Below are 57,119 nucleotides of genomic sequence, written 5' to 3'. Positions count from 1 at the left end.
AGGATCATCCCCTCGCCGAAACCCTGCAGGAAGCGGCCGAAGAGAAGCCAGCCGGTCCCTTCGGCGATCCCGGAAAACAGCGAACCGGAAAAAAGGGTGGCCGACGCCGCGAGGAAAAGCGGACGCGCGCCGAACCGCGCCTTCAAGGCCCCTGTCGCGGTGCCGGTGACGATGGCCGCCACCTGGAACAGGGTGAAGATCCAGTAGGCACGTTCCTGTCCGCCGAGGTCGCGGATGATGTCGGGCAGGATCGCGACCGTGACGAAGCCGTTCACCGCATGCGAGCCGACGCCGAGCGTCAGGACGAGCAACGCCAGCGAGCGCGGCCCGAGAAAGAGGCCGTGCCATCCGCCGTCGGCGGTTTCGGTGGTCTGGTCTCCGGTGCCGGTCGGAGTCTGCATGGTAATCCTATAAAGAAAGGTTTTGCTTTTTATATTTGCTATATTTTGACAAGGCAAGGCTTTTCAAATATCTCCTGAGTGACACTTTCATGGAGCTGAGAGCGGATGAATGCCGCCATATCGGAACGATGACGATCGATAGCGACCGTACGAGCGGGCTTATCCTGCAGGCGCTGAAGGCGCGCGGGGCGCAGACGGCATCCGTTCTGGCGGAAAGACTGGGGGTCACTGCCGTCGCGATTCGGCAGCATCTCGACCGGCTGAACGGCGAAGGGCTGGTTGCCCATGACGACCGGCGTGAAAGTGTAGGCCGGCCGAAGCGTTACTGGCGGCTGACGGACAAGGGCCATGCCCGGTTTCCGGACAATCACGAAGGCCTCACCCTGGAAATCATCGATGCGGTCCGCAACGTCTTCGGGGATGCCGGGCTCGACCGGCTGATCGGCGAGCGGGAGGCCAGGATGCGCGCCTCCTACGGGGCGGCCCTGTCCTCGGGCGGATCGCTTGCCGATCGTCTCGGCCGACTTGCCGCGCGCCGCTCCGCCGAAGGCTACATGGCGGAAGTCGAGCGCCTTGCCGATGGCAGTTTCCGCCTGACGGAAAACCACTGCCCGATCTGCGCCGCCGCCCGCGCCTGCCAGGGCTTCTGCCGCTCGGAACTGGCCCTGTTCCGCGCTCTTCTCGGCCCTGAAGTGAGCATCGAGCGCGAGGAGCATATCCTCGCCGGCGCACGCCGCTGCGCCTACCGCATTGCCGCTTCTGAGGCGAACTGATCGATTTTGCGGCTACGCCTTTCCCGTCGCCATGGTCTAAAGTCCCGCTCCTGAACAGGGATTCGAGCGGGAACCATCATGCGCGTCGTCGTTGTCGGAGCGGGTATAGCCGGACTTTCCACCGCCTGGGCGCTTGCCAGGAGAGGTGCCGAGGTAACGCTGCTGGAGCAGGCGACGATCCCCAATCCGCTGGGCGCTTCGGGCGACCAGCACCGCATCATTCGCCGCGCCTATGGTGGGCAGGGCGGCTACCAGCGTCGCATCGACGAGGCCTATGACGCCTGGGACGAGCTTTGGGACGATCTCGGCCAGAAGCACCTGATCGATACGGGATTTCTCCTGGTTTCCCAGGAAGCGGGCGACGAGGCGGAGCGCTATCGCGACGGGCTGGTCGCCGGCGGCTATCCCTTCGAGGAATTCTCGCCGCAGGAGGCGGCCCTGCGCCACCCCTATCTCGACCCGGCCGCGATCCGCTTCGCCGCCGAAAGCGCGGAAGGCGGCGTCCTGCTCTGCCGGAAGATCGCGGTCGCGCTGCGTAGCTGGTTTCTGGCCAGGGGCATCGATATCCGCGAAAACGCCAGGGTTGTCGCCGTCGATGCGATGACCGGCGCCGTGCGGCTTGCCGATGGCGATGCGATCGAGGCCGATCGGATCGTTGTGACCGCCGGCGCCTGGGTGCTCGACCTGCTGCCGGAACTCGGCGGCGACCTGACGACCTACCGCACGGCGGTCGCCTATCTCACGCCGCCCGAGGATCTGCGGCAGGCCTGGGAGACTTCGCCGGTGATCCTGGATGTCGGCGGCAAGGTGGACGGCTATGTGCTGCCGCCGGTCGCCGGAACCGGCCTCAAGGTCGGCTCGGGCCTGCACAAGTTCAAAAGCCGGCCGGACGAAAACCGCGCCGTCGTTCCGGGCGAGGGGGAGAAGGTGCGCGATTATTTCGGCCCGCCCTTCGCCCGCATCGGCGACTACGCGGTCTCCGACGTCGTCACCTGCGCCTATACGTTCACGCGTGACGAGCACTTCTTCGTCAGGGCGCAGGGGCGTCTCGTCGCCGTCTCGGCCTGTTCGGGCCATGGCTACAAGTTCGGTGCCGCGGTTGGCCGCAGGATCGCCGACGGTTTGCTCGGCGGCGATCTCGACGCGATGCGGGCCTGGATCGAGGCGCGGGACTAGGGATTAGCCCCGCCTCGATCCCGGATCTTCAGGCGGCCGGACGGGTCATCCGCTTCAGCACGTCGTCCTTCAGCACGAAATGGTGCCAGAGCGCGGCTGCCACGTGGATGGCGATGAGCACGATGAACGCCGGCTTCATGAACTCGTGGATCTCGCCGGCTTCCGGGAAGACGTACCAGGCGACGATCCCGCTCACGGGCGCGATGACCAGCAGGGCATAGAAGAGGGCGTGGGCGACCTTCATCGCCTTTTCCGCCAGGGCCGGCTGGCCCGCGGGAAAGGTTGGCGCGCCGTTCTTCAGCCGCAGCAGGATGCGCCAGGCAACCAGCGCCAGGATCGCGAAGCCGACCCAGATATGGGCATTGCCGAGCAGCACGTCGTCGCCGTCCGGGGCAAGGCCGCGGCGGATGTCGCGCGCCATATGCTCCATCTCCTCACCGAAAACGATCTGGAACAGGACGAGGGCGGCGATCAGCCAGTGCAGCAGGATCTGCATCGGGCTGTAGGACGATGGGGCGGAAGCTGGCATGGGGCACCTGTTCGGGAATGGAATTGCGGGTAACGGCGTTACCTAACGGCAAAGCCGACGCTACCGGCCATTTGTCGCCGGACTTTGCCGCAATTGTCGCAAGATGTATCGGTCCCGGCGACCGGCGCCCCGGCTACCTTCCCAGGCCGAAGACGAGATAGATCATCGCCACCGCCGTCGCCCCGGCCAGAATATTGAGCGGCAGGCCGATCCGCACGAAATCCAGGAACCGGTAATTGCCGGCGCCGTAGACCAGCGTGTTCGTCTGGTAGCCGATCGGCGTCGCGAAGCTTGCGCTGGCGCCGAACATCACCGCCATGACGAAGGAGCGCGGATCGAGCCCGAGAGATTGCGCCAGGCCGATGGCGATCGGCGTGAACACCACCGCGACCGCGTTGTTGGTGACTAGCTCGGTCAGCAGCGACGCCAGCAGGTAGACGACGGCCAATATCAGCAGGGGATGAGCTTCCTTGAGGAACGGCATCGCCGCATCGACGATCAGTTCCACCGCGCCTGCCTCTTCGAGCCCGCGTCCGACGGCGAGCATCGCGAAGATCAGGATCAGCACGCGCCCGTCGATCGCCTGGAACGCCTCGTCGGAATCGATGCAGCGCGTCAGCAGGATGAAGGCGACGCCGATCATCGCAAGGCCGGCGATCGGCAGCACGTTGAACGCGGCAAGCAGCACCACGGCGGCGATCGTCGCGATGGCGATCGGCGCCTTGCGGCGGCGGTAGGGGCGCTCGGTCGGTTCGCTGAGGCTGACGAAGCCGGCCGTCTGGGCAAGGCTCGTCAGGCGGCGCGCGGTGCCGGCGAGGATCAGCGTGTCGCCGGATTGCAGGCGCAGGTCGGCGATGGCCGTGCCGGCCGGGACCGCGCGGTGGCGGTGGACGCCGATCACCGCTGCGCCGTAGCGATAGGGCAGGGCGAGTTGGCGCACTGTGCGCCCGGCGACCCGCCGGTCGGGGCCGGCCAGTGCCTCCACCAGTATCGTTTCTTCTTCCTCGCCGCCGCCCAGCAGCAGCCTCGGCTCGCCCAGCACCACATTCTCGTCCTGGTGGAGCGTCAGCACCTCGGCGGCCGGCGCGCTGAAGGAGATCCGGTCGCCGGCCTTCAGCTCCATGTCCCGGTGGACGGGCGACAGCGTGCCGCTCCTGCCGATTGCGCCGTAGAGCGTGATGCCCGACCGGTCCAGCGCGCTCACCTCGCCGAGCTTCTTGCCCACATAGTCGGAATCCGCCGGGATCACCAGTTCCGAGGTAAAGGTGGCCGCCTCCGATCCGGCCTTGAACGCGCCCATCGCCGTACGCTTGGGCAGCAGGAAGCGGCCGGCCGTCAGCAGGTAGGTCATGCCGACGGCGGCCACGACGATGCCGATGGGGGCGATCTCGAAAATGCCGAAGGGGGCAAGGCCCTGCGATTGGGATACGCCGTCGACCAGCAGGTTCGTCGACGTGCCGATCAGCGTGCAGGTGCCGCCGAGGATGCCGGCGAAGGACAGCGGAATGAGGTGGCTGGATGGCGCGTCGCCCATTTCCCCCGCCAGGCGGATCACCACCGGAATGAGGACGATCACAACCGGCGTGTTGTTCACGAAGCCCGAAAGCACCAGCGTGGCAAGCAGCAGCATCAGCATCGCCAGCGCCTTGCGCGAGCCGAGGTGCTGCATGAGCAGGCTCGTCGCCGCCTCCAGCGTGCCGGTTCTCACCAGCGCGCCGGACAGCATGAACATCGCGGCGATGGTGATCGGCGCGGCGTTGGAGAACACCGACAGCGCCTCGTCGACATCCAGCAGCCCAAGGCACAGCATCAGGGCCGCACCCCCGACCGCCACCACTTCCGGCGGGTAGCGTTCCAGCGCGAAGCCGGCGAAGACGAGCCCGAGGACGGCCAGGCCAAAAAGCGCCTGATGCTCGGCAATGAACGGGATCATGGCGCTCCGGCTGTCAGTCGATCAGGGTTTCAGTTCCCAGCTTACATTAACCTGCACGTCGAGTGTTTCCTCGCCCGCCTCGACCGGCGGAGCGGCGTCGCTCAGCGCCTTTTCGGCCCGGGCCGTAAAATAGGGCTGCGGCCTCACATTGGCCCATTGCTCGTTGATCGACAGGATCCGGCCCAGTTCCACGCCGGCGGCTTCCGCATAGAGCTTCGCCTTGCGGATCGCGTCGGCCATCGCTTCCTTGCGCGCCTCGTCGCGCCGCTTGTCGGCATCACTCACCTGGAAGGAAATCCCGCTGATCTCGTTGGCGCCGTCCGCAACCATGGTGTCCAGCAGCGAGCCGAGCTTCGAAAGATCGCGGACGCGCACCGTCACGCCGTTGCTGACCCGGTAGCCGACGATCTTCAGGTGCTCCTCGCCATTCGTCCGCTTCACCTGCGCGTAGCGCGGCGAGACGGAAAAGCCGGAGGTCTGGATGTCGCGCGCCTCGATCCCGGCGCCCTTGATCGCGTCGACCACCTGCGTCATCGCCGCCGAATTGGCCTTCATCGCCTCGGCCGCCGTGTCGGCGTCGCTCACCACGCCGCTGGTGACGAAGGCCATGTCGGGAGCAGCCGTCACCGTGCCCCGGCCGACCAGGTCGATGGTCGAAAGCCGCGCTTCCTCGGCATGGGCCGGCCCGGCCTGCAGCAGGGCCCCGGCGCAGAGGATGCCGGCGACGAGGGCGGCAACGGGCAGTCCGGCGGATCGAATTGCTCTGGCTTTCATGGAACTCGCCTTTTCCTAACAATATGAGGGGCTTGACCCTTCACCGCAATTGCGGCGCCTCCGTGGCTTGCCCCGATTTTAGGCCCGGCCCCACGCTGCAACCGGGACTCGAACGTCAAATTCGCTTCACTAGAAAAACGGTCAATCGGCGGCATTCGCAAGTGGCGATTTCTGCCGAGGCATATCCCGGGAGCGGCTTCCTGCCGCGAAGGCGGCCCCGCTTTCGTGGAAAGCGCTCCGCCCGCGCGCGACAGAGACTTGCCTCGCCTTGCCGCGCTGGTGTACCAAGCAAGTCCTGCTCGGGCAGGCGGGGCGTCTCCCGGCGTCCCACCGTCGCCATTGCTCGGGGGCCTGTAGCTCAATTGGTTAGAGCCGTCCGCTCATAACGGATTGGTTGGGGGTTCGAGTCCCTCCGGGCCCACCATTCCTCTGCTTTAAATCAACAGCTTAAATCAGCTTCATGCAATTTCCCGGTTCGGCCCCGGTCAGGCACCGGATCGGATATCTCGTGCCCTACCTGCACTGGCCCGCCATGCGCTGGGCGCCCGGGGCTCAGACAGGGCGGAATGCGGGCCTATTTCCAGCCGATGCGAATGATTGCAATGGGGTCGCGAACAGACAGGCTGCTTTCGGGCCGCGAAAGTTAAATAGCGGGCCTACGGTCGATGCGAGTATCGTCTACGCGGCGAGGATCGGTTTCAGCTTTTCGATCTTTGTCTATGTCACTAATAGTTTTTTATAAACCGAGTTGGTCGTGGATCTTCGCTAAAAGCTCAACGTCGCTCTTATTCAATCCCTTTTCCTTTGTTCCTTCATGCGCCCAGTTGTTCCGCAGCGTGTTGAAAAGCGAAATCCATTTGATTTTGTCAGCCTTGCTGTTGAAGCCGTGTCCGACATTAATCGAAAAATGCTGCTCGAACGATTCGGCGTTGGCTATATTTTCAGGCTTCTTAGACCAATATTTCTCGATAATCGCCTTATAGTCTTTAATAAAGAATTGGTCTGTCCAAGGTATCTCGCGGCGACCGAGCCCGTCCTTATAGTCTTTTTCCATCTGTTCCTTTGCGCGCGCCTCGCAATCTCGTTGGATCGCGCCGATCTCAATATCCCAATTTTCGCCAAATAGTGCTTTCAACTGTTCGATGATGAATTTCTTCATGTGTCGCTCGATCTGAGTTCCGATCTCTCGCCCTTTGCTCTGGAGCGCCTTGTCCTGCCGCTCTCGCCAATCCTGCAACTCGGGCGGATTGTAGTCGGCGAACTTGTTGTTAATATAGCCCTGAAAGAACCGCAGCCAGGTCGCTTCAGCACCGCTACCAAGCTTCCCAGTTAATATTTCGGCATCTTCCGGCGTCATCGACTTCAACGCGTTGAAAAGCACTAGCAGGTACTTCCTAATGGCGTTAATTCGCTGCTCTGTCGTCGAATTTATAGAAATCGAGCGCTGCCCGGCTTCAAATGCATGAAGGTCTCCGACGAGCGATATGAATGCAAAGCTACCTCTGTTCGACAAAATATAGGTGTTCAGTGCTTCCTGATCTTTTCCAAGGGTTTCCTCTGCAAGCTCATAGCTGGCGTTGATGAAGCTAACTGCTCTAATCCGCGCCTTCCCCATCTCGTTACCATGATCGAGATTGGCAGCGTCGTACAGTGATGACGCAGTGGTTTCTTGGACAAACCTGTTGCCCTTGGCTTCCGGCAATAGCTTACACCTGATTAGGGCGTCTGCGAACGGCTTAGCCTGAAGCGTGGATCGGTCTTCGCCGAGTGATATTTTGCCGTATAGCGGACCGGAAGGATCGCCGCCCAGTGCCCTGATCACCGAAGATCTTAGCGCTTTTAGCCGAGAATCTAGGCGACTGGCGTTCCAATATAGATCTTCCTCCAGAGTAATGCGTAGAGTTGGACTAACTGCCTTCTGGTTCTCGTTGATCTGCATAAATAATTCGAGCTGATCGCTCGGATCGAGGTTCTTAAAAGCAACGACGGGTATTGTATTGCTCTTCTTGTATTTCGAATTTGCGTAGCCGTAAATCCGGTGCTGTCCGTCAATGATATAGGCGATTGCGAACGCATTCGGGATCTTCAACAACCCGGTTCGTGATACTGTATCTTTCGTGCGTGGCTGACCTTGGAATTCGAGCTTTGTGTCGCGTTCGTTGAAATTCAGGATGGCCGAATTTGGAAAGAACCCACCGCCGTCGATGAACTTGGTAATCCCCTTTAGTCGCGAAGGGACGAGGAGACGCTGGTAGGTAGGCATCTCTGATTCATTCGCCCGAGTGCGGTGCAGCACAAATCCGATTTTAAGAAGCAGCTGGGGCTCCAGCGAAAACATGTAGTACGTCTTGCCGCCCATCGTGCCTTCGATGGCGGGAACCTCTATCTTCTCTTTATTGATGCTCTGCCCCTTCATTATCAGGCCCATGAACTGATAGTGAGCAGCATCTCGGTAGGCCTTGATTAGGCTGTCGATGTACTGGAATGTATTGTCGTTGTAATAAAATCCACCGGAATCGACGAGCCTTAAGATATCGGCAGAATCTCGGCGTAATCTCAGATTTCTAGTCGCGAATATGTACTTTAGGCGCTTGCCAGGACCAAATACCTGATCGATTGTCTTCCGATACCTATCCAGACGCAAACGCAGGGCTTCGAATTCGTCCCTGTACGATGGCGGCTTGGCCGGATTTGCGCTGGATTTGCATTCGACAAGCAAGACGCTGTCTTTGTCCATTGCGACGACATCGATCTGCTTCTTGTCCGAAGGTTCTGGCCCGCAGGGTAGACAGAAATTTTCGTCCACATTGAGCATGCGGTAGCCGAGGCGATAAAGCTGACACCAGATATCGTCTTCGAACTGAACGTTGTGGCTTTTTGGCTTACGAAGACGCGTCTTGGTTTTCAGAGGCTCGCCATATTCCTCCCAACCGTCTTCGAGCAATCCCTCGACCAAGCTGTGTTCGACATTGCGAGAATGGAATTTGGATGTCTTCGCTTTAAAGATCTTGCCGAGCTGCGATTTGTCGCTGCTCATTTTGTCACGAAGCGCGGCTGCTTCAGCAGGATCGATAAACGTCAATGTACCCCCCAACAGTTGACCTATGCCGTAAGCTATCTCAAAAAATGAAAAGTGCTTCAGTGGTACCGCGCCTAGAACTCACCGTCCCCGATATGACTGAAGGTCGAGAAACTACTTTCGGCGCACCAAGCTCGACATAAAGCTCGTGAATACTATTGTGATCCGCATTCGTTAAAACAACACGGGCGCCACGTTGTATGGCGCCACGAATTGCTTCCATCAGCCTCTTTTGATCCTCCCACGTAAAGATCTTCTGATTGTATTTGACAAATCCATTGCAATTATGGGCGGTTGTGTAGGGCGGATCTAGGAATAGGAGATCGCCTTCTATCGCCTCCGCCACGATTGCTTCAAAGTCGCCTGTCCGCAGGTCGGCGCGAGACAGTATCTTGCTTGCCATTTCGAAATCATCGTCGAGCAGCGTGACCTGGGTTTTCGTCCCTAGAGGCACGTTGAATTGTCCCTTCAGGTTCTCCCGGTAGAGGCCATTGAAGCAAGTCCGATTCAGGTAAAGGAATTGCGCTGCGCGGTGATGCGAGCTCGAATGCTGTCGGCATCGCTCTTCGTAGTAGAATTCTTTAGAGTGCCTCTCCTGGAATTCGGCGAGGCTTGCCTGCACCAGTTGCCATTCGTCGCGTATAGACCTGTAGGTAGCGATCAGCCGCTCATTCACATCGGACAAGATCGCGTTAGGTGGTGCGAGATGGAAGAAAATAGCCCCACCCCCCAGGAACGGTTCGATATATCGTCCAGAGAATTCGGGAAGGCCGAAGCTTGGGTCATTAAGAAGCCATCTTTTACCGCCAGCCCACTTGATGAATGGTTTCAAATCGATGCTCTCCTTGGCGATCTAGGCACCTTCGATGCCACTTGCCGGCAAAATCGGCTTGTGGCACTGTCAATTCTGACGACCTGAATTAGTTAACGACGATACCGCCCCGTGCGTTAGGGAAGTTAGACTTCCCGATCCCTTCTAGGCAATCCCCCTTGCCTCAACAGGTGTCCAACTTCGGATCCCATGCTCTAGGTCAGCTTTTAGTCGTCACGATGGAAGCGGTCGGCAGCAAAGAGGTCCGTCAAGAAGACGATGAAAGTTGGAAAAGGCGTGGCGTTTCCAATCATCATCTCCGTCCGCGATGAGACGGTTCGAAGACTGGCTTCCCTTCGACGTGAACGGACGGCGGGTTTCGAGTTCAGCGTTTGTTAGCGTGAACGCCCGACATGGCGACACCTCACAGACCGCCGGTTACGCCAGCATCAGCCGATCAGGTCCGCAGCCGGATGCGGACGAGGGAGAGCCTGCCTTCCCCTCCGGCCCCACCTCACAACCCGCGCAGGAGCCGACCGGCGGGGCGGCCGGCTCCGGGCTGGTCATTCTTCCGGTAAGACCTGCGCCCACGCGTCCTTCATGCTGATGATCACCCGGCCGTTCTTCGCGGCAGCGATCCCGCATCCCGCCGCAAGCCGGTGATCCCGCGGCGCCGTCGGAACCCGGAGGGAACTTCCCGCGCCTTGACTTCGCGCGCCATTGGCGTCTGATCGCCCCATGGCCTTCACGCTTCGCCAGTTGCAGTATTTCGTCGCCGTCGCCGAACAGGGAACGGTATCGGGCGCCGCCCAGCTTCTATCGATTTCGCAGTCCGCGGTGACGGAGGCGATCAAGGAGCTTGAGACGGATCTCGGCGTCACCCTGTTCGAGCGCCACTCGCGCGGGCTCAACATCACGCACAAGGGTCACCAGTTCCTGCGCCACTCCACGGCCATTCTGGCCAGCGTGTCGGATGCCCGCCGCGCCTTTCAGGAGGCGGAACCCGCCGTCGAGGGCAGGCTCAATCTCGGCGTGACGTCGCTCGTCGCCGGCTACGTGCTGTCCGACATGCTGGCGCGCTACCGGCGCGCCTTTCCCTCCGTCGAGGTGTCGGCGATCGAGGACAATGGCGACTATCTGGAGCATTTGCTGATCGGCGGCGAGCTCGACGTCGCGGTGATGGTGATCTCCAACCTGCGCGACCGCATGGCGCTGGAATCGGAAATCCTGGAGGTGTCGCCCTATCGCCTGTGGCTGCCGCTCAGCCACCGCCTCGTCACCCAGCAGAGCATCTCGCTGAGCGATCTGTCCGGCGAGCCGCTGATCATGCTCACCCTGGACGAGATCGAGGAAGCCACCGGCAAGCTGCTCGGCGCGCTGGGCGCCAGGCCCCATGTCGCCTTTCGCACCCGCTCGGTCGAGGCGGTCAGAAGCCTGGTGGCGACGGGGGCGGGCGTCGCGCTGCTGCCGGATCTCGTCTACCGGCCCTGGTCACTGGAAGGCGACCGCATCGAATCCCGCGACGTGTCGGGATCGCTCCCCGTCGTTCAGGTCGGCGTCGTCTGGCGCAAGGGCTCGGCGCTGCCGCGCACGGCGCAGGATTTTCTCGGCGTCGCCCAGGCGCAGCGGATGCTCCGGCCCCGCTGAAACCCGCGCTTGACAAATCTAGGTATCGGAAAAACCGATATCGTATTTCTGATTAATGAAATTGTGAAAGTGCCGCGCAAGCGGGAGACTTCATCGCCGGCCGGGGAAGCCACGCGAGATGGCGGCCGCGCGAGGGGAGTTTTCGATTGGATTCAAAAGGGCGATGCGAGGCGAGACCGCCGGCGGCGCCCGGGCTTGCACCACGGCTCCCGCCGGATCGCGAGGGGCCGGCTGCGGCGCTTGTGGGGATCTGTTGGGAGGTAGCAAGATGCAAGTTCGCAAATTGATGACGGCGACCGCGGCCGCGGCTTTCGCCCTGACGTCCAATCCGGTTCTTGCCGCCGAGGCGCTGAAGGCGCTGGGCGCGGGCGAGGGCCAGGTCAACATCGTCGCCTGGCCGGGCTATATCGAGCGCGGCGAGACCGACAAGAGCTTCGACTGGGTGACGAAGTTCGAGGAACAGACCGGCTGCAAGGTGCAGGTCAAGACGGCGAACACTTCCGACGAGATGGTGGCGCTGATGAACGAGGGCGGCTTCGACCTCGTCACCGCGTCGGGCGACGCCTCGCTGCGCCTCATCGCCGGCAAGCGCGTCCAGCCGGTCAATGTGGACCTGGTCCCGAGCTGGAAGGCTGTCGACGAGCGCCTCCAGAGCGCGCCCTGGCATACGGTGAACGGCGTTCACTACGGCGTCCCCTACATGTGGGGGCCGAATGTGCTGATGTACAACACGGAGGCCTTCAAGGAGGCGCCGACGAGCTGGAACGTCGTCTTCGAGGAGATGACGCTGGCCGACGGCAAGTCCAACAAGGGTCGCGTGCAGGCCTATGACGGGCCGATCCATATCGCCGACGCCGCCAATTACCTGATGCATCACAAGCCGGAGCTTGGCATCAAGAACCCCTACGAGCTCAACGAGGACCAGTACAAGGCGGCGCTCGACCTGCTGCGCCAGCAGCGCGAGCTCGTGTCGCGTTACTGGCACGATGCGTTCATCCAGATCGACGACTTCAAGAACGAGGGCGTCGTCGCCTCCGGCTCGTGGCCGTTCCAGGTGAACCTGCTGCAGGGCGAGGGACTGCCGATCGCCTCGACGATCCCGGAGGAAGGGGCGACGGGCTGGGCCGACACCACGATGCTGCATTCGGAGGCCGCCAATCCGAACTGCGCCTACATGTGGATGGAGCACACGCTTTCGTCCAACCTGCAGAGCGATCTTTCGGTCTGGTTCGGCGCGGTGCCGAGCGTGCCTGCCGCCTGCACCGACGGGCGCGGCATGCAGACCGCCGAGGGCTGCGCGAAGAACGGCCTGAGCGATTTCGAACGGATCCGCTTCTGGACCACCCCGGTCTCCAAATGCGAGAGCCAGGGCGAATGCGTGCCCTATTACCGCTGGGTCTCGGACTATATCGGCGTGATCGGCGGCCGCTGACCGGTTTTCGTGAAGCTTTGTGAACACCGCATGCGCCGGCGGTCCGGCGCATGCCATCCACGGGAATTGCCATGCGGACTGCCGTCTTGTTCTCCGGGGTTTCGCGTCATTTCGGTGCCGTGCGCGCCGTCGACGCGATCGATCTTGAGATCGGCGAGGGCGAATTCTTCGCCATGCTCGGCCCCTCGGGGTCGGGCAAGACCACCTGCCTGCGGCTGATCGCCGGTTTCGAACAGCCGACCGGCGGCCATATCGAGATTTTCGGCGAAACGGCGGAGGGCGTGCCGCCCTACCGGCGCAACGTGAATACCGTTTTCCAGGACTACGCCCTGTTCCCGCATCTCAACGTTGCCGACAACGTCGCCTACGGCCTGATGATCCGCGGCATCGGCAAGGCGGAGCGGCGCAAGGCGGCTGACGCGGCACTCGATCTGGTGCAGTTGCCGGGCTACGGCAGCCGCCGGCCCAGCCAGCTTTCGGGCGGGCAGCGCCAGCGCGTCGCCCTGGCACGCGCGCTGATCAACAAGCCGAAGGTGCTCCTGCTCGACGAGCCGCTCGGCGCGCTCGACCTGAAGCTGCGCGAGCAGATGCAGGAAGAACTGAAGTCGCTGCAGAAATCCCTCGGCATCACCTTCGTCTTCGTCACCCACGATCAGGGCGAGGCGCTGTCGATGGCCGATCGCGTCGCCGTATTCGACGCCGGCCGCATCCAGCAGGTCGGCACGCCGGAAGAGATCTACCGCCGGCCGCGTTCGCGCTTCGTCGCCGATTTCGTCGGCTCGTCCAACGTGCTGCCGCCGGATTTCGTGGCGAAGATCGCCGGCCAGCGCAAGTGGGCGAGCCTCAGGCCGGAGGCCCTGCGCTTCGTCGAGGGCGGGGGACACGCGGCGCGCGTCGTCACCCGCAGCTACCTCGGCGGCCAGACACGGGTCGCGCTCGATCTCGAGGGGCTGCGCCTCAATGCCCTCGTTTCCTCCACGGACATGCTGCCCGCCGAAGGTGCCACGGTCCGCGTCGACTGGAACGGCGCCGAACTCCACCTGATGGAGGACGCGCGATGACCGCCGTTCACGGCGACGCGACGGTCCAGTCCGCCATCTTCAGGGAGCGTGGCGGCCTTGCCGGCAGCCTGTCGGATATATTCTGGCGCAATCCGCGCCTGCTCCTGCTCCTGATGCTGACACCGCCGGTGCTCTGGCTCGGCATCATCTATCTCGGCTCGCTATTCGCCCTGCTCGCGCAGAGCTTCTTTTCGATCGACGAATTCTCCGGCCTCATCAACCGCGAATTCACGCTGAAGACCTATGGCGAACTGCTCATTCCCGCCAATCTCGACATCATCTTCCGCACGGTGCTGATGGCGGCAGCCGTCACGCTCGCCGCGGCCGTGGTCGCCTTTCCCGTCGCCTATTACGCGGCGCGCTACGCAAGTGGAAAATGGAAGGCGCTTTTCTATCTCGGCGTCATGCTGCCGTTGTGGTCGAGCTATCTGGTCAAGGTCTATGCCTGGAAGCTGATCCTCGCCAAGGAAGGCATCCTCAACTGGTTTTTCGCCAAGCTTCACCTGACCTGGCTGCTCGAAGCCTGGCTCGCGCTTCCCGTCATCGGCGGCAATTCGCTCTCGGTCAGCTATACCGGCACCTTCCTCGTCTTCCTCTATGTCTGGCTGCCCTTCATGGTGCTGCCATTGCAGGCCGCCTTGGAACGCGTGCCGGCGAGCCTCGTCGAGGCGTCGTCGGATCTCGGCGCCACGCCGGCGCAGACCTTCCGCAACGTGCTGCTGCCGCTCGCCATGCCGGGCCTTGCCGCCGGTTCCATCTTCACCTTCTCGCTGACGCTCGGCGACTACATCATTCCGCAGATCGTCGGTTCCTCGCGCCTCTTCATCGGCCAGGCGGTCTATGCCCATCAGGGCACGGCGGGCAACATCCCGCTCGCTGCCGCCTTCACCGTCGTCCCCATTGTCATCATGGGTTTCTACCTGTGGGGCGCCAAGCGTCTGGGGGCTTTCGATGCGCTCTGATCGTGCCTCGGCTCCGCTCGCCCTGAAGATCGCCGCCGCCTGCGGGCTGCTCTTCCTGCACCTGCCGATCCTGCTGATCTTCGTCTATGCCTTCACGACCGAGGAAAAGAGCTACCAGTGGCCGCCGCCCGGCCTGACGCTGAAATGGTTCGCCGTCACCTGGGGCCGTCCGGATGTCTGGGAAGCGCTTGGCCTGTCGGTGAGGGTCGCGGCGGTCTCTACGGCGATCGCGCTCGTGCTCGGCACGCTGTGCGCGGCCGCCGTGTCGCGGACGAAGTTCTTCGGGCGGGAGACGATCTCGCTCCTCGTCATCCTGCCGATCGCGCTGCCCGGCATCATCACCGGCATCGCGCTGCGCTCCGCCTTCAATCTCGCGGATATCCCGTTCTCGGTCTGGACGATCGTGCTCGGCCACGCGACCTTCTGCGTCGTTGTCGTCTACAACAACGCGGTTGCCCGCTTCCGTCGCACCTCCGCTTCGCTGATCGAGGCGTCGATGGATCTCGGCGCCGACGGTTTCCAGACCTTCCGCCATGTGATCCTGCCCAATATCGGCACTGCGCTGCTCGCCGGCGGCATGCTGGCCTTCGCGCTCTCCTTCGACGAGGTGATCGTGACGACCTTCACGGCCGGCCAGCAGTCGACCCTGCCGATCTGGATGCTTGAGGAACTCGTCCGGCCGCGCCAGCGCCCGGTGACCAACGTTGTGGCGATGGTGGTGGTCATGGTGACCTTCCTGCCCATCCTCGCCGCCTATTACCTCACCCGCGACGGCGACCGGATCGCCGGTCACGGCAAGTAGAATCCCAAGGGAGGCAATCATGCAGACTGAGATGCTGATCGGATCGTCGTTCGAAGCGGGCAGCGAGGCGGAGGAGACGATCTTCAATCCCCGGACCGGGGAAACGCTGCTCCACCTGCCGGAAGCGTCGCCGGCCCAGATCGAGCGTGCCGTCGCTTCGGCCCGCAAGGCCTTCCTTGCCTGGTCGCGCACCACGCCGGCCGAGCGCTCCGCCTATCTGCTGAAGATCGCCGACCGCATCGAGGCGGAAGCCGACGCCTTCGCCGCCCTCGAGGCGCTCAACTGCGGCAAGCCGATCAACCGCGTGCGCGAGGACGAGATCCCGGCCATCGTCGATTGCTACCGTTTCTTCGCCGGTGCCGTCCGCTGTGTCCCGGGTGCCGCCGCCGGCGAATATCTCACCGGCTTCACCTCCATGACGCGCCGCGACGCGATCGGCGTCGTCGCTTCCATCGCGCCGTGGAACTACCCGCTGATGATGATGGCCTGGAAGCTGGCGCCTGCGATCGGCGGCGGCAACACGGTCGTCTTCAAACCGTCCGAGCAGACGCCGCTCACCGCGCTCAAGATGGCGAGGATCCTCGCCGAAGTCCTGCCCGAGGGCGTGGTCAACGTGGTGCTCGGCCGTGGCGAGACCGTCGGCAATGCGCTGATCAATCACGCGGATATCGACATGATCTCGATCACCGGCGACGTGGCTACGGGCAAGAAGGTGCTTCAGGCGGCCGCGAAGTCGGTCAAGCGCACGCATCTGGAGCTAGGCGGCAAGGCGCCGGTCATCGTCTTCGATGACGCGGATCTCGATGCGGTCGTCAGCGGCCTGCGCACTTTCGGCTACTACAATGCCGGTCAGGACTGCACCGCCGCCTGCCGCATCTATGCCGGGCCGAAGATCTACGACAATCTCGTCGCCGATCTCTCCTCCGCGGTTTCCACCATCCGCTACGGGCTGGAGGACGATACGCAAAACGAGATCGGGCCGCTGATTTCCCGCCGCCAGCGCGACCGGGTGGCGAGCTTCGTCGAGCGCGCCTCGCAGATGAACCACATGGAGATCACCACCGGCGGCAGGACGGGTGAGGGCGGCGGCTATTTCTTCCAGCCGACCGTGATCGCCGGCGCCATGCAGACCGACGAGATCGTCTGCCGCGAGGTCTTCGGTCCCGTCGTCTCGGTCACCCGCTTCGACGACGTCGACGAGGCGGTAAGCTGGGCGAACGACTCCGTCTACGGCCTCGCATCCTCGATCTGGACGAAGGATGTCTCGCGCGCCATGGCGACGGCTTCCCGCCTGCAATACGGCTGCACCTGGATCAACACGCATTTCATGCTGACCAACGAGATGCCGCATGGCGGTCTCAAGCAGTCGGGCTACGGCAAGGACATGTCGCTCTACGCGCTGGAGGACTACACAGCCGTGCGCCACGTGATGATCGCGCACTGACCGTCAATGTAGCAGGGATCGACCGTTTGTCGTCCATTTGCCGACCAGGGCTGCATCACTCCTCGCGGAATGCGCGCGCCACCTGGTCGGTGAGCGGCTTCAGCAGGAAGGAGAGCACGGTGCGGTCGCTGGTGCGGATGAAGGTCTCCACCGGCATGCCGGGCACCAGATCCACGTCGCCGAGCCGTTCGGTCTCGCCGTCGTCGAGGGCGAGGCGCGCCTCGTAATAGGTAAAGCCGCTCGCCTTATCCTCGATCAGGTCCGGCGAGATTCGGGTGATCGTCGCGTGAACCTCCGGCGTATTCCGGTGATTGAGCGCGGAAAAGCGCAGCATGGCCGGCTGGCCGGGATAGAGCTGGTCGATGTCATGCGGCGAGATCCGCGCCTCCACGCTCAGGTCCTCGCTGTCAGGCACGATCTTCATGATCGGCTCGCCGGCGGAAATCACGCCGCCGATCGTATGAACCGCTAGCTGCAGCACGCGGCCCGTCTGTGGTGCCCGGATCTCGATCCGGTTCAACTGGTCTTGCGCGGCGACCAGGCGCTCGCCGAATTCCGCCGATTTTGCCTCGATCTCGGCCAGTTCCTCGGCCACTTTGCTGCGCCGGTTCTGGTCGAGCTGGATCACCTGCAATTCGGTTTCGGTGATGCGTCCGCGCGCCTGCGAGATCGCGGCGATCAACTGGCCGCGCTCGCCCTTCAGCCGCGCCGCGGTGCGTTCCAGTTCCGAAAGCCGGGCGATCGGCACCAGCTTCTTCTTCCACAGCTCACGCACGCCTTCCACTTCCGTAGCGACGATGCGGATTTCCTCCGCCTTCGCCTCTTCCTGCGCGGTCAGGCCACGGATTTCCTCGTTGAGCTGTGAAATGCGCTCGCTGAGCTGGCTCTTCAAACCGTCATGGGCCTCGTTGCGCAGCGTGAAGAGCCGTTTCTCGCCGGCGATCAGTCCCGCGATGCGCTGGTCGCCGGCACGGCCGGAAAGCTCCGGCGGAAAGGCCACTTCGGCAAGTCCGTCGCGTTCGGCGAGCAGCCGCGCCCGGGCGGCCTGCAATTCGTCCAGCGTATTGGAGACGATGCCGAGATTGGCGCGCACGGTCGTGTCGTCGAGGCGGATCAGCACCTTGCCGGCCTCCACGGCATCTCCCTCGCTGACCATCAGCTCCTTGACGACGCCGCCGGACGGATGCTGCACCGTCTTCACACTGGAATCGACCACCATGTGGCCGCCCGCGATCACCGCGCCCGAAAGATAGGTAAAGGCCGACCAGCCGCCGATACCGACGACCAGCGCAAGGGCTGCGATAGCCCCCACCATCAAGTGCTTGCGGATCGACTGGCGGATATCGACTTCCGCACGATCAGCCGGGGCTTCCCGCTCGCTCCGCAACCAGTCGGCAATGGTGGACATCGCCTTGCGCGCCCTCGGGCTCGCGGCCCGGTAAAACCGCACCGTCTGCCTTGCGGCGAAGGCAGCGCCTGCCTTTCCCGCCGACACAGCGGGCGCCAGCCGCTCGGCGAGCGGCGGACGGTCCGGCATCTCGGGCAGATCCGTCACCGGCTGGTGGGATTCCGCCACGGGCTTCGGCTCCGCTTCCGGGTCGTCTTTGGCGGTGGCGTTGCCGGCCGGCGTTCCGGCCCGGGGTTCCGGGTCGGCCGATATCGAGGCGACCAGCGCTTCCAGGTCGGCGGCGATCCGCGACTCGATGCTGGCAGCCGCCTTGGTCAATTCCTTCTGAATCCCGGAATCCGCTTCGGTTTCCGGATTCGGGGCGGGCAGGGCCTTCGTCGTTCCTTGCGGAAATTCACTCATGATCCGGCCTGTTCTCCCTTGTGCACCACCACCAGCGGGCGGGAGGTTTCGTGGCGCAGGACGCGGTTCAGCACTTCCATCTTGGGGCCGAAGGCCTGCTGGCGGCCACCGTTCATCACCAGAAGCAGGTCGACGGCTTCGATCGCGCTTGGCCTATGGGCGATGACGACGGCGATGCCGCCGCGCGCCCGAACGCCCCTGATGGCGTGCGACAGGGCTTCCTCGCCCTCCGCATCGAGGTTGGAATTGGGCTCGTCGAGAATGACGAGGAAAGGATCGCGGTAAAGCGCGCGGGCCAGCGCCACACGCTGGCGCTGGCCCGCGGAAAGTACCATGCCGCTTTCGCCGATATCGGTCTCATAGCCTTCCGGCAGGCGCAGGATCAACTCATGCACTCCGGCGGCCCGTGCCGCGGCCACGATGTCGGCCGGATCGGCGTCAGGCTCGAAGCGGGCGATGTTTTCGGCGACCGTGCCGGCGAACAGCTCCACATCCTGCGGCAGGAAGCCGATATGCCGGCCGAGGCTCGCGCGGTTCCACTGATCGAGCGAGGCGCCATCCAACCGCACATGGCCGTGATAGGGGCGCCAGACGCCCGCCAGCGCGCGGGCAAGTGACGATTTTCCCGAGCCGCTCGGCCCGATGACGCCAAGCGCGGAACCGGCGGGAACGGCGAAGGCCACGCCCTCCACCACCGCCTTGCGTCCTCCCGGCGGCGTCAGGCTCACATGTTCGACGGTCAGCTTTTCGCCGGGTTCCGGCAGCTCCATCGCGTCCGGCTGAGCGGGCATGGCGGCCAGCAGATCGGAGAGCCGCCCCCAGCTCTGCTTTGCCGCCAGGAAGCCCTTCCAGTGGGCGACGGCTTGCTCGATCGGCGCCAGGCCGCGTGCGGTGAGGATCGAACTTGCGATGATGACACCGGCGCTTGCCTGTTCCACCAGCACCAGATAGGCGCCGATGCCAAGCACAAGCGACTGCAGGCCCATGCGGGAGATGCGGGTCATCGCACCGAGCCCGCCCGAAATGTCGCCCACCCGGTCGCGGGCGCGACGGTGTTCGTTGCTGGCCTTGCGCCAGCGTGCCGTGAAGCGCTCTTCCATGCCCATGGCCGCCAGCACCTCGGCATTGCGCCGCGTGGCATCGGCCAGCGCGTTGCGATGTGCTGAATAAGCGGCAACGGCGCGGCTTGGGAAGCGGATCGACCGGTCGGTCCAGAGCGCGATGGCAATCAGGAGCAGCCCGCCGCCGAGCGCCGTCAGCCCAAGCGCCGGATGAAAGGCATAGGCGATGCCGATATAGAGGGGAATCCAGGGCAGGTCGAAAAAGGCCGCAGGTCCGGCGCTACCGATAAAGCTTGCCACCTGGTCGAAGTCGCGCAAGGGGCGCAGGCCGTCTCCGGCGCCACGCGCCTTCAGCGGTAGTCTCACGACGATCTGGAAGATACGGGCGCTCAGATGCTGGTCGAAGCCGGCGGAGATGCGCGTTAGCAACCGGCTGCGGATGGTCTCCAGCACGCCCTGGAAGGCGTAGAGCACGGCCACAAGCACACAGAGCCCGACCAGCGTCGGGATGCTGCGGCTCGGCAATACCCGGTCATAGACCTGCAGCATGAATAGCGAGCCGGTCAGCATCAGGAGGTTGATTAAGCCGCTGAAGCCGCCGATTGCCAGGAAGGTGCTGCGATAGGCGCCAAGCGCCATGCCGAGTTCGGTGCGCGGTGGATGCCCGTGCAATCCCTCGTCGATCCGTTTCGCCACGCCGATTTGTCTCCCGGATGTGCCGATCCCCGCCGCGTCCTGCCCGCAAGGCAAGGCGCGACGGGGACATGATCTGCGACGTTTAGTGGTCCGAGGGCAGGTGGCTCGTCAGATTGGCGAGCACGCGGCCCATGATCGCGTCGGCGGACACGTCGTCTCCGAGCGGCGCATGGCTCTCCGCCAGATTGAACCAGCTCGGCAGGTCGCCGTCGGAATGTCCGAAGGAGAAGATCCTGTTGCCCGAAGGCTCGTTGCCGCCGACCAAGCTGCCGGGATTGTTGGCATTGATCGCGTCGCCGAAGTTGAACGAGTCATTCGTGGAGTCGGGCGTCTGCGCGTCCGTGTCGTCACCGCTCTCGTTTTCAGAAAGTGTCCGGCTGCGGGTGGAGAAGCTCCAGCGGAAGCCGCCGAAGGTATTGCCGCCGTCATTGTCGTTGTTGTTGGTGGTGGTGTTGTTGTTGTTCGACGAGCTCCAGCGGAAGCGGAAGCCGCCCCAGGACCCGCCGGTATTGCCACCCGTGCTGCCACCGGTCGGACCACCCGTGCTGCCGCCCGTATCGCCTCCCGTATCGCCGCCGGCCGTCTCGTCCGGATCCGGCTGGGGCTGAGGCTCCGGTTCGGGTTGGGGTTGAGGTTCCGGTTCGGGCTGCGGCGCCGGTGGGGCGCTGCTGCCGAGAGCCGGATCCACGAGATCGAGCTTCACGTTCTGGCTGCCGATGCTCACCTGCTTGGTGGTTTCGGCAATACCGCCGCCGGAGAACGTGACTTGATAGGTGCCGGCCGGGAGGGCCAGGCTGTAGCCGCCGGAATCATAGACTGTGGTTTGGAAGGTCCGCCCGTCGGAGCGCACCGCCGTCACGGTCACTTCATCCATGCCTTCGCCAGGATCGTAGAACTTGTCGCCGTCCTGGTCGTCGAAGACGACACCGGTCAGGAAGACGTCGCTTCCCGATTTGGCGAAATTCTCCGTCACGAAGGCTGTGTCGCGTCCGCGATACTCGCCGGTCTCGAAGCCGAGGCCCACTTCGCGGAAATTGCCGTTGAGGATGTTGGCGCGGTGTCCCGACGAATTCATCAGGTTCTGATGCAGGAGCTCGACCTCGTCCTGCGTGCCTGAAGGCGCGCGCAAGGTGGCATAGGCGATGTTCTCACCCGTTGCCCAGGAACCGGTGAGATCGTATCCCGAATTGCGGATGCGCGTCGTGGGAGAGGAGCCTCCGACGCCCGTATGGGAGAAAGTGTCGGTCTGGATCATCCATTCGCTGTGATCCTCCGCCGCATCATTGAGTTCCGAGTCGAACGCGAGCGGTGGAACGCCGGCCTTTGCTCGCTCCGCATTTATCAACTCGAGCAAGTATTGCTCATTTGCGCTGGGCTCTGGCATTCGTATCCATCCCTTTGATTAACCAAGATTGTCTTTGCCCATAGCAATAAATATTCATTGCCTGACATGATTTTTTCTAGGCGGGGAATATGACTGGGATGGGGCGCCAGAAGGGTCATTCTGGGTGGAAATGGCGGCTTTTTGCCATTTTTACGGAGTGTTTCGTGGCGAAACAGTGGCGAATTCACCACCTCAGGTTTGCGGTATAATACTTGGTGTGTCTATAGATGCGGAGAAGTATTGTTGTTAACGAGTAGTCGCGGCGATCGATCGGCAGGAGCTTGCCATTGATTGCGCTGAAGGAATAGGCGTCGAGGAGACGCTCGGCATCCGATCGGGCTTCGCTACTGTGTTGCCGCGCGGCCACGTTCGACTGAAAAAGCCGCAGCTCTGCGGCGTGCGCGCCGGGCTCTCCGTACCGGGTTCGTCGCGTCCCTTCAGAAGCCCTCGTCGAGGTCGGCGATCCTCAACATCGCCTCATGCGCTTCTTCGAGGTCAGCGGAACGAAGCTCGGCCGAAAGCTCCCCGGTGTCGTCGTGACGATCGATCCGGGACCCCTGACGGGGTTTGGTCTGCGGCGCAAAGCCGCTGGACGAAGCGGGAACGCCCGCCCACTGTCCGGCCCAGGAAAGAGACCAACTCATACGCACCCCCAACGGATGTGCCCGTTCTATTTCTCGATAACTAAAGCTTAGCGCTCCGCAACGGAGGGACCATGACAGGCGCGATCAACTTTAGCGACCGGGTTGGAAGATTTGGTGATGCGGTCGTGCATGTGATTCCGCGTTCATTTTCCTTGAACACTGTGTCAGGCAGCTTGATCCTTTTTCCCGCCTCGCGCTCATCCCATTTACGTGAACAACGCAAGGTGGCGCGCTACTTTTCCACATGACGCAGCGATCCGCAGGAGCATGTCCCCGAAACCGGATGCCGGTTTCGGGAAAAGGATATGCATTGATCGCATTCTCCAGTGCGCCCAAAACAGGAGCCTATCGCCATGATTGCGATTTCACGAACTGTCCCGGCGGCCGTCTCCCATGCGCCCGTTCGCCTGCGCGCGGCGCAGGAACGCGGGATGGCCGACCACGGTTGGCTGAAGAGCGCGCACAGCTTCTCCTTCGCCGGCTACCACGATCCCGCGCATGTCCATTTCGAAAGCCTTCGGGTCATCAATGACGACCGGGTCGCCGGCGGTGGCGGCTTTCCCGCCCACGCGCATCGCGACTTCGAGATCTTCTCCTATGTGCTGGAAGGGGCGCTGGAACACCGCGACAGCCTCGGCAACGGCTCCATCGTGCGCGCCGGCGGCGTGCAATACATGAGCGCGGGATCCGGCGTTACCCATAGCGAATTCAACCCGTCCCGCAGCGAGCCCGCACGGTTCCTGCAGATCTGGCTCTTCCCGAACCGGATGGGCGCCTCGCCGCGTTACGAAACGCTCGATATCGCGCAGGAGGAGAAGCGTGGCCGGCTGCGCCTGTTCCTGTCCGGGGACGGCCGGGAAGGCTCGATGCGCATTCGTCAGGATGCCGACATCCATGCCGCCCTGCTCGACGGCGCGGAGGCGATCGACCACGTCATCGCCGAGGGCCGCAAGGGCTGGGTGCAGGTGGCGCGTGGCAGCCTGACGGTCAACGGCCAGAAGCTTGTCGAGGGCGACGGGCTGGCCGTGGAAGGCGATGGCGTGCTTGAATTTCGCGCCGGCAAGGACGCGGAGATCCTGCTCTTCGACCTTGCCGCTTTCGACCCGTCGCTGCTTGATTAGGATCCCGGAGCCCGGCCTTGCCGGTCGGGCTCCGCTCGGGCAGTCTTCCTTCAAACGTCGAAAACGGGGAGACCGCCATGAAATACGAACCGCTGGGCCGTTCCGGCATCCGGGTTTCCCGTCTGTGCCTTGGCACCATGATGTTCGGCGGCCGGACGAGCGAGGAGGAATCCGTCGCCATCATCGATGATGCCTTCGCTCAGGGCGTCAATTTCATCGACACCGCCGATGTCTATAATGAAGGCCGCTCGGAGGAGGTGGTCGGCCGCGCCATCCGCTCGCGGCGCGATCAGTGGGTGCTCGCCACCAAGGTCGGCAACCGCTTCGGCCCGGGCGACCTGACGCAGGGCCTCAGCCGCCGCTGGGTCCTGCAGGCCTGCGAGAATTCGCTGAACCGTCTCGGCACCGACCGCATCGACCTCTACTACCTGCATCTGGAAGACCATACCGTCGCCATGGAGGAGACGGTGAGGGCGGTCGAGCAGCTGATCCGCTCCGGCAAGATCGTCGACTGGGGCCTGTCAAACTATCGCGGCTGGCGGGTCGCGGAAATGTGCCGCCTTGCCGACGAGGCCGGCATCCAGCGCCCGATCGCGCTGCAGCCCTACTACAACGCCTTCAACCGGATGCCGGAGGTGGAACTGCTGCCCTGCGCCCAACACTATGGCATCGGCGTCGTGCCCTACAGCCCGATCGCGCGCGGCGTGCTGACCGGCAAGTACCGGCCCGGAGAGGCGCCACCCGAAGGCAGCCGGGCGGGCGCGCAGGATGTGCGGATGATGGAAACCGAATGGCGCGAGGAATCGCTGATCCTTGCCCAGACGGTGAAAGGCCATGCGGAAGCGCGCGGCGTCACGTCCGTGCAATTCGCCGCCGCCTGGGTGCTCGCCAACCGGCATGTTACGTCCTGCATCGCCGGGCCGCGCACGCTCGACCAGTGGCGCGACTATGTCGGCGCGGTCGACTTCGACTTCACCGCCGATGACGAGGCGTTCGTCGATACGCTCGTCGCGCCCGGCCATCCCTCGACGCCGGGCTACACCGATCCGCGCTATCCGCTGGAGGGCAGGGTGCTCAGGTAGCACCCTGCCACAGATCCGTTCAGCAGTTGTTGGCGCGCTGCGGTCCGAGATCGACGTCGCATTCGCTGGTCAGCACGCCGACGGCGGCGCCACCTGCCGCGCCGATCGCAGCGCCCACCAGCACTGGACCGCCGGCAACCGCGGCAACGCCGGCTCCTGCAAGGCTGCCGATGCCCGCGCCCGATGCGCCGCGCTCGAAGCGGCTCGATCCGCAGGCGGCAAGCAGGGTGCAGAGAAGAACGACGGGGATTGCCTTGGCGAAGGGCCGCAAAGCCATTGGGTGCTCCTGTGATCTAGATCGACGCTGCCGTTTGGGCTGTTTCGCCGGTCGGCGCGCGGTGCGATTGGGAGTTTTCTTGAAGGGCAGGGTGAAGGATTTGTTTAAACCGTAGGTAAAAACGAAATGCGGCAGAACGGTGCGCCCGCCGATATTGCCTGTGCATATTGCCCCCGGGCGGGCCATCGACTAAGACTCGCCGCCAGCTTTCCCTTAGAGACCGACTTACGGAGCACCGGGCACCCAATGGCGCGCCAGTTCATCTATCACATGCATGGCCTCTCCAAGGCCTATTCCGGGGGCAAGAAGGTCCTCAACAACATCCATCTCTCCTTCTATCCCGACGCCAAGATCGGCATTCTCGGCCCCAACGGCTCGGGCAAGTCGACGCTGCTGCGCATCATGGCCGGCATCGACAGGGAGTTCACTGGCGAGGCCTGGGCCGCCGAGGGCGCCAAGGTCGGCTACCTGCCCCAGGAACCGCAGCTTGATACCAGCAAGACCGTGCTGGAAAACGTCATGGAAGGCGTTGCGGAAAAGAAGGCCATTCTGGACCGCTACAACGAACTGATGATGAACTATTCCGACGAGACGGCGGAAGAGGGCGCCAAGCTCCAGGACATCATCGACAGCCAGAACCTGTGGGACCTGGAAGCCCAGGTCGAGGTGGCGATGGAGGCCCTTCGCTGCCCGCCGGGCGACTGGAGCGTGGAGAACCTGTCGGGCGGCGAAAAGCGCCGCGTCGCTCTTTGCAAGCTGCTGCTGGCCGAGCCGGACCTGCTGCTTCTCGACGAGCCGACCAACCATCTCGACGCCGAGACGGTGCACTGGCTGGAAAAGCACCTGCGCGAGTTCAAGGGCGCGGTGCTCATCATCACCCACGACCGCTACTTCCTCGACAACGTGACGGGCTGGATCCTGGAGCTCGACCGCGGCAGCGGCATTCCCTACCAGGGCAACTACTCCGCCTATCTTGAGGCCAAGGCCAAGCGCCTGGAGCAGGAATCGCGCGAGGATGCCGCCCGCCAGCGTGCCCTTGCCCGCGAGAAGGAATGGATGGGCATGAGCCCGAAGGCGCGCCAGACCAAGTCCAAGGCGCGTATCAAGGCCTATGACGAGTTGCTGAAGAAGAACGAGGAGCGCCTGCAGTCCGCCAACGCGCAGATCGTCATTCCGGCTGGTCCCCGCCTTGGCCAGAACGTCATCGACGTCGACAACATCTCCAAGGGCTACGAGGACAAGCTGCTCATCGACGAGCTGAGCTTCAAGCTGCCGCCGGGCGGCATCGTCGGCGTCATTGGCCCGAACGGCGCCGGCAAGTCGACGCTGTTTCGCATGCTGACCGGCCAGGAAACGCCGGACAAGGGCGCCATCGTCATCGGCGACAGCGTCAAGCTCGGCTATGTCGACCAGTCGCGCGACACGCTCGATCCCAACAAGACGGTGTGGGAGGAAATCTCCGGCGGCAACGAGGTGATCTATCTCGGCAAGAAGGAGATCAACTCGCGTGCCTACTGCTCTTCCTTCAACTTCAAGGGCGGCGACCAGCAGCAGAAGGTCGGCTCGTTGTCGGGCGGCCAGCGCAACCGCGTGCACCTGGCGAAGATCCTGAAGTCGGGCGCCAACGTCCTGCTGCTCGACGAACCGACCAACGATCTCGATACCGAGACGCTTGGCGCGCTGGAAGAGGCGCTGGAGGATTTCGCCGGCTGCGCCGTGGTCATCAGCCACGACCGCATGTTCCTCGACCGCCTTGCCACCCATATCCTCGCCTTCGAGGGCGACAGCCATGTGGAATGGTTCGAGGGCAACTTCGAGGACTACGAGGCCGACAAGGTCCGCCGCCTTGGTGCCGATGCCGCCAATCCGAAGCGGATCAAGTACAAGCCGCTGACGCGCTGAGACGCGCAAGCGTTTGCCACATCAGGCGCGGCGGGGGGCCGGTATGACGCTGGAGTGTGGGATCGGTGTTTGCCACAACCTCTGTCATGCCCGGCCTGACCGGGCATCCAGTATCCGCTGTGGCCGGAGATTCGATCACTGAACCATGCGTTTACTGGATCCCCGTCTTCACGGGGATGACACCGGAGTTTGGAGCATGCTCCTGCCTGACCCTCAACCTGACGCACCTCCTCTCCCCTCGTCATTGCCGGGCTTGACCCGGCAATCCATCGGACGACGGCGAAAAGCGCTGGCGCTGATTGGATACGCGGGTCAAGCCCGCGTATGACGAGCCGAGAGGTTGCGGCAGAGGGGCAACCGCACACTCCGCCGTCTTTCCGGACAAGGGAAGCGAAGCTGTCCGCCGATCCGGTATCCAGATGACATGCCGCGGGCATGGCCCGCTCCCCAATCATTTCAAGACGCGCTTGCGCGAACGATGTCTGGATCCCGCATCGGCGTTCGGACTTCGTCCTCACTGGTGCGGGATGACGCAGGAGTGTGGGGCAGGCGCCGGCTTCAACCCCCGGCCGTCAATCCCGGCCCGCGTATGCGAATGCGCATCGCGAGAGCCGGCATGGCGCGGGAACAGCCTACTCCGCTGCTTCCATCCGACGAGGCTCGTAGTTGAGGATCGGCGCGAGCCAGCGCTCGGTCTCCTCCAGGCTGAAGCCCTTGCGGCGGGCATAGTCTTCCACCTGGTCGCGCTCGATCTTGCCGACACCGAAATAGTGGCTTTCGGGATGGGCGAAATAGAGCCCGGAGACCGAGGACCCCGGCCACATGGCATAGCTTTCGGTCAGGCTGATGCCGGTCGCCGCTTCCGCGTCGAGCAGCCGGAACAGCGTCTCCTTCTCCGTATGATCGGGCTGGGCCGGGTAGCCGGGGGCCGGACGGATACCCTGATAGGCCTCCGCGATCAGTTCCTGGTTGGTGAGCCGCTCGTCTGCCGCATAGCCCCATAGCGTGGTGCGCACCTTCTGGTGCAGCTTCTCGGCAAAGGCTTCCGCGAGGCGGTCGGCCAGCGCCTGGCTCAGGATCTTGCTGTAGTCGTCGCCGGCCCTGGCATAGCGGGCGGCAAGCTCGTCCTCGCCATGACCGGCGGTGACCGCGAAGCCGCCGACATAATCGGCAATGCCGAGACTTTCCTCGGCGACGAAATCCGCCAGTGCCAGGTGGGCGCGGCCGCCGGAGGCGCGCGCCATCTGCTGGCGCAGCGAGTGGAAGGTGGCCAGTTCCGATGCCCGCGTGTCGTCAGCAAACAGCACGATATCGTCGCCGCGCGCCACTGCCGGCCAGAAGCCGACGACGCCTTTCGGCGTCAGCAGCCGGCCCGAGACGATCTCGTCCAGCATCCGCCGCGCATCATCGAAGAGCGCCCTGGCGGCCGGACCGTAGCGGTTGTCGGTCAGCACCGCCGGATAGCTGCCCTTGATCTCCCAGGTGGCGAAGAAGGGCGTCCAGTCGATCGTCTCGGCCAGTTCCTCCAGCGAAATGTCGTCAATGGCGCGCGCGCCGAGGAAGGAAGGCTTCACCGGACGATAGGCCTCGAAGGACGGCCGCAGGCGGTTGGCCCGCGCCTCGACAAGCGGAACGCGGCGTGAATTGCCGCGTGAGCGCGCGTGGCCTTCCGCTATCTTCGCGTAATCCGCCTTGACCTCGGCGAAGAAGCCCGCGCGCTGGCCCTCGCTCATCAGACGGCTGGCCACGCCGACGGCGCGTCCCGCATCAGTGACGTAGATCGCCTGGCCGCGCTCGTAATTGGGGTGGATCTTCACGGCAGTGTGGATGCTGCTCGTCGTCGCCCCGCCGATCAGGAGCGGCACGTCGAAGCCCTCGCGCTCCATTTCGGCCGCGACATGGCACATCTCGTCGAGCGACGGCGTGATCAGCCCAGACAGGCCGATAATGTCGACATTCTCCCTGCGCGCCGTCTCCAGGATCTTCGCCGCCGGCACCATGACGCCGAGGTCGATCACCTCGAAATTGTTGCACTGGAGCACGACGCCGACGATGTTCTTGCCGATGTCGTGCACGTCACCCTTGACGGTTGCGAGAAGCACCTTGCCGGCCTTCGACTGGCCGGCCTTGCCCGACAGGCGCTGCTCCTCTTCCATGAAGGGAAGCAGATAGCTGACAGCCTGCTTCATGACGCGAGCGGATTTAACCACCTGGGGCAGGAACATCTTGCCAGAGCCGAAGAGGTCGCCGACGACGTTCATGCCGTCCATCAGCGGCCCTTCGATCACCTCCAGCGGGCGACCGGCCTTGCTGCGGGCCTCCTCGGTGTCCTCGACGATATAGTCGGTGATGCCGGCGACGAGCGCGTGTTCCAGCCGCTTGGCGACCGGCAGGCTGCGCCAGGAAAGATCCACGACCTTCTTCTGGCCGCCTTCGCCGCGATATTTTTCCGCAATCTCCAGCAGCCGGTCGGTGGCATCGCCGCGGCGGTTCAGCACCACGTCCTCGCAGCGCTCGCGAAGCTCGGTGTCGAGATCGTCATAAATCGCCAGTTGCCCGGCATTGACGATGCCCATGTCCATGCCGGCGGCGATCGCGTGATAGAGGAACACGGAGTGCATCGCCTCGCGCACGGTCTCGTTGCCACGGAAGGAAAAGGAGAGGTTCGACACGCCGCCGGAGACATGCGCGTGCGGCAGGTTCTCGCGGATGTAGCGGGCGGCCTCGATGAAATCGACGCCGTAATTGTCGTGTTCCTCGATGCCGGTCGCCACCGCGAAGACGTTCGGGTCGAAGATGATGTCTTCCGGCGGAAAGCCGACCTTCTCCACCAGCAGGCCGTAGGAGCGCTTCGTGATCTCCTGCTTGCGGGCGAGCGTGTCGGCCTGGCCCTTCTCGTCGAAGGCCATGACGACGACTGCCGCGCCGTAGCGGCGCACCAGGCGCGCCTGGGCAAGGAAGCTCTCCTCGCCTTCCTTCAGCGAGATCGAATTGACGATACCCTTGCCCTGGATGCATTTCAGGCCGGCCTCGATGACGGTCCATTTGGAACTGTCGATCATCACCGGCACGCGGGCGATATCGGGCTCGGCCGCCACCAGGTTGAGGAAGGTGACCATCGCCTCCTCGGAATCGAGCAGGCCCTCGTCCATGTTGACGTCAATGACCTGAGCGCCGTTTTCCACCTGCTGGCGGGCGACGTCGAGGGCGGCGGCATAGTCGCCGGTCTTGATCAGCTTGCGGAAACGAGCCGAGCCGGTGACGTTGGTGCGCTCGCCCACATTGACGAAATTGGTTTGCGGCGTGATGACGAAGGCCTCGAGCCCCGACAGGCGCATATGGCGCTCGATTTCCGGCAGCCTGCGCGGGGGGTGCGGTTCGACCGCCGCCGCAATGGCGCGGATATGGTCCGGCGTGGTGCCGCAGCAGCCGCCGACGATATTGACGAGGCCGCTTTTGGCGAATTCCCCGAGAAGGCCGGCGGTGGCCTCAGGGCTTTCGTCATATTCGCCGAATTCATTGGGAAGGCCCGCATTGGGGTAGGCGCACACCAGCGTGTCGGCAACGCGGCCGAGTTCGTCGATGTGGGCGCGCATCTCCTTGGCACCCAAAGCGCAGTTGAGGCCGATGGAGAAGGGTTCGGCGTGGGCGACAGAGGCCCAGAAGGCTTCCGGCGTCTGGCCCGACAGCGTGCGGCCCGACAGGTCGGTGATCGTACCCGAGACCATGACCGGCAACTTTACGCCCTTTTCCTCGAACACCTCGTCGATGGCGAAGAGGGCGGCCTTGGCGTTCAGCGTATCGAAGATCGTCTCCACCAGCAGGATATCGGCGCCGCCGTCGATGAGGCCGCGCGCGGCCTCCGCATAGGCCTCGCGCAGGTCGTCGAAGGTGACAGCCCGATAGCCCGGATTGTTGACGTCCGGTGAAATGGACGCGGTGCGGTTGGTGGGCCCGAGCGCGCCGGCAACGAAACGCGGGCGAGCGGGATCCTTTGCCTCCACCAGGTCGCAGGCTTCCCGCGCAAGCCGCGCGCTGTCGCGGTTCAGCTCGTAGACGAAGCCTTCGCAACCGTAATCGGCCTGCGCGATCGAGGTCGACGAGAAGGTGTTCGTCTCCACGATATCGGCGCCGGCTTCCAGATAGGCGCGGTGGATGTCGCGGATGGCGTCCGGCAAGGTGAGCGACAGGAGGTCGTTGTTGCCCTGCAGCGGGCGCTCCCAGTCGGCGAAGCGGGTGCCGCGATAGCCCGCTTCGTCCAGCCTGAGCGCCTGGATCATGGTGCCCATGGCCCCGTCCAGGATCAGGATGCGCTTGGCGGCCGCCTCGGCGAGGCGGTCGAATACGGGCGATTTCTGCAGCATTTTACTCTCTTGGGCTTTCTGCGGCTTGCTTGTTCACGCAGCCTGTTTTTCCGCGGCCGCCGGGCGCACGCCCAGCATGTGGCAGATGGCGAAGGTCAGTTCCGCCCGGTTCATCGTGTAGAAGTGGAAGTCGGTAACGCCGCGGTCGACGAGATCGAGCACCTGCTCGCCGGCCACCGCGCAGGCAATAAGCTTGCGCGTCTCCGCATCCTGCTCGAGGCCAGCGAAGCGGCGGGCCAGCCAGTGCGGGATCGAGGTGCCGCACTTGGCCGAAAACACCATGGTCTGCTCGAAATTGGTGATCGGCAGGATGCCGGGCACGACCGGGATGTCGATGCCGGCGGCGCGCACGCGCTCCAGGAAGGCCTCGAAGACGTCGTTGTCGAAGAAATACTGGGTGATGGCACGCGTCGCGCCCGCATCGACCTTGCGCTTTAGGTTGTCGATCTCCGCCTGCCAGGTAGCGCTCTCGGGGTGTCGCTCCGGATAGGCGGAAACGGAAACCTCGAAATCGGCAACGCGGCGGATGCCGGCCACCAGATCGGCGGCATAGGCATAGCCGTCGGCACGCGGGCGATAAACGGCGCCGAGACCTTCCAGCGGGTCGCCCCGCAGCGCCACGATATGGCGAACGCCCATCTCGCGGTAGTCGCGCACGATGTCGTCAACCTCGTCCTTCGAGGCGCCGACGCAGGTCAGGTGGGCGGCCGGCGCAAGGTCGGTCTCCTCAAGCAGGCGTGCCACGGTGCGGTGGGTGCGCTCGCGCGTCGAGCCGCCCGCGCCATAGGTCACGGAAACGAAGGACGGATTGAGCCCCTGCAGGCGCTCGATCGCCGCCCACAGGGACGCCTCCATCTTTTCGCTCTTCGGCGGGAAGAATTCGAAGGAGACGGAAATATTCCCGCCATCGTCGAGGTCGGCGCGATGAGCGGATTGGGGGCTGTGCATGTCAGGCGACCTCCCGGGTCGAATTCTTTTGTGGCAAATCGGTAATCACGCGCGGGTCCTGGGCAAGCCAGAGGGTGACAGTCAGCTTGCCGCCCTCGCCATCGTCGGGCATCAGGTCGCGAATCTGGACGACGTCGAGACCGGCTTCCTCCAGCCAGCGGGACATCTGATCGTGGCTGAAGCCGAGGCGGCGGTGGGCATGGGCCTCACGCAGGAACTCGAAGTCATGCGGGGCGAAATCGACGATGAGCAGGCGCCCGCCCGGGCGTAGCGTGCGCGCGGCCTCCGCCACCGCCCTGCTGGGGTCGTCGAGGAAATGCAGCACCTGGTGGATGCAGACAACGTCGAAGCTCTCGCGCGGCACGGTCAGGGCATAGATGTCGCCATGACGGACCTGTGCGTGGGAAACGCCGGCGCGGGCCAGATTGGCGCGCGCCACCGAAAGCATGTCGTGGCTGGCATCGACGCCAAGGGCGCGGGCATACTGGCCGCTGAAAAGCTCGAGCAGACGGCCGGTGCCGGTGCCAAGATCAAGCAGCGCATCGAAGGGGCGCGTGCCGACCATCTCGTGCACCGCGCCTTCCACGGCAACTTCCGGCACGTGCAATGAGCGCTCCTGATCCCAGGTGCGGGCGCGCGCGGCGAAATAGCGTGCCGCCTCCTCGGCCTTGGCCTTGCGGATCGCCTGCAGGCGCATCCGGTCAGCCGCAAGAATCGCCTCGTCCGGATCGAGCCGCAGCAGGAGATCGCGGGCAAAGCGGCCCATGGCAGCCTCGCCGAGCCGGTAGAAAACCCACGAACCCTCCGGGAAGCGCTGGATCAGGCCGGCTTCCGTCAGGAGCTTCAGATGGCGGGAAATGCGAGGCTGGCTCTGGCCGAGGATCGCGGTGGCGTCTTTCACCGTCAACTCGCCCTCGGCAAGCAGTGCGATCAGCCGCAGCCTCGTCGGTTCGCCAACCGTCTTCAGCCCGGCAAGCAACTGGTCGAGGCTCAAAACAGTAGGCGTTGTCAGCTCTGTCGTCGGCATGGCGATGATAATCCGGCACCGTGTGTGGATATAAAGATATCTTTATACGTACATGGCAGCAAGTGCAAGGCAGATTGTCGCAACGGACCCTTTCTGTCGCCTTAATCGAAAGGACTCGACATCATTTAACAATTAGATTAATTAACATTATCGCTAATTGATGGGCTATGCAGATGACGCCGCAAATTCATGCCAGCCAGCCTGGATCCATGCCGGAGCTTTTCGCGGCCCTGGCCGATCCGGTCCGGCTCGCGATTGTCGAGAGGCTGCTTGACGAAGGCGAGATTTCCGCCGGCGCGCTGGCCGAACCCTTCGCAATCTCCAAGCCCGCCATCTCGCGCCACATCGCCGTCCTCGAGAAGGCGGGGATGGTGGAGCGGCGCGTCAAGAAGCAGTTCCGCCTTTTCCGTATCCGTCCGCAGGCAATGCGCGACCTCGACCAGTGGGTCCGGCGTTATCGCCACTTCTGGGAAACCTCCTTCGACCGGCTGGAACGGCTTTTCCCGCAGTCGGAACGCGGAGCGACAGACAACAAGGGAGACAGCAGCAATGACAATAGCAACGCTTGAGGCGGTGGAAGCCCGAACGCTCACCCTCAGCCGTACCCTGAACGCCACGCCGGAGCAGGTCTTCAATGCCTGGGTCGATCCGAATGTGCTGGTGAAATGGTGGGGACCGCAGGGCTTCACCACGCCGGAACTGAAACTCGACGTGCGCGAAGGCGGCGGATGGACCACCGTCATGGTGTCGCCGCAAGGATCGCGACACCATGTCAGCGGCGTCTACAAGGTAATCGACCGCCCGAAGCGCCTGGTCTTCACCTGGGCCTGGACGCAGGATGACGGCTCGCGCGGCCATGAGACGGAGGTGGAACTCACCTTCGCAGATCAGGGTGGCACGACGCTGATGACCATGGTGCAGAAGGTCTTCGCCGAGGTCGAACACCGCAATAATCACGAAGGCGGTTGGACGTCGTCCTTCGAAAAGCTGGTTGCCCTGTTCGCCTGAAGCGCCAGAGAAGTTTGATTTCAGCCCCCTGGGAACAGGTGGCCGGCGGCCATTCGCCGGCCCGGCCCATGGAAAAGGAGAAGCTCATGGAAACGCTGGAAATCATTGGCATTCCGCTCTCGAGCTATGTCAGGGCGGTTCGCATGGCCGCGCGCGAGAAGGGCATTCCCTACACCTTGGTGCCGGAAATGCCGCATAGCGAAGCCGTCGAGCGCATTTCGCCGGTTGGCAAGGTGCCGGTGATGCGGCACGGCGACTTCGAACTGGCGGAATCCAGGGCGATCGCCGGGTACATCGACAATGCCTTCAGCGGCCCGAGCATCTTTCCCCGGGAGGCGAAGGAGGCGGCCGAATGCGAGAAGTGGGTGTCGCTCATCAACACGGTGGTCGATCCGCTCTGCATCCGCCGCTACGTGCTGTCCTACGTCTTCCCGAAGTCGGAAGACGGTTCACCGGACCGGTCGGTCATCGACCCGGCCGTGGAGGAAATGAAGCCGGTCATCGCGATGCTCGACAAGGCGCTGGCCAGGACGGGGTACCTGGTCGGCGACAAGCCGACCTTCGCCGACTTCAACCTCTACCCGATCCTCTACTACCTCAGCCTGATGCCGGAATCGCGGAAGATGATGGAGGAGGCACCCAACCTGATGTCGCATTTCGAGGCGATGTCGGCGCGCGAAAGCGCCCGGGAGACCGTTCCGCCGACGCCGGACTCCTGATCACGCGCAAGCCCCCGGGGCAAGCCGGCTTCAGGCCGCGGGCTTGCCCTTGTTGGCGTCGTCGACGATGGGAAGCACGGCCCCGCCGATGGCCTTGGCCTCTTCCTCGGTCAGGTCGTCGCTGCTTTCCACCGGCTCCGTTCCGTCATCGGCTTCCGCATCGTCACCGGGCTTCTTGTCGCGCGTGACGTGCACCGTGACCTCGCGATGGGCGAACTTGATGCCTTCGCGGGCGCACAGGTCGCGGATGCCGGCATAGACCACCTTCCTCAGCTCGAACTGGTCGCCCGGCCGGGTCATGAACTTCACCCGGACGATCATGGCGGAATCGTCGAGGTCGGTGACGCCCTGCGATTTCACCGGCTGCAGGAATTTCGGTCCGTAGTCCGGATCCTCCAGCAGCTGTTGGCCGAATTTCTTGATCAGCTTGCGCATCTTGTCGACATCCGTGTCGTAGGTGACGCGGAAGGCGAGCTTCATGATGGCCCAGTCGCGCGAGTAGTTGATCACGTGCTGGATCTCGCCGAAGGGCACGGTGTTGAGCGGGCCGCGATGGTGACGCAGTTGCATGGAGCGGATCGAGATCTTCTCCACCGTGCCCTTGACCGAGCCTATATCGATGTACTCCCCCTTGCGGAAGGCGTCGTCGATCAGGAAGAAGGCGCCGGAGAAGATGTCGCGGATGAGTGTCTGCGCGCCAAAGCCAACCGCAAGGCCGACGACGCCGGCGCCGGCGAAGAGCGGCGCGATATTCACGCCGAGTTCCGACAGCACGACCATGGATCCCAGCACCACGATGGTGATCAGCAGGAAATTGCGGAAAAGCGGCAGCAGCGTCGCAAGCCGTGTCTCGCCCTTGCCGCCGATCTCGATCTCGTCGCCCTTGTCCTCGACGCCGCCTCTTTCCAGCGAAATCTTGCGGTCGATGGCGATCTGCACGGCGCGATAGATCAGGTAGCCGGCAAAGATGATGATCGCCACCTCTCCGAGCTTCGCGGTAATGTTGCGATCGTCCGTAAGCGGGACGCCCCATGCGAACAGCAGATAGGCGCCGGCGGCCACCAGCGCCAGAATGCGCCCGCCATGGTCGAGAAGCTCGCGATAGGGCGAGCGTGCCGCCTCCCGTTCCAGCGCCTCGGCCTCCGCCTGGGCCACATTCGCCTCGATGTCGACCGGTTCGCCTTCCGAGCGTTCCTTGCGGGCAATATCCTCGGCGATGCCACGCTTGGCTTCCGCGCTGTCGAGGGGCGGCAGCAGCCATTTGTCGAGCAGGAGAACGATTAGGCCATAAACGACGAGGCCGATCAGCAGGGCCATGATCGGAGCGGCGACGAGGCCGCTCGCCGCCGGAAGCTCAAGCAGTACCCGGACCGCGGAGCTGGCCCAGGCAAGCAGGAAATACACGACCGTTAGCGGTAACCAGAGGAGCTGCAGCGCATTGCGCCAGGCGAGTGTCCCGCCCTCGCCATGCGCCTCGCCGTTGAGGATGCGCGAGATCGGCCGCCGGTGGACGACGGCGATCGTGATCAGGAGCAGGCAGACAAGCAGGGAAGAGGCGATATCGGCAAGCTTTTCCGCGTTGCGGTCGAGGCCGAGCTTATCCATCCAGCCGACGACACCGCCCAGCAGGTAGCCGGCGATCGCCGTCCCCAGCAGCATGCGGTAGAGGCCATGCGCTTCTCTGTCCGTGAAGGGAATGATCCGGTGGCTTGCCGCGTCCGGCGCCAGCACGTTCAGGAAAACGAGCCGTAGCAGCAGGATCATCGCCACAGCGCGCAAGCCCGCGAACCCGGTGAGACGAGCAGCCGGATGGCCGCTGTCCAGCGCCAGCACCACGACCACCGAGACGATGGCGAAGGCCGCGAGCGCGGCCAGCATGATCAGGGCGCGGGAGAACAGATAGCCAATCTTGTCCGCCCGCCTTGCGGCCTTGACCTCCTGCAGGCGCAACAACCGTCCGCGTCCCCAGCGCTCGACAAGGCTGAGGGCGGCAAGGCCGGCGGCGGCGGCAAGCGCGAGCACCACAAGCGAGCGCCAGAGCCAGCCTATCGATCCGGACGGATCGGCCTGGGCCAGCATTTCCGCGCTACGCTCGCCGAAACCCCGGGCGCCCAGCAGCACCTCCTTCAGCGCAGCCCGCACTCGGTAGGCAAGCGACATGGAGGCTTCCATGGACATCATGTCGGAGACGTCGGGCAATGCAATCGCGGTCTTTTCGGCTGTCACCGTTTCCGGTGCCTTTGCCGTAGAGGGAGTAGGCCCGGCAGCCGGGGTCTGGGTCGTGACCTGCGCCGCGGCAGGAGCGATCAGGGGCGGAACCGCAAGGGTGAAAGCAAGAAACGACGTCAGAACGAACAGCCGGGCCGCAAGACCCGGCTTCCGGAATACGACTGCGAAGATATCGATCATCTTTCCCCCGGCTGCCAATCCCCCGCCGCCTTGAACGGGTTTCGCTGGATTGCATCACCTTACTTTAAGGGAAGTCCAGATCCTTTTTCCACAATAACGAAAATACCCGCCCCGCGTTGCGGCGAGACGGGCAGGATAAGGCGGAGCCAAGGGTGCCTGCGGCCGTGAATCAGACCGCCATGCGTCCCTGCCACTGGTCGAGCATCTTGCGGGCGGTCGACATGCGCATCCCCTCGTAGCGGGCAACCGCCTCGATGCGCGCGTCGTTGCTGAGGCGATGGCGCCAGGGTCCGATCTTCAGCAGCGCCTGCACGGTCATGGTCGAAAAGCCGTTCGCCTTGGCGACGATCAGGAAGGGGTCGGTATCGACGCGCACCATCCAGTGCTTCGCTTCCTCCACGCCAATATCGCAGATGAAGGCGAAACCGGAGACGACTTCCGGGAACCGGTCCTCGACCGCGAAACGGCGCAGGGTCGCTTCCGTCAGCCCCTCGGTGCGGGCCAGGGTATTGATGCGGCCGCTGGCGGTCTCGAAATCGTAACGGGCGATCCAGAACTCGTTGGACATGCGCTGCGCGGCGAGGCGCGCGGCCTGAGGCAGGCGACTGACACCGACCGTGTCGTCGCTTTCGATCAGTCGCGCCCGCACCCGCTCGCTGGCGATCTCCACCAGGGACAGTATCTGGCTGTCGGCAAGGTCGCCGCGCGAACCGATGGCGATCTGCAGGTCCTCATCGCCCTTTGCCGCATCGATGAGGCTGGACATGCCCTGATCCGAGAAGGCCGCGCCCTCGTTTTCCGCAACCTTCAGCTTTACGGGGCGGCTGCCTTCCTCCACCAGCGCGTCCGTCACCGGTTCCGACAGGACGACGCGGGCGGCGATCGCAAGCCGGTGGTCGTCGGTCATCGAGCGGGCGATGGCTTCAAGATCGGTGTCGCGCAGTACGGTGGAATGTTCCAGCACCGGTCTGGCGACGGCAATATTGTCGGTGGCGAGCTTGCGGATCGTGGATTCGGGCGCGCGACGCAGCTTGCACAGCCTCTCGGCGATGAAGCAGCGCGCTTCCTCTTCCACCATGTCGGACAGGCGCGTCAGCACCGAGTCGTAGATATCCATCTGCTCGTCAGAACAGCTTTCCGACGTCAGAGAAAAAAGCATGGCCACGTGGCGAGCCAACTCGTTGCTGCGAGCCGTATCCTTGCTTTCGGTCAGCGCTTCGAAGTTTACAAGCTCGGTATGCAGCGCATTCGACATGGGATCACCCTGATCGAGTTTTAAATCCAAGTGATTCATAGCATGGATGAATTAAATGAACAGCAAATATCCCCATCAAATATTTACAGAAAATCGTAATAAACTTTGAAAATACTTTAATTAAAATTGTCATGGCTGCCCGCAGATTCCCTGCCTTCTAGCAGCTTCCCGGTTCCCTGCCGACCCGGATGTCACGTCAGGGTTGCAGTTGCGAACATATTTTCTCGCATCCGCGATCTCGGGAACGTTAAGCCTGACTACCCGTTTGGGGACTACCGGCGACGAATCTCCCCGGCTATTCCGTCGAGGCCGAATTGGCGGCGCCATCAGGTTCATTCTTATTGAAATCAGCCATCAATAAGATTATCTGATTATCCATGCTGACGCTTCGCCAATTGCGCTATTTCGATGCTCTCGCCCGCCACCAGCATTTCGGCCGCGCGGCGGAGGATGTGGCGATTTCCCAGCCGGCACTTTCCATGCAGATCAAGGAGATGGAGGCTGCGCTCGGTATCGCGCTGGTCGAGCGCCAGGCCAACACGATTCGTTTAACCCGCGAAGGGCGCGAGGTTGCCCGCCGGGCCCTGCAGATCCTCTCCGCCGTGCGCGACCTGGAGGACTACGGCCGCCACGCCGGCCGCGTGCTTGGCGGGCCGCTCAGGCTCGGCATCATCCCCTCCATCGCTCCCTATCTGCTGCCGCGCGTGCTGCCGAAACTCATCGCGGATTACCCGGACCTGGACCTGCGTATCCGCGAAACCCTGACCGACACCCTGGTCGCGGAGCTGCGTCATGGCGAACTCGACGTCATCCTTGCCGCGCTGCCCATCGAGGACGGCGAGCTAGAAAGTCAGCCGCTCTTCGCCGATCGCTTTTTGCTGGCGACGAAGGCTTCCCCCGAACTCGACGAGCGCCAGCGCATCGACGCTTCGACGATCAACGGCGACAGCTTGCTGCTGCTGGAAGAAGGGCACTGCCTGCGCGATCAGGCGCTGAACTACTGCCAGGGTGTCAGGCCCTCGGCCCATTCCACCTTCGGCGCCACCAGCCTGTCCACCGTCATGCAGATGGTGGCGGCGGGCTATGGCGTGACGCTGCTGCCGGAAATCTGCGCTTCCGTCGAAGTGCGCGACGAGCGGGTGGCGTTGCTGCGTTTCAAGGACCCGCAGCCGGAACGCACGGTCGGCCTCGTCTGGCGGCGGTCCTCTCCCAGGAAGCATGACTTCACCACGCTCGGCCAATGCATCGCCGAAGCGCTGGAGTGACGAACGATGACCGCCGGCACGAAGCGGCAGCGCGACATGCGCAAGGCGCTCACCCGGCTTCTGCCGCGCGTGCCGATGCTGGATGCGGAGGCGATCCTCGACGTTGCCCTTGCAGGCCATCTGCGCCATCTGCCACCGTCGATCGCGCTGTGGCAGGCGGTGACGGCGCGCGTGCGCCACGCCCATACCGACTACGAGCAGCTGCTTGAGGAAGGCTACGACCGCGACGCCGCGCGTTTCTTCGTCATCGAGGCGATGAACGACACGCTGGCCCTTTGGGGCTGCGCCCGCCGGATGGAGGCGGACGAGGAAGACGGCGACTGAGCCCGGTTACCGTCTGGAAAGTCGAAAACGCGTGCGGTGGCGGCCGGTACTGTTTTCCCGTAACCAGTCTTTGCTTAGGTGAAACCTGATTTCAGGCAGCAGGAGCAGAAAAATGCCCTATGTGAACATTCGCATCACCCGCGAAGGCGTCACCGAAGACCAGAAGCGTGCCCTGATAAAGGGCGCCACCGATCTCCTCGTCGACGTTCTGAACAAGAACCCGGCCACCACCATCGTCACCATCGACGAGGTCGAGTTCGAGAACTGGGGCATCGGCGGCCTGCCGGCGGAGGAATACCGCGCCAAGATCAAGGCCGAAAAAGCTGCTGCCGAGGCCGCCGCGAAGGGCTGACCTGCGGGCGCTTGCCGTCTCCCGGCTCTCGCGATGCGCATGCGTGCATGCGGGCCGGGATGACAGCCGAGGATGGGGCATGGAGTTGCCCACACTCGGTGTCATCCCCGCGCAGGCGGGGAACCAGTAAACGCATGCGTTGGTGGCTGGATCTCTAGCTTTCGCGGTTACTGGATGCCCGGTCAGGCCGGCCATGACAGCGAGTGCCGCAGGCGCCTGACCCATACTCGGGTGTCCTCCCGGCCTGCGTGTTGTGTCCCGGAAGATTGTTGAGGGATTCGCGCGTGGGCCATGTCCTCCGCAATCATGGCAAACACATTCCGCCGCAGCATGGAGCTTTTCAGGATGCCAGCCGCGGATTTGCATGCGTCTTGCGTTCATCACAATCGCGGCAGGCCGGGAAGCGGCCAAGATGCAAGCATCATGAAGACGTTACGGCAACTCGTCCGTTCAAGCAGGATGGAAACATTGTTCACCTGAACATGACTCATTCCAGGGCGCCCCGAACCTATATCTCTCTTCGAATGAACGAACGGCTGCGAGCCAAAGCATTTCTGGAGAGATCGATGTCCGATACCCTTTCCGTTCTGACCGTCAATGCGTCGGCCCGGCGCGACGGTTCCGTCACCCGCAAACTGGTCGACGGCATCGTCGCCGATCTTGGCGCGACGAAGCAGATCAAGCTTGTTGAGCGTGATGTCGCCCAGGGCCTGCCGATCATCGACGAGGTCTGGGTCGGCGCCAATTTCACCGATCCCGCAGAGCGCAGTGACGCGCAGCGCCAGACCCTCGCCCTTTCCGACGAACTGGTTGCCGAACTGAAGGCGGCCGACGTGCTGGTGATCGGCGTTCCGGTCTACAATTTTGGCGTTCCGGCCGCCCTGAAGGCCTGGATCGACCTGGTGACGCGTGCCCGCGAAACCTTCCACTATACCGAAGATGGCCCGGTCGGTCTGCTTGAAGGCAAGAAGGCGGTCGTCGTCATGGCTTCCGGCGGCGTTCCGGTCGGGTCCCCGGTCGACTTCGCAACCGGGTATCTGCGCCACATCCTCGGCTTCATCGGCATCAAGGATGTCGAAATCGTTGCGGCCGACCGTCTTGCCGCCGGCGGTGACGAAGTGGTCCGAAATGCCGAAGCGGCCGCGAAGGTCGCCGCACAGGCCCTGGCCGCGTAATCTCTGCCGGTCGACGCTGGCGCACATGCAAAAACGCCTTCAGGCAACCGGGCCTGAAGGCGGTTCTTTTGTCAGTCCAGAATTCCCGTTCCGTTTTACATACCGGTACAGGCTGAACTCGGGGCGCGCCGTATCCGAATTCCGTTGTTTTTGGTCTTGGCGGGTCTTGCCGTAGCCCGGCGCCCGCGACTTCGCCGCTCTTACAGCACCCCGAAGACAATGCCTGTTACAAACAAGAACGCGGCAAGGAACGCTACGATCTCAAGATTGCGGACAATGGTCATTATGGCCTCCCGCTTTTCAGGCAGGCGTGAAGTGTACGTGAGGTTACCTATGGCTGGAAGTGCAAAAAGATGCTGCAACGCGGAATGCGCGTGCGCTGCGCTGCCGCCGGAGCGCTGAGTGCGGGTCGTGCCGCAATGTCGGCCGGAGCGACGGGCATGCCGCAGGCAACGCCAAGTCGCTGTAATCTTTACCTTTGGATCGGGAGCGCGTGGCCAATGCGGCGGTGGTTCCGCCGTCCTGCCGGTCTCCCCGTCAGCTTCCGTCTACTCCAACAAAAAACGGACCGCGGCTTCATGCCGCGCAATTGAGTCTGGCCGACCGCCGCCTGAATACGTCGAAACCGTGTTGCTGCGGACGATCGCCTGGATGCCAGTCAACAGGAATCATATTGAAAATGCCTTAATATTCAAAATTTTGAACTATTGATGCCAGCTTTTCAAAAAATGACGCAACGACAACTTGCAATCGACGTGTTTTTATTAACGAACGGGCAACCCCTCCTGTCGAAATATCGGGGAAAGAGAACAAATCCCGGAGAGGATTGCAGATGAATCTGGCCCAGCTGTCGGATCTTGCGCGAAACCATTCGCGCGATGGCCGGGCGGCCCTCGCCAAGGCCCTGACGGATCTGTTCGTCGCGGCCAACGACGATGAGGCAGGCTCGGTCAGCGATCTTTATGGCGAGATCATCTGCAAGGTGATCGATACGCTGGCATGCCCTGCGCGCCGCGACATTGCGGATCGGGTTGGCAGCCATTCGGTGGCGCCGCGTAAACTCCTCCGTGTCCTTGCCAATGACGAGTTCGACGTGGCCGAGCCCGTGCTGCGCAATGCCGTCGTCCTCACCGATGCCGATCTCGTCGAAGTGGCCGAAAGCGGCACCCAGGATCATCTCAAGGCGATTGCCATGCGCCAGACCGTTGATCCTGCCGTCAGCCGGGTGGTTGCGGAGCGTGGCGAGGCCGAGGTCCTGGTGGCGATCCTGCGCAATTTCGGCGCTTCCTTTTCCGGCGATACCTTCAATCATCTTGCCACGCAGGCAAGGCGCAATCCGGAACTGCAGGAGGCGCTTTGCGACCGTAGCGACCTGACACGGCAGGCGGCCGAGCTTCTCGTGCCGTTCCTCTCCGCCGAGCTCGAGCATCGCGTCCGCCGGCAGCGCAAGAACCAGACGGTCCTCAGGGCGTTGTCGGAGCGGCCGCTGCACAAGGTCAACGTCCAGCTGCATGACCTTGGCGACGCTCCCTCGCGGACCCAGCAGCTCATTGACAGCGTGGTCGCCGGCAAGACATCGATCGACGAGGCGGTTGAGCTCTTCACGTCGAAGAACAAGACCATCGATCTCGGCAACCTGATCTCGCAGGTGGCCAAGGTTCCCGAGGCCGCGGTGCTTCGCATGCTGTTCCGCGAGCAGGATCAGCCGCTGATCATGTTGTGCCGCGTCGCCGGCGTTTCGGAAAAGGCTTATGAGAAGATTGCCGGTATGCGCGCCAAGCGGCTGAAGATGACGGCCGCCGCCATTTCCGACGCGGTCGAGCGCTATGCCTCGATGGACAGGGCCACCGCGCAGAAGCTTCTGGAGGAATCCAGATCCAAGGTGAAGGGCGCGGCCTGAGGCTTCTCCTGCTCAGTCCGCCTTCGCGATTGCCTCCTCAAGCCATTTGGCGGCCATCAGCGCTTTGTGGTCCTCATCCCTAGCGCCCACCACCTGGATGCCGAGCGGCATGCCCTGCGCCGAAATTACTCCCGGCACGTTCACTGCCGGCACGCCCATCAGCGTCCAGACACGGTTGAAGATGGAGGAGCCCGTGGAGCCCAGCCCTTCGGGCGCAGTACCCGGTGCGGAAGGGGTCAGGATCGCGTCGAAATCCTGGAAGAGATCCTTCAGCGCCAGTTTTGCCTCCGCCGCCGTCTTTCGGGCCGCGTCGTAGTCGGCGGCCTCGATCGCCCGTCCTGCTGCCAGCGTTTCGCGGAGGATCGGGCTCAGTTCGGCGACACGGCGGTCGAATTCGTGGCCGAGCGCAAGGGCCGCCTCGAAGTCCTGGATGACCTGGTGCGCGGCGAAGGCATCGGAAAACACCGCCGGCAGCGTTACCTCGCTCACCTTCGCGCCGGCCTTTTCGGCGAGCCGCGCGGTGTTTTCCAGCGCCACCCGCATCTCGCCGGAAGCCTCATGCCACAAATGTGTCCGTACGAGCGCGAAATGGGGCGCTGCCGGCATTTGCCGGTCCACCCGCCAGTCGCGGCCGGAAAGTGCGGCGGCACCAAAGGCCGCATCGGCCACGCCCTTGCCGAAGACGCCGAGCGTGTCGAGGCTCCAGGAGAAGATCTTCAGGCCCACTGGCGGCAGGATGCCGTAGCTCGGCTTGAAGCCGGCGATGCCGCAGAAGGCGGCCGGGCGGACCACGGAGCCGCCGGTCTGCGTCCCGATAGCCAGCGCGAAGAAGCCGGCCGCGATCCCGGCCGCCGACCCGGAAGACGAGCCGCCGGGCGTGTGGGAAGGCTTCACCGGATTGCGGGTCGGGCCCGGCTTGAAGAAGGCGAATTCCGTCGTCACCGTCTTGCCGACGATGCCGGCGCCCAGCCGCTTGGCCTGAGCGACGATCGCCGCATCCGCCGCCGGCCGATGCCCTGCATAGATCGGCGAGCCATAGGCGGTCGGCAAATCGGCCGTGTCGATATTGTCCTTCACCGCGAAGGGAAGGCCGGCAAGCGGGCCGCGCCCTTCCGCCGCCGCCAGCCGCGCGGCGTCGAGGTCGAGGGCGGTGAAAGCCCGGATGATGCCCTCCTTCTCCGCGATCGCCTCGGCGCAGGCATCGAAGATCCGGTCGACCGTCGTCCGCCCGGCTTCAAGGTCCCGTGCAAGTTCGATCGCTGATAGCATCGTATCCTCCCCCGTTTGCCGGGAGCATCGGACAGGAGGCGCTGCCGGACAAGGGAAAGCGACAGGATGCAACAGGCTTTTTTCAAAAGAAGCGCTTCTTTTCCTGAGGATAGCCCGGATTCCGGTCTTGAGGCGCATCAACCACAGGCCCGTGCCGCCATGCGATGATGGCGGGCTGCGAATTCGATCGGGAGGCTACCGGCCATGAAGGCGATGGTTCTGAAGAGGCAGGGGGCGCCGCTGGAACCGGTCGAATGGCCGGACCCGGCTCCGGGCCCAGGCCAGCTTCTGGTTTCCGTCGCCGCCTGCGGCGTCTGCCGGACCGATCTTCATGTGATCGACGGCGACCTGAAGGAGCCGAAACTGCCGCTTGTTCCCGGCCACGAAATCGTCGGACGGGTAGCAGGGCTGGGCGATGGCGTTTCCGGCTTTGCGCTGGGCGAGAAGGTCGGCATTCCCTGGCTCGGCCACACCTGCGGCTGCTGCCGGTTCTGCCTGAGCCATCGCGAGAACCTGTGCGACCGGCCGGGTTTCACCGGCTATACGATCGACGGGGGCTATGCCAGCCACTGCGTCGCCGATGCCGATTACTGCTTCAGGCTGCCGGATGCCTTCGGCGATGCCGAGACCGCGCCGCTTCTGTGCGCGGGCCTGATCGGACATCGCTCGTTGAGAATGGCCGGAGATGCCAGGCGGCTCGGGATCTACGGCTTCGGGGCGGCGGCCCATATCGTCGCGCAGGTGGCGCGTTACGAGGGGCGGGAAATCTATGCCTTCACACGCCCGGGGGATAAGGGCGCGCAGGACTTCGCAAGGTCGCTCGGCGCCGCCTGGGTCGGCGGATCGGACGAATTGCCGCCCCGGCAGCTCGATGCGGCAATCCTGTTCGCGCCCGTCGGCGCTTTGGTTCCACAGGCGTTGAAGGCGACCGTCAAGGGCGGCACTGTCGTCTGCGGTGGCATTCACATGTCGGATATTCCGCGCTTTCCCTATGCCGATCTCTGGGGCGAGCGGGTGATCCGTTCCGTTGCCAATCTGACGCGCAAGGACGCGGAGGAATTTCTGGCGCTTGCCCCGCGCGCCGGCGTGAAGACCCATGTCACGGCCTATCCACTGGAGCGCGCCAACGAGGCGCTGGCGGATTTGAGGGAAGGGCGGCTGACGGGTGCCGCCGTCCTCGTGCCCTGAGTTGAAAGGTCAACCGGCCGCCTTGCGCAGCGTCGCCGTCATGATGCCGGCCATCACCAGCACGCCGCCGCCGAGCCGGTTCATCAGGCGCAGGGTCGACGGGCGGCGGACCCTTTCGCGGACCGAAGCTGCCGTCAGCGCGTAGAGCGCTGCGTTGACGATGCCGAGCACCACGAAGGTCGAGCCGAGAAGCAGAAGCTGCGGCAGCAGCGGCGCGCTCTCGGCGATGAAATGCGGCAGGAAGGCGATGAAGAAGGCGATTCCCTTGGGGTTGAGGGCGGTCACGACGAAGGTATGCAGGAACACCTTGCGACCGGTCGCGGTTTTCGTTTCCATCGTCTCCAGTGCCTGCGGCCGCGACCGCCACAGCTTGACGCCGAGATAGACGAGATAGGCCGCGCCGATCCATTTCAGCACCGAAAACAGCGTTGCGGATGTCGCGAGGATCGCGCCGAGACCTGCAAGGGAAGCGAAGGCTGCAACCGCGTCGCCGAGGCCCACTCCGGCAACGCTTGCCGCCGCCGACCGGCGCCCTTGCGCCAGCGCGTAGCTGACGACGAGCATCACCGTGGGGCCGGGTATCGCGAGCACGACCAGCGTCGCAACGACATAGGCGAGATAGAGTTCAAGCGTCACGAGAAATGCCTCCGTTCCAGGGCTGACGATAATTCAATCGGGATTGTTGGGGAAATCCGTTTGTTGCTTCCCGGCTTCTGTAAATTTCCTGAAGCTTCCGGCAGCATGGAGCCGGCTCCATTTCGACTGATGCGCGAGGCGGGAAATATTTTAATTTTCAGTCCGTTAGAGACAACTTTTTTAAGATGGAAGTTTTCCTTCAGATTTATGCGAAAGTTTCAGTGAGTAATTCCGGCTTCAGTCTTCAAATTCGACTTTAGGTCATGTTTTAATTGCTGGTGAAGGAATTCGACCTAAATTGAGTCGGAAATGGTTCGAATCGGAAATCCTGCTTAATTCCATACTCTTCCGGGGAAATATTGTAGTTTCTAAGGGGGCTTACAGGATGGATAGGTACGCAAGCGCTCGTGAGATGACGCTTACGCTTCGTCCCGATCATCCTGTCTACTGCTTCCACCGCAACATCCTGCAAGAGGATGCGATTGCCTTCCGCCAGGCGTTTCCGGGCAAGACCGCCTATGCGGTCAAGACCAACGGCGAGCCCTTCGTGCTGGAGACCCTGGCGCAAGCGGGGGTGGATTGCTTCGACGTCGCGTCGCCAGCCGAGATCGCCGCCGTCAGGGCGGCCGCGCCGAAGGCGGAAATGATCTACATGCATCCGGTCAAGGCGCAGTCCGACATCCGCCTGGCGCTGGAGCGGTATCACATCCGCACGCTGGCGCTCGACCATGAGGACGAGGTCGCCAAGATCCTGCGCATCGTGCGGGCGCTGGACCTCGATCCCGGCGATATCACCCTCTTTGTGCGCATCGCCACAAAGGGGCATGCCGCCTATGAACTTTCCAAGAAATTCGGAGCCGCGCCGGGGCATGCGGTCGAGCTGCTGCAGCGTATCGACCGCATCGGTTTCCGGGCCGGCATCTGCTTTCACGTCGGCAGCCAGATCGAGGAAACGGACACCTATGAAAGGGCGCTTGCCTCCGCCGACTGGGTGCGGGCCCGGGCCGGCGTTCCGATCGTCGCGCTCGATGTCGGCGGCGGATTTCCCGCCGAGTATGGCAGCGATCCGCGGCGAAAGGCGGTGGAGGTTCCCTCCACGCTTGAGATCCTGGAGGAGCTGCGCGGCGAGATCGAAGCCTGGGGCTTTGCCGACACTCCGCTGGTGGCCGAGCCTGGCCGGGCGATCTGCGCGCGCTGCATCTCGCTGGTGGTGCGCGTGTTGCTGAAGAAGGGGCGCCGGCTTTACATCAACGACGGTATTTGGGCCTCGCTCTCCGACAGTTGGACCGGGAAGATCACGCTTCCCGCCCGCCACATTCCCGATCCTGCCCGGCGGCAACGCTCCGGCGATCCGTCGTCGATCATTCCTTTCAAGGTCTGCGGGGCGACCTGCGACAGCGTCGACATCCTGTCGCGGCCCTTCTGGCTGCCGGAAACGGTCGACACCGGCGACTGGATCGAGATCGGCCATATCGGCGCCTATTCGCTGGCGCTGCGAACCCACTTCAACGGCTTCTACCCCGACACGATCGTCGAGGTGGACAGGCCCTTTGCCGATGACGGCGAACCCCCGGAGAGCTTTGCCTCGATTGAGACCATGGCGGATTGAGAATGCGGCCTTTCCTCCCGGTTTTCCTCTGGCTTGCAGCGGCTTGCCTGCCCCATCTGCTTGCGTCCGGTCAGTCTTCGGCTTCGCCGCTTGCGCCGGAGAGGCTCGAAGTCCTGAAAATCGGCGAGACCGAAAAGCCGCCGCAGCCCTTGCTGGTGCCGCCGTTCGAAAAGGTGCCGCCTGAAGGGCCTGTGGGCTCCATCCTGCGAGTGCCGCCGAAACCCCAGAGGCCCTCGGCAACGCTCAATCCCGCCGATCTGCGTTGGTCTTCCGGGTCGACGATCGAAGCCTTTCCCGGCGGCCGGAAGTCGGCCGAAAAGCGCCACTGGATCGAGCAGTGGATGTTTCTGCGCATGCGCAAGACGGAGACCTGCCCGCTCGCGATAGGCAATCTCCAGGTCCTGAGCCCCGTATCGGGTCCCGACGACTGCCGCGTCGAAAAGCCGGTCCATCTGGCTGCGCTTGGCCCTGGCGGCGGCGTTCGCCTGCCGGGACTGGCGTTGCTCGATTGCGAGTTCGCCATGATGGTGGAGCGCTTCCTCGTCGATGACGCCAGTGACGCGGCCCTCCTGCAACTGGGCGAGCGCCTCGTCAGCGTGGAGATCTCGCAGAGCTACGCCTGCGGCACTCCCTTCGGTGAAGGCGCGCTGGAAGCGAGGGAACATCATGCCGGCAGGGCGATCGATATCACCGCTTTTCATCTCGACAATGACCGTGTGATTTCGGTCGCCGAGAGCTTCGGCGACAGGAACGAGGATGGCGAGTTCCTGGACGTCGTCTTCAGGAAGGCCTGCACGCATTTTTCCGGTATGCTGCGCCACGAAGGACCGGCCGAGGGCAGCGCGGTCCTGCACCTCGACGACCGCTGCGATGGTGAGGATTGCAAGGAACGCGTCTGCGAGTAGGCGGGCGCCTGTATCGGCAAAACCGCGGATATCGTTAAGAATTTCTTATTGGCGCTGCGTCAGTCTCGGTGCATGCGACATTTCTCTTCCCGCTGCGCGATTGCCTTGCTGGCTCTTGCCACACTTGGCGGCTGCGGCTCCTTCTGGGAATGGGAGGAGCGCGAAGCCTGGCGCGCGAGCGAGGAAAGGACGTGCCTCACCTCGGGAGCGGTCGTGGAGAGCGTCGGATTGCGCCGAGCGCGCAGGATCGACGGCCCGGGCATTTGTGGTCTCGACCACCCCTTCGCCGTTTCGGCCCTGCAGGGCGGTATGGTGGAATTCTCGCAGGAGGCGACAATGGGCTGCCCCGCCATTCGCGAGGCGGAAAGCTGGCTTTCGGAAACCGTTCAACCGGCATCTCTTGCCCTCTACGGCCAGCCGGTGACGGGGCTCACTATCGCCGCCTCCTATTCCTGCCGGGGCCGCAACGGCGCGTCGCGTGGGCCGCTTTCGGAACATGCCTTTGCCAACGCGCTGGATATTTCGGCCTTCCGCCTGGCGGACGGCCGGACGATCAAGGTGGAGGACGGCTGGTCCGACCTGCATGACGGCGCTTTCCTGCGCTCCGTTCACGAGGGGGCCTGTGGCCGGTTTTCGACCGTGCTCGGTCCCGAGGCGGACAGGCACCACAAGGATCACCTGCATCTCGACCTTGCCCGCCACGGCAGGAAGGCGGATATCCGGGTCTGTCAGTAGCGGCCGGATACGAAAAAAGCCGGAGCGATGCCCCGGCCTTCGAATTTCCGTCTCTTTCGCAATATCAGCGGCAGAAACGTTCCCGGCCGCCATACGTCACAAAAGTACCGGTCTGCGGGTCGAAGCTCCGATACTTCGAAGAACAGTAGCGATACCACTCACGCGTCCAGGGGCGCGGTGCGTATTCGACGTATTCCGGGCCGTCATAGTAGCGGCGCTCGACGATCACCCGCTCGCGATAGACCGGCGGGGGAGGGGGAGGAGCGACATAGACCGGCGCCGGTTCGACATAGCGTGGCTGCGACAGGGTGGAGCCAAGGATCGCGCCGGCGGCAAGGCCGATCGCACCCGCCGCAAGGGCCGCTCCCGCGTCGTTGTTGTGGCGGTGGTGTCGTTGTCCCGCTTCCGCGCCCGCAAGGGCGGGCAGCGTCAGGGCGCCGGCAAGGGCCAGGGCAAGGGCTTTAGTGGTCAGGCTCATAATGCGGTCTCCGCATGCGCTTGATGAATTCGATGATGGCATCCTAGGCGCCCACGTCTTAACGGGTTCTGAGACTGCCGTTCATCTGGTGTTCAGATTTGCTTCAACCACGAATAGCGCGAAAAAAAGCGCCGAAAACATGTTCGGCGCTTGGAGATTCCGTGAAATGAACAACTCTTATCGGCAGAAGCGATAACGCCCTGAATAGGCAAGATAATAGCCGGTGTCAGGATTGAAACTGCGATATTTCGCGGCGCAGTAGCTGTACCATTCCGGCGTCCAGGGAGCGTAGGCATAGCTGACCGGCGCGTCGTAGTAATAAGGTTGTGAAAGGGCCGAACCGATGATTGCGCCTGTCGCGAGACCGAAGATGCCCGCCGCGAGCGCGCCGTTGTAATAGCCGTTGTTGTAGTAATAGGGATAGCCCCAGCCGCCGGAACGGTAGGCATAGCGCCCGCCGCGCCAACCCCGATTGGCGTACCGCTTGCCGCGATAGGCCGAGCGGTTACCACGCCAGCGCTGGTTGGCATAGCGCCTGCCGCCGCCGCCGCGCCAGGCCCTGGCGCCCTGGCCGCCGCGATAGGCGCGCGCACCGCCACCCCGGCCGCCGCGATACCAGCGTGCGCCGCCACGATTTCCGCCGCGCCGCTGCACCTTTACGATCGGCAGGGTCGCGGTTTCGACGCCCGAAAAGGCAGGTGCCGTGTTGACGGCAGTCATCGCGCCCGCCTGGGGCACCGGGATCATGAGGCTTGCGGACAAGGCATAAGCGACTATCGCCGCTTTCGGATTGAAGCGGTGCATGGCGACCTCCCGACGGACTCCGCCTGCGACCTCGTCTGGAATTCCCGCGCGAGACGCGACGGTTAATTATTCCTTAACGGCATTTTGCCGCCGAGAATGTGGCGACAAGGTGGCAGATGACGTAACGGGATCAATGATTGGCCTTGCTGGCGACCGCTCTGAGACCCAAATTATCGGTACAAGAGACTCAATTTAAACCGAGGTTTACGGTCATGACCGAGACCAGATCAGTCCTTCGTCCGACCGACGACGAGGCACGGGCGCTGGCACGCCGCCTGATCCGTTCGGCGCGGCACGGCGCGCTCGCCGTCCTGGAGGCGGGAACCGGAATTCCGCTCGCCTCCCGCGTCGCTGTTGCCACCGAGACGGACGGAGCGCCGCTTATCCTCGTCTCCACGCTGTCGGCCCATACCAGCGGGCTTGCCAATAATCCGGTCTGCTCGCTGCTGCTGGGCGAGCCCGGCAAGGGCGATCCGCTCGCCCATCCCAGGCTGACGCTTGTCGGCGTTGCCGAGCGCCTCGCGGAAGGCACCGTGGAGGAGGCCCATGCCCGGCGGCGCTACATCACCCGGCATCCGAAGGCCCGGCTCTACGCCGATTTCAGCGATTTCGGCCTCTTCCGCATTTTGCCTGAGCGGGCAAACCTCAATGGCGGTTTCGGCAAGGCCTATGAGTTGACGAGGGACGATCTCGTCGTCGACCAGGCGAGGCTTGCGGGGTTCGCCGAGGTCGAGCCGTCGGCCATCGAACACATGAACGCGGATCATCTTGAGGCGATCGGCCTTTATGCGCGGGTCTTCGGCAACGCCGCCGAGGCCGAATGGCGCCTCGCCGGTCTCGACCCGGACGGCATGGACCTGATAGCGGGAGAGCAGACGCTGCGCGTCGATTTCGAGCCACCGCTTGCGAAACCGGACGAATTGCGCGAACGGCTGGTGGAGATGGCGCGGGTTGCCCGCGCGCAAATCGGCCATCCGGCAGCCGGCTTCGCTTGAAACTCGGAGCGTGTCAGGGTTTCCTGTCGGCCGGAAGAATCCGCTATCCGGCCGCAGATAGGTAATGCATGAAGCTCTCCTGCCGCATCCTCGCTCTTTTTTTCGCGCTGGCGCTGCTGGCCGGACCTGCCTGGGCGTCCTATCGCCTGCCGCCCTACAAGGACGGGCTGTTCCGCTATCCCGGTCTGCTGTCGGGCCAGCTCGGTGATCCCTTCATCATCGTGGATTACGACAAGCGCCGGGATATCCACCGGCGCGACAAGGAATGGGAGCGGCGGGTGCATGGCGAATATGTCTCTACCTATCCCGGCCGCTCGCAGGAAGACGACACGCTTGAGGCCAATGGCCGCAGCATCCGTCATATCCGCGTCGGCAAGGAGGCGGGGGCGAATGCGATCGTCATCTACGTGCACGGCCAGGGCGGCAACCGCTTCCAGGGTGCCAACGACTGGAGCTTCGGCGGTAATTTCAATCGCATCAAGAACCTGATGGCGCGCAATGGCGGGCTCTATATCTCGCCGGATTTCACCGATTTCGGCGACAAGGGCGCGGCCGATATCGCAGCCCTCATGCGCCATTACAAGGCGCGTTCGCCCGGAGCCCCGGTCTTCGTCGCCTGCGGTTCGATGGGAAGCTTCCTGTGCTGGCAGCTTGCCAGAAACCCGGATACGGCGGCGCTGATGGGCGGCATGCTGCTGATGGGCTCGGCCTGGGACGAAAGCTTCCTTTCCACCAAGGTGTTCCGTTCGCAGAAGCTGCCGATCTATTTCGGCCATGGCAGCTGGGATAACGTCTACGACTGGCAGAAACAGGCCGCGTTCTTCACCCGCATCAAGCAGGTGGCGCCGAAATATCCGGCCAAATTCGTGCTCTTCGAGACCGGCACGCACGGCACGCCGATCCGCATGACCGACTGGCGGCTGATCCTCAACTGGATGCTGGAAGTGGGCGGCTATTGAGGCGCGTCTTGCGATGAAGGGCGAGGTAAACGCGCATGGGTGACGTTCTCGCGGGCGTCCTCGCCTTCTCGGCCCCGCAGCTTGCGGCAATCGCTCTTGCCTATCTCTTCGCCGCCTTCGTGAAAGGCGCGACGGGCCTCGGCTTTTCGACGACCTGCCTGCCTTTCCTGGTGCTGGCGGTCGGGCTGAAGAGCGCGCTGCCGCTGATCCTGCTGCCGTCAATTGCCAGCAACCTGTTCGTTATGCATGAAGCCGGCCATTTCCGCGAGACTGTCGTCCGCTTCTGGCCGATGCTCGCCGCCACCGTACCCGGGCTGATCGCCGGCCTCTGGCTGCTCGATACGGTGGATGCGGAGCTTTGCGCGCTGGTGCTCGGCCTCGTGTTGGTCGCCTACAGCTTCTATGCCTTGCGCAGCCCCGATTTCGTCCTGCCGGAGCATCTCGTCCGCCCGCTCGCGCCGCTTTCGGGCTTTGCCACCGGTCTCGTCAACGGCGTCACCGGCTCGCAGATCATGCCGGTGCTGCCCTTTCTCATTTCACTGAACCTGTCGCGCGAGCGCTTCGTGCAGGCGATCAACTGCTCCTTCACGCTGGGCAGCATCGTCATGGCGCTCGGCCTGTCGAAGCTCGGGCTGCTGACCGGCGCCAGCATCGCGATCTCCGCTTGCGGGCTGGGCGTCGTCTATCTCGGCACCAGGGCGGGCGGCGTCCTGCGCCGAAAGCTCGAAGCCTCGGCGTTCCGGCGGCTAGTGTTGATCCTGCTCCTTACTCTCGGCATGGCGCTGGTGGTCCGGGGGATTTGAGGGAGGCTTATGTGCTTCTGGATTGTTATCGCCGTGATAGCGAAAGGGTCCTGCTAATTTTATGAAATATGATAAATATCAAATACTTATATACTTGGAGAGGCTCTAATTTCTGGGGATCTTGATTGTCTCTGAAAGATGCACTAGTTTTCACCTAACCCGGTGCTAACGCGATCGGTAGTTAGATGGTACATAATCCATCGAATGGGGCGAAAGCCCCATTTTTGTTATGGGAACCACTTATATCCATATCCCTGAATTTGACCGGTAGCCGATCTGTCATATTTTTCAGACAAGAGAATTTCTCGGACAAGCGCACAAAATTTGCCGACAACAACAGGGTGCTGCATGCGCTCTCTAATAGTAATATGGCTTGGATGAGCTATTAAATCGCAAAGCTGCAAGCCGGCAATGTTGTCTGTTTTGTATCGAATCTTGAGCGTTGGGCTTTTTATTCTGGTTTGTATTCTATTTGGTGACACATAGTATGTGCCTTTTTCCATTACTTTGTCGAATGCCTTTTGAAGCGATGTATCTTTCTTGCCTTTCCGGCCTTCTGGCATGATGTCACCAATATCATTCCTTCGCTCTAGGAATTGTGTATATTTCTCTATAAGAATCTCCATAAGATAATGATATGGGTGCTGATTTTTCCAATGTGGCTGATGAATCATTCCACGTTTGTCAATTAAGGCCGTAATAACAGTATATTGCGTTGTAAGCATTGTTCTGTGAATACTTCGATCAAAAAGCTGGCGCTTTTGTTCATTGTTGAGAATACCAAACGCCCGCTTTCTTTTAACAATATCTGAGCGATGGAAAATCAAGGGGCTGTCAGGGTCGTGGTCAAATACGTGGGCTTTTATCCAATCTAATTTCGGTGTTAAATCATCTCTTGCGTCGGCGATTTTCATCGCGACGCCTGTCAAACTTAAATATCGATGATTGTCTTCATCCACGTGTAGAATGTCATCTGTTCCAACTTCATCGACGTACAGTCTATACATTTGACAGAGATATCTTTCTAATTCGATGTTGTTGCTGAAAGTGAGGCGAATTACTCAGAAAAAATCTGAAAATCGGAAGTATTTGCAAAGCTATTGAAATTTGCTAGTAGCCACGATCGTTCAACCATTTGCCGCAGATTGGCATATTTTCTCCGGCCCATGTATTGGAAATCGCGCTAATGAATAGCTTGTCGTTGCCATCGAGACACTGAGATAGTGCGTCTCTCAATGAAACTTCGTTTCCCGTATATTCAACAAACCAAACAGAGTCTTGTGCATGGCAGTGAGGTAAGGCTTTGAGCCTTTCGGTGATGCAAATATAGTTCTGCCGAGCTGCATTTAAGTCATAGCAAACGACAAAAATAGTCATCAAAATTCCCTCAAGTTGAAATAGGGGAATTACACACTTATTTCGCACGCTGTGTCGAGGAAAAATTAAACGTCCCGAGGCGGGCCAAAGCCCGCCTCCTTGCTGGTGAGATTATGCCTTCCCCCAGCCGCCTGCCGTCGGCGTGATGACCGTCACCGCCTCGCCGGGCTTGAGCACCGTCTGGTCGCAGCCTTTCAGTTCCTGCCGCTCGCCGGAATTGCGGCGGACATAAGTGTGGCCGACTTCGCCGTCGCCGCCGCCATTGCCGCCTTTCGGGGGAAGCGTGCGGTGGGAGGAGAGAATGGCGCAGTCCATTTCCTCCAGGAAACGGATGGTGCGCGACGTGCCGTTGCCCGCACTCCATTTGCCCTTGCCGCCCGAGCCCTCGCGGATATGGAAATCCTCCAGGAGCACCGGATAGCGGAATTCCAGCACTTCCGGATCGGTGAGGCGGGAATTGGTCATATGGACATGCACCGCGTCGGTGCCGGCAAAACCGGGACCCGCCGGCGAGCCTGAACACAGCGTTTCGTAATACTGGTACTGGTCGTTGCCGAAGGTGAGGTTGTTCATCGTGCCCTGGCTGTTCGCCATCGCCTTCAGCGCGCCGAACAATGCGTTCGTCACGTGCTGGCTCGTCTCGACATTGCCGGCGACGACGGCGGCCGGATAACGCGGCTTCAGCATGCAGCCGTCGGGAAGGACGATGTTGATCGGCCTGAGACATCCGGCATTCATCGGGATGTCGCCTTCCACCATGACGCGGAAGCAATAGAGCACCGCAGCGCGGGTGACGGGCTCCGGCGCGTTGAAATTGTTCGGCTTCACCTCCGACGTGCCGGTGAAATCGACGGTCGCTTCGCGCTTCGCCTTGTCGACGGAGATCCTGACCTTGATCACCGCGCCTTGGTCGGTCGGGTATTCGTACTCGGAATCGGTCAGCGCCTCGATCACACGGCGCACGCTTTCCTCCGCATTGTCCTGCACGTGGCCCATATAGGCCTGCACCACGTCGAGGCCAAAATGGGCGACCATCTTGCGCAATTCGCGCACGCCCTTCTCGTTGGCGGCGATTTGCGCCTTCAGGTCGGCGACATTCTGCGTGACGTTGCGCACCGGATAGGGGTGGTCGGTGAGGATCTTCACCAGCGCCTCTTCCTGGAACGCGCCCTTGTCCACAATGCGGAAATTGTCGATCAGGACGCCTTCCTCGTCGACGGTGGTGGCAAGCGGCGTCATGGAGCCAGGGGCGGTGCCGCCGACATCGGCATGATGGCCGCGCGAAGCGGTCCAGAACAGGATTTCCTGGCCCTCGTCGTCAAAGACCGGCGAGACGACGGTGATATCCGGCAGGTGGGTGCCGCCGTTATAGGGCGCGTTCAGCGCGAAGACGTCGCCGGGATTGATGTCGCCGGCATTGAGCTTGATGACGGTCTCCACCGAGCGGTCCATGGAACCGAGATGCACAGGCATGTGCGGCGCATTGGCGACCAGTGCGCCGGAAGCGTCGAAGACGGCGCAGGAAAAGTCGAGCCGCTCCTTCACGTTGACCGAATAGGCGGTGTTCTGCAGCGTCACGCCCATCTGCTCGGCAATCGACATGAAGAGGTTGTTGAAGACCTCGAGCATCACCGGATCGGCCTTGGTGCCGATCGCCTCGGTCCGTTTCAGCGCCACGGTTCGCTTGAGGATGACGTGGTCCTTGGGCGAGATTTCCGCCTCCCAGCCTGGCTCGACGACGATGGTCTGGTGCGGCTCGACGATGAGGGCAGGGCCCGCGACCTTGTTGCCGGGCGCGAGTTCTGCGCGCAGGG

General features: G+C 63.0%; 49 protein-coding genes and 1 tRNA gene (2 of these 50 running past the window's edge). 28 read left to right on the top strand and 22 right to left on the bottom strand.

Annotation, left to right across the window (positions count from 1 at the left end):
* Positions 1–401: the beginning of an MFS transporter gene (locus tag H2509_RS12185; RefSeq protein WP_182165644.1), read on the bottom strand. The gene continues 1,084 nt to the left of window position 1, outside the view; only the first 401 of its 1,485 coding nucleotides appear in the window; the start codon lies at positions 399–401; the stop codon falls past the left edge of the window.
* An 89-nt stretch (positions 402–490) separates the two neighbouring features.
* Here H2509_RS12185 and H2509_RS12180 point away from each other — a divergent pair, with 89 nt between their 5' ends.
* Positions 491–1,174: a helix-turn-helix transcriptional regulator gene (locus H2509_RS12180; protein ID WP_235974882.1), complete on the top strand. Its 684-nt coding sequence runs from the start codon at positions 491–493 to the stop codon at positions 1,172–1,174.
* Positions 1,175–1,252: 78 nt separating this feature from the next.
* A complete protein-coding gene (locus tag H2509_RS12175; RefSeq protein WP_182165642.1) occupies positions 1,253–2,350 on the top strand; it encodes an NAD(P)/FAD-dependent oxidoreductase in 1,098 nt (365 codons plus the stop codon).
* 28 nt (positions 2,351–2,378) lie between these two features.
* Here H2509_RS12175 and H2509_RS12170 read toward each other — a convergent pair whose 3' ends face one another.
* The 3 genes from H2509_RS12170 to H2509_RS12160 form a co-directional block, all read right to left on the bottom strand.
* Entirely contained in the window at positions 2,379–2,879 is a 501-nt protein-coding gene (locus H2509_RS12170; RefSeq protein ID WP_182165640.1) for a cytochrome b, read from the bottom strand.
* Positions 2,880–3,012: 133 nt separating this feature from the next.
* The gene (locus H2509_RS12165) at positions 3,013–4,812 is read right to left on the bottom strand and encodes an SLC13 family permease (protein WP_182165638.1); all 1,800 of its coding nucleotides are present in this window, start codon (positions 4,810–4,812) and stop codon (positions 3,013–3,015) included.
* Between the two features lie 21 nt (positions 4,813–4,833).
* A complete protein-coding gene (locus H2509_RS12160; protein WP_182165636.1) occupies positions 4,834–5,586 on the bottom strand; it encodes an SIMPL domain-containing protein in 753 nt (250 codons plus the stop codon).
* A gap of 347 nt (positions 5,587–5,933) precedes the next feature.
* On the opposite strand from H2509_RS12160, the gene H2509_RS12155 reads away from it, so the two are divergent.
* Positions 5,934–6,010 (top strand) — tRNA-Ile (locus tag H2509_RS12155).
* A gap of 312 nt (positions 6,011–6,322) precedes the next feature.
* On the opposite strand, the gene H2509_RS12150 is transcribed toward H2509_RS12155, so the two are convergent.
* Together H2509_RS12150 and H2509_RS12145 are read right to left on the bottom strand one after the other, a co-directional pair.
* Positions 6,323–8,668, bottom strand: coding sequence for a DGQHR domain-containing protein (locus H2509_RS12150; protein WP_182165634.1), 2,346 nt, complete (start codon positions 8,666–8,668; stop codon positions 6,323–6,325).
* Between the two features lie 37 nt (positions 8,669–8,705).
* A complete protein-coding gene (locus H2509_RS12145; RefSeq protein ID WP_182165632.1) occupies positions 8,706–9,497 on the bottom strand; it encodes a DNA adenine methylase in 792 nt (263 codons plus the stop codon).
* A gap of 717 nt (positions 9,498–10,214) precedes the next feature.
* On the opposite strand from H2509_RS12145, the gene H2509_RS12140 reads away from it, so the two are divergent.
* From H2509_RS12140 to H2509_RS12115, 6 genes are all read left to right on the top strand, one after another.
* Positions 10,215–11,123, top strand: coding sequence for a LysR substrate-binding domain-containing protein (locus H2509_RS12140; protein WP_182165630.1), 909 nt, complete (start codon positions 10,215–10,217; stop codon positions 11,121–11,123).
* 286 nt (positions 11,124–11,409) lie between these two features.
* Positions 11,410–12,555, top strand: a complete 1,146-nt coding sequence (locus H2509_RS12135; RefSeq protein ID WP_235974901.1) for an ABC transporter substrate-binding protein — start codon at positions 11,410–11,412, stop codon at positions 12,553–12,555.
* 71 nt (positions 12,556–12,626) lie between these two features.
* Positions 12,627–13,616: an ABC transporter ATP-binding protein gene (locus tag H2509_RS12130; protein ID WP_182165626.1), complete on the top strand. Its 990-nt coding sequence runs from the start codon at positions 12,627–12,629 to the stop codon at positions 13,614–13,616.
* Positions 13,613–14,578 carry an ABC transporter permease gene (locus H2509_RS12125; protein WP_182165624.1) on the top strand — a complete coding sequence of 322 codons (966 nt, stop codon included), beginning with the start codon at positions 13,613–13,615 and terminating at the stop codon, positions 14,576–14,578. Before H2509_RS12130 ends, H2509_RS12125 begins: the two co-directional genes overlap by 4 nt.
* Positions 14,568–15,380, top strand: coding sequence for an ABC transporter permease (locus tag H2509_RS12120; protein ID WP_182165622.1), 813 nt, complete (start codon positions 14,568–14,570; stop codon positions 15,378–15,380). The genes H2509_RS12125 and H2509_RS12120 overlap by 11 nt, the downstream gene beginning before the upstream one ends.
* A 19-nt stretch (positions 15,381–15,399) precedes the next feature.
* Entirely contained in the window at positions 15,400–16,824 is a 1,425-nt protein-coding gene (locus H2509_RS12115; protein WP_182165620.1) for a gamma-aminobutyraldehyde dehydrogenase, read from the top strand.
* A 55-nt stretch (positions 16,825–16,879) separates the two neighbouring features.
* On the opposite strand, the gene H2509_RS12110 is transcribed toward H2509_RS12115, so the two are convergent.
* The 4 genes from H2509_RS12110 to H2509_RS12095 form a co-directional block, all read right to left on the bottom strand.
* Positions 16,880–18,634, bottom strand: coding sequence for an HlyD family type I secretion periplasmic adaptor subunit (locus H2509_RS12110; RefSeq protein WP_235974880.1), 1,755 nt, complete (start codon positions 18,632–18,634; stop codon positions 16,880–16,882).
* Positions 18,631–20,334, bottom strand: a complete 1,704-nt coding sequence (locus H2509_RS12105; RefSeq protein ID WP_182165773.1) for a type I secretion system permease/ATPase — start codon at positions 20,332–20,334, stop codon at positions 18,631–18,633. Before H2509_RS12105 ends, H2509_RS12110 begins: the two co-directional genes overlap by 4 nt.
* Before the next feature lie 139 nt (positions 20,335–20,473).
* Entirely contained in the window at positions 20,474–21,745 is a 1,272-nt protein-coding gene (locus H2509_RS12100; protein ID WP_235974878.1) for a CAP domain-containing protein, read from the bottom strand.
* Positions 21,746–22,212: 467 nt separating this feature from the next.
* Positions 22,213–22,419, bottom strand: coding sequence for a hypothetical protein (locus H2509_RS12095; RefSeq protein WP_182165616.1), 207 nt, complete (start codon positions 22,417–22,419; stop codon positions 22,213–22,215).
* Positions 22,420–22,490: 71 nt separating this feature from the next.
* Here H2509_RS12095 and H2509_RS12090 point away from each other — a divergent pair, with 71 nt between their 5' ends.
* The 3 genes from H2509_RS12090 to H2509_RS12080 all read left to right on the top strand — a co-directional run bounded on the left by H2509_RS12090 (position 22,491) and on the right by H2509_RS12080 (position 24,622).
* Entirely contained in the window at positions 22,491–22,667 is a 177-nt protein-coding gene (locus H2509_RS12090; protein ID WP_182165614.1) for a hypothetical protein, read from the top strand.
* Between the two features lie 105 nt (positions 22,668–22,772).
* On the top strand, positions 22,773–23,540 hold the full coding sequence (locus H2509_RS12085) for a pirin family protein (protein ID WP_182165612.1): 768 nt from the start codon (positions 22,773–22,775) through the stop codon (positions 23,538–23,540).
* Positions 23,541–23,617: 77 nt separating this feature from the next.
* Positions 23,618–24,622 carry an aldo/keto reductase gene (locus H2509_RS12080; RefSeq protein WP_182165610.1) on the top strand — a complete coding sequence of 335 codons (1,005 nt, stop codon included), beginning with the start codon at positions 23,618–23,620 and terminating at the stop codon, positions 24,620–24,622.
* 19 nt (positions 24,623–24,641) lie between these two features.
* Here the strand turns inward: H2509_RS12080 and H2509_RS12075 are convergent, their stop codons facing one another.
* Entirely contained in the window at positions 24,642–24,899 is a 258-nt protein-coding gene (locus H2509_RS12075; protein ID WP_209001923.1) for a hypothetical protein, read from the bottom strand.
* A 246-nt stretch (positions 24,900–25,145) separates the two neighbouring features.
* On the opposite strand from H2509_RS12075, the gene ettA reads away from it, so the two are divergent.
* Complete coding sequence (gene ettA, locus H2509_RS12070) at positions 25,146–26,801, top strand: energy-dependent translational throttle protein EttA (protein ID WP_182165608.1); 1,656 nt, start codon at positions 25,146–25,148, stop codon at positions 26,799–26,801.
* A 632-nt stretch (positions 26,802–27,433) separates the two neighbouring features.
* Here ettA and metH read toward each other — a convergent pair.
* The 3 genes from metH to H2509_RS12055 are packed head-to-tail and all read right to left on the bottom strand — an operon-like array spanning position 27,434 to position 33,140.
* Positions 27,434–31,165, bottom strand: a complete 3,732-nt coding sequence (metH, locus tag H2509_RS12065) for a methionine synthase (RefSeq protein ID WP_182165606.1) — start codon at positions 31,163–31,165, stop codon at positions 27,434–27,436.
* A 33-nt stretch (positions 31,166–31,198) separates the two neighbouring features.
* Positions 31,199–32,113 (bottom strand): methylenetetrahydrofolate reductase [NAD(P)H], encoded by a 915-nt coding sequence (gene metF / locus H2509_RS12060; protein WP_182165604.1) that lies wholly within the window; start codon positions 32,111–32,113, stop codon positions 31,199–31,201.
* 1 nt (position 32,114) lies between these two features.
* Positions 32,115–33,140: an ArsR/SmtB family transcription factor gene (locus H2509_RS12055; RefSeq protein ID WP_182165602.1), complete on the bottom strand. Its 1,026-nt coding sequence runs from the start codon at positions 33,138–33,140 to the stop codon at positions 32,115–32,117.
* Positions 33,141–33,313: 173 nt separating this feature from the next.
* Here H2509_RS12055 and H2509_RS12050 point away from each other — a divergent pair, with 173 nt between their 5' ends.
* From H2509_RS12050 to H2509_RS12040, 3 genes are all read left to right on the top strand, one after another.
* Complete coding sequence (locus H2509_RS12050; protein ID WP_182165600.1) at positions 33,314–33,709, top strand: ArsR/SmtB family transcription factor; 396 nt, start codon at positions 33,314–33,316, stop codon at positions 33,707–33,709.
* Positions 33,690–34,148, top strand: a complete 459-nt coding sequence (locus H2509_RS12045) for an SRPBCC family protein (protein ID WP_182165598.1) — start codon at positions 33,690–33,692, stop codon at positions 34,146–34,148. Before H2509_RS12050 ends, H2509_RS12045 begins: the two co-directional genes overlap by 20 nt.
* Positions 34,149–34,234: 86 nt before the next feature.
* Complete coding sequence (locus H2509_RS12040; protein WP_182165596.1) at positions 34,235–34,867, top strand: glutathione S-transferase family protein; 633 nt, start codon at positions 34,235–34,237, stop codon at positions 34,865–34,867.
* Positions 34,868–34,897: 30 nt separating this feature from the next.
* On the opposite strand, the gene H2509_RS20740 is transcribed toward H2509_RS12040, so the two are convergent.
* Together H2509_RS20740 and H2509_RS12030 are read right to left on the bottom strand one after the other, a co-directional pair.
* Positions 34,898–37,276, bottom strand: a complete 2,379-nt coding sequence (locus tag H2509_RS20740) for a mechanosensitive ion channel family protein (RefSeq protein ID WP_209001922.1) — start codon at positions 37,274–37,276, stop codon at positions 34,898–34,900.
* A gap of 169 nt (positions 37,277–37,445) precedes the next feature.
* Positions 37,446–38,531 (bottom strand): DUF2336 domain-containing protein, encoded by a 1,086-nt coding sequence (locus H2509_RS12030; protein ID WP_182165594.1) that lies wholly within the window; start codon positions 38,529–38,531, stop codon positions 37,446–37,448.
* Positions 38,532–38,908: 377 nt separating this feature from the next.
* Here H2509_RS12030 and H2509_RS12025 point away from each other — a divergent pair, with 377 nt between their 5' ends.
* The 5 genes from H2509_RS12025 (at position 38,909) to H2509_RS12005 (ending at position 43,547) form a co-directional block, all read left to right on the top strand.
* Positions 38,909–39,796 (top strand): hydrogen peroxide-inducible genes activator, encoded by an 888-nt coding sequence (locus tag H2509_RS12025; RefSeq protein ID WP_182165592.1) that lies wholly within the window; start codon positions 38,909–38,911, stop codon positions 39,794–39,796.
* A gap of 6 nt (positions 39,797–39,802) precedes the next feature.
* On the top strand, positions 39,803–40,120 hold the full coding sequence (locus H2509_RS12020) for a DUF2293 domain-containing protein (protein ID WP_182165590.1): 318 nt from the start codon (positions 39,803–39,805) through the stop codon (positions 40,118–40,120).
* 112 nt (positions 40,121–40,232) lie between these two features.
* Positions 40,233–40,472, top strand: coding sequence for a tautomerase family protein (locus tag H2509_RS12015; RefSeq protein ID WP_182165588.1), 240 nt, complete (start codon positions 40,233–40,235; stop codon positions 40,470–40,472).
* Positions 40,473–41,038: 566 nt separating this feature from the next.
* Entirely contained in the window at positions 41,039–41,647 is a 609-nt protein-coding gene (locus H2509_RS12010) for an FMN-dependent NADH-azoreductase (protein ID WP_182165586.1), read from the top strand.
* Between the two features lie 832 nt (positions 41,648–42,479).
* Positions 42,480–43,547, top strand: coding sequence for a DUF2336 domain-containing protein (locus H2509_RS12005; RefSeq protein ID WP_182165584.1), 1,068 nt, complete (start codon positions 42,480–42,482; stop codon positions 43,545–43,547).
* Between the two features lie 12 nt (positions 43,548–43,559).
* Here H2509_RS12005 and H2509_RS12000 read toward each other — a convergent pair whose 3' ends face one another.
* The gene (locus H2509_RS12000; protein ID WP_182165582.1) at positions 43,560–44,816 is read right to left on the bottom strand and encodes an amidase; all 1,257 of its coding nucleotides are present in this window, start codon (positions 44,814–44,816) and stop codon (positions 43,560–43,562) included.
* 204 nt (positions 44,817–45,020) lie between these two features.
* Here H2509_RS12000 and H2509_RS11995 point away from each other — a divergent pair, with 204 nt between their 5' ends.
* Positions 45,021–46,004 (top strand): zinc-dependent alcohol dehydrogenase family protein, encoded by a 984-nt coding sequence (locus tag H2509_RS11995; protein ID WP_182165580.1) that lies wholly within the window; start codon positions 45,021–45,023, stop codon positions 46,002–46,004.
* Positions 46,005–46,013: 9 nt separating this feature from the next.
* Here H2509_RS11995 and H2509_RS11990 read toward each other — a convergent pair whose 3' ends face one another.
* Positions 46,014–46,640 (bottom strand): LysE family translocator, encoded by a 627-nt coding sequence (locus H2509_RS11990; protein ID WP_182165578.1) that lies wholly within the window; start codon positions 46,638–46,640, stop codon positions 46,014–46,016.
* A 385-nt stretch (positions 46,641–47,025) separates the two neighbouring features.
* On the opposite strand from H2509_RS11990, the gene H2509_RS11985 reads away from it, so the two are divergent.
* The 3 genes from H2509_RS11985 to H2509_RS11975 all read left to right on the top strand — a co-directional run bounded on the left by H2509_RS11985 (position 47,026) and on the right by H2509_RS11975 (position 49,889).
* Complete coding sequence (locus H2509_RS11985) at positions 47,026–48,249, top strand: alanine racemase (RefSeq protein ID WP_182165576.1); 1,224 nt, start codon at positions 47,026–47,028, stop codon at positions 48,247–48,249.
* 2 nt (positions 48,250–48,251) lie between these two features.
* Positions 48,252–49,154, top strand: coding sequence for an extensin family protein (locus H2509_RS11980; RefSeq protein WP_182165558.1), 903 nt, complete (start codon positions 48,252–48,254; stop codon positions 49,152–49,154).
* Between the two features lie 105 nt (positions 49,155–49,259).
* The gene (locus tag H2509_RS11975; RefSeq protein WP_182165556.1) at positions 49,260–49,889 is read left to right on the top strand and encodes an extensin-like domain-containing protein; all 630 of its coding nucleotides are present in this window, start codon (positions 49,260–49,262) and stop codon (positions 49,887–49,889) included.
* Positions 49,890–49,953: 64 nt separating this feature from the next.
* Here H2509_RS11975 and H2509_RS11970 read toward each other — a convergent pair whose 3' ends face one another.
* Positions 49,954–50,367 (bottom strand): BA14K family protein, encoded by a 414-nt coding sequence (locus tag H2509_RS11970; RefSeq protein ID WP_182165554.1) that lies wholly within the window; start codon positions 50,365–50,367, stop codon positions 49,954–49,956.
* A 177-nt stretch (positions 50,368–50,544) separates the two neighbouring features.
* Positions 50,545–51,171 (bottom strand): BA14K family protein, encoded by a 627-nt coding sequence (locus tag H2509_RS11965; RefSeq protein WP_235974876.1) that lies wholly within the window; start codon positions 51,169–51,171, stop codon positions 50,545–50,547.
* A gap of 212 nt (positions 51,172–51,383) precedes the next feature.
* Between H2509_RS11965 and H2509_RS11960 the strand changes: the two genes are divergently transcribed.
* The 3 genes from H2509_RS11960 (at position 51,384) to H2509_RS11950 (ending at position 53,928) form a co-directional block, all read left to right on the top strand.
* The gene (locus tag H2509_RS11960) at positions 51,384–52,166 is read left to right on the top strand and encodes a HugZ family pyridoxamine 5'-phosphate oxidase (RefSeq protein WP_182165552.1); all 783 of its coding nucleotides are present in this window, start codon (positions 51,384–51,386) and stop codon (positions 52,164–52,166) included.
* Between the two features lie 68 nt (positions 52,167–52,234).
* Positions 52,235–53,125, top strand: a complete 891-nt coding sequence (locus tag H2509_RS11955; protein WP_182165550.1) for an alpha/beta hydrolase — start codon at positions 52,235–52,237, stop codon at positions 53,123–53,125.
* A gap of 35 nt (positions 53,126–53,160) precedes the next feature.
* Positions 53,161–53,928: a sulfite exporter TauE/SafE family protein gene (locus tag H2509_RS11950; RefSeq protein WP_182165548.1), complete on the top strand. Its 768-nt coding sequence runs from the start codon at positions 53,161–53,163 to the stop codon at positions 53,926–53,928.
* 227 nt (positions 53,929–54,155) lie between these two features.
* Here H2509_RS11950 and H2509_RS11945 read toward each other — a convergent pair whose 3' ends face one another.
* Both H2509_RS11945 and H2509_RS11940 read right to left on the bottom strand, forming a co-directional pair.
* Positions 54,156–54,935 (bottom strand): DUF3800 domain-containing protein, encoded by a 780-nt coding sequence (locus H2509_RS11945; RefSeq protein WP_235974874.1) that lies wholly within the window; start codon positions 54,933–54,935, stop codon positions 54,156–54,158.
* Positions 54,936–55,416: 481 nt separating this feature from the next.
* Positions 55,417–57,119 carry the final stretch of a hydantoinase B/oxoprolinase family protein gene (locus tag H2509_RS11940; protein WP_182165544.1) on the bottom strand. 1,894 nt of this gene lie beyond the right edge of the window, so the window shows 1,703 of its 3,597 coding nt (coding positions 1,895–3,597); its start codon lies off the right edge, out of view; the stop codon is at positions 55,417–55,419.

Origin of the sequence: Stappia albiluteola (assembly GCF_014050225.1) — a bacterium.
In the GTDB taxonomy this organism is placed as follows: Bacteria; Pseudomonadota; Alphaproteobacteria; order Rhizobiales; family Stappiaceae; genus Hongsoonwoonella; species Hongsoonwoonella albiluteola.
Note: the sequence above shows the minus strand (reverse complement) of the source record. Positions and strands in the feature narration are given on the sequence as shown.

Excerpts from the sequence above, each read along its gene's own strand:
- H2509_RS12180 (WP_235974882.1), top strand. The coding sequence starts at position 491 with ATGGAGCTGAGAGCGGATGAATGCCGCCATATCGGAACGATGACGATC.
- H2509_RS12175 (WP_182165642.1), top strand. The coding sequence starts at position 1,253 with ATGCGCGTCGTCGTTGTCGGAGCGGGTATAGCCGGACTTTCCACCGCC.
- H2509_RS12170 (WP_182165640.1), bottom strand. The coding sequence starts at position 2,879 with ATGCCAGCTTCCGCCCCATCGTCCTACAGCCCGATGCAGATCCTGCTG.
- H2509_RS12165 (WP_182165638.1), bottom strand. The coding sequence starts at position 4,812 with ATGATCCCGTTCATTGCCGAGCATCAGGCGCTTTTTGGCCTGGCCGTC.
- H2509_RS12160 (WP_182165636.1), bottom strand. The coding sequence starts at position 5,586 with ATGAAAGCCAGAGCAATTCGATCCGCCGGACTGCCCGTTGCCGCCCTC.
- H2509_RS12140 (WP_182165630.1), top strand. The coding sequence starts at position 10,215 with ATGGCCTTCACGCTTCGCCAGTTGCAGTATTTCGTCGCCGTCGCCGAA.
- H2509_RS12135 (WP_235974901.1), top strand. The coding sequence starts at position 11,410 with ATGACGGCGACCGCGGCCGCGGCTTTCGCCCTGACGTCCAATCCGGTT.
- H2509_RS12130 (WP_182165626.1), top strand. The coding sequence starts at position 12,627 with ATGCGGACTGCCGTCTTGTTCTCCGGGGTTTCGCGTCATTTCGGTGCC.
- H2509_RS12125 (WP_182165624.1), top strand. The coding sequence starts at position 13,613 with ATGACCGCCGTTCACGGCGACGCGACGGTCCAGTCCGCCATCTTCAGG.
- H2509_RS12120 (WP_182165622.1), top strand. The coding sequence starts at position 14,568 with ATGCGCTCTGATCGTGCCTCGGCTCCGCTCGCCCTGAAGATCGCCGCC.
- H2509_RS12115 (WP_182165620.1), top strand. The coding sequence starts at position 15,400 with ATGCAGACTGAGATGCTGATCGGATCGTCGTTCGAAGCGGGCAGCGAG.
- H2509_RS12110 (WP_235974880.1), bottom strand. The coding sequence starts at position 18,634 with ATGAGTGAATTTCCGCAAGGAACGACGAAGGCCCTGCCCGCCCCGAAT.
- H2509_RS12105 (WP_182165773.1), bottom strand. The coding sequence starts at position 20,334 with ATGGCGCTTGGCGCCTATCGCAGCACCTTCCTGGCAATCGGCGGCTTC.
- H2509_RS12095 (WP_182165616.1), bottom strand. The coding sequence starts at position 22,419 with ATGAGTTGGTCTCTTTCCTGGGCCGGACAGTGGGCGGGCGTTCCCGCT.
- H2509_RS12090 (WP_182165614.1), top strand. The coding sequence starts at position 22,491 with ATGACAGGCGCGATCAACTTTAGCGACCGGGTTGGAAGATTTGGTGAT.
- H2509_RS12085 (WP_182165612.1), top strand. The coding sequence starts at position 22,773 with ATGATTGCGATTTCACGAACTGTCCCGGCGGCCGTCTCCCATGCGCCC.
- H2509_RS12080 (WP_182165610.1), top strand. The coding sequence starts at position 23,618 with ATGAAATACGAACCGCTGGGCCGTTCCGGCATCCGGGTTTCCCGTCTG.
- H2509_RS12075 (WP_209001923.1), bottom strand. The coding sequence starts at position 24,899 with ATGGCTTTGCGGCCCTTCGCCAAGGCAATCCCCGTCGTTCTTCTCTGC.
- ettA (WP_182165608.1), top strand. The coding sequence starts at position 25,146 with ATGGCGCGCCAGTTCATCTATCACATGCATGGCCTCTCCAAGGCCTAT.
- metH (WP_182165606.1), bottom strand. The coding sequence starts at position 31,165 with ATGCTGCAGAAATCGCCCGTATTCGACCGCCTCGCCGAGGCGGCCGCC.
- metF (WP_182165604.1), bottom strand. The coding sequence starts at position 32,113 with ATGCACAGCCCCCAATCCGCTCATCGCGCCGACCTCGACGATGGCGGG.
- H2509_RS12055 (WP_182165602.1), bottom strand. The coding sequence starts at position 33,140 with ATGCCGACGACAGAGCTGACAACGCCTACTGTTTTGAGCCTCGACCAG.
- H2509_RS12050 (WP_182165600.1), top strand. The coding sequence starts at position 33,314 with ATGACGCCGCAAATTCATGCCAGCCAGCCTGGATCCATGCCGGAGCTT.
- H2509_RS12045 (WP_182165598.1), top strand. The coding sequence starts at position 33,690 with ATGACAATAGCAACGCTTGAGGCGGTGGAAGCCCGAACGCTCACCCTC.
- H2509_RS12040 (WP_182165596.1), top strand. The coding sequence starts at position 34,235 with ATGGAAACGCTGGAAATCATTGGCATTCCGCTCTCGAGCTATGTCAGG.
- H2509_RS20740 (WP_209001922.1), bottom strand. The coding sequence starts at position 37,276 with ATGATCGATATCTTCGCAGTCGTATTCCGGAAGCCGGGTCTTGCGGCC.
- H2509_RS12030 (WP_182165594.1), bottom strand. The coding sequence starts at position 38,531 with ATGTCGAATGCGCTGCATACCGAGCTTGTAAACTTCGAAGCGCTGACC.
- H2509_RS12025 (WP_182165592.1), top strand. The coding sequence starts at position 38,909 with ATGCTGACGCTTCGCCAATTGCGCTATTTCGATGCTCTCGCCCGCCAC.
- H2509_RS12020 (WP_182165590.1), top strand. The coding sequence starts at position 39,803 with ATGACCGCCGGCACGAAGCGGCAGCGCGACATGCGCAAGGCGCTCACC.
- H2509_RS12015 (WP_182165588.1), top strand. The coding sequence starts at position 40,233 with ATGCCCTATGTGAACATTCGCATCACCCGCGAAGGCGTCACCGAAGAC.
- H2509_RS12010 (WP_182165586.1), top strand. The coding sequence starts at position 41,039 with ATGTCCGATACCCTTTCCGTTCTGACCGTCAATGCGTCGGCCCGGCGC.
- H2509_RS12005 (WP_182165584.1), top strand. The coding sequence starts at position 42,480 with ATGAATCTGGCCCAGCTGTCGGATCTTGCGCGAAACCATTCGCGCGAT.
- H2509_RS12000 (WP_182165582.1), bottom strand. The coding sequence starts at position 44,816 with ATGCTATCAGCGATCGAACTTGCACGGGACCTTGAAGCCGGGCGGACG.
- H2509_RS11995 (WP_182165580.1), top strand. The coding sequence starts at position 45,021 with ATGAAGGCGATGGTTCTGAAGAGGCAGGGGGCGCCGCTGGAACCGGTC.
- H2509_RS11985 (WP_182165576.1), top strand. The coding sequence starts at position 47,026 with ATGGATAGGTACGCAAGCGCTCGTGAGATGACGCTTACGCTTCGTCCC.
- H2509_RS11980 (WP_182165558.1), top strand. The coding sequence starts at position 48,252 with ATGCGGCCTTTCCTCCCGGTTTTCCTCTGGCTTGCAGCGGCTTGCCTG.
- H2509_RS11970 (WP_182165554.1), bottom strand. The coding sequence starts at position 50,367 with ATGAGCCTGACCACTAAAGCCCTTGCCCTGGCCCTTGCCGGCGCCCTG.
- H2509_RS11965 (WP_235974876.1), bottom strand. The coding sequence starts at position 51,171 with ATGCACCGCTTCAATCCGAAAGCGGCGATAGTCGCTTATGCCTTGTCC.
- H2509_RS11960 (WP_182165552.1), top strand. The coding sequence starts at position 51,384 with ATGACCGAGACCAGATCAGTCCTTCGTCCGACCGACGACGAGGCACGG.
- H2509_RS11955 (WP_182165550.1), top strand. The coding sequence starts at position 52,235 with ATGAAGCTCTCCTGCCGCATCCTCGCTCTTTTTTTCGCGCTGGCGCTG.
- H2509_RS11950 (WP_182165548.1), top strand. The coding sequence starts at position 53,161 with ATGGGTGACGTTCTCGCGGGCGTCCTCGCCTTCTCGGCCCCGCAGCTT.
- H2509_RS11945 (WP_235974874.1), bottom strand. The coding sequence starts at position 54,935 with ATGTATAGACTGTACGTCGATGAAGTTGGAACAGATGACATTCTACAC.